At 66.4% G+C, this 56,046-nt stretch carries 54 protein-coding genes, 1 tRNA gene, 1 other RNA gene and 1 pseudogene (2 of these 57 only partly in view); 26 read left to right on the top strand and 31 right to left on the bottom strand.

What is annotated here, in order from left to right; all coding sequences use genetic code 11:
• Positions 1-672, top strand: partial view of a bifunctional 3'-5' exonuclease/DNA polymerase gene (locus E3O39_RS01575; protein ID WP_134446617.1) — the end only. 1,131 nt of this gene lie to the left of the window's left edge; the window shows 672 of its 1,803 coding nt (coding positions 1,132-1,803); the start codon falls outside the window, past its left edge; it ends in the stop codon at positions 670-672.
• Positions 673-745: 73 nt separating this feature from the next.
• A complete protein-coding gene (locus tag E3O39_RS01580; protein ID WP_134446469.1) occupies positions 746-1,615 on the top strand; it encodes a DUF1684 domain-containing protein in 870 nt (289 codons plus the stop codon).
• Positions 1,616-1,709: 94 nt separating this feature from the next.
• On the opposite strand, the gene E3O39_RS01585 is transcribed toward E3O39_RS01580, so the two are convergent.
• The gene (locus E3O39_RS01585; RefSeq protein ID WP_166787262.1) at positions 1,710-2,321 is read right to left on the bottom strand and encodes a PadR family transcriptional regulator; all 612 of its coding nucleotides are present in this window, start codon (positions 2,319-2,321) and stop codon (positions 1,710-1,712) included.
• A 251-nt stretch (positions 2,322-2,572) separates the two neighbouring features.
• Here E3O39_RS01585 and E3O39_RS01590 point away from each other — a divergent pair, with 251 nt between their 5' ends.
• Complete coding sequence (locus E3O39_RS01590; protein WP_134446471.1) at positions 2,573-3,094, top strand: DUF3145 domain-containing protein; 522 nt, start codon at positions 2,573-2,575, stop codon at positions 3,092-3,094.
• A 132-nt stretch (positions 3,095-3,226) separates the two neighbouring features.
• On the opposite strand, the gene E3O39_RS01595 is transcribed toward E3O39_RS01590, so the two are convergent.
• The 6 genes from E3O39_RS01595 to aceE form a co-directional block, all read right to left on the bottom strand.
• Entirely contained in the window at positions 3,227-4,462 is a 1,236-nt protein-coding gene (locus tag E3O39_RS01595) for a beta-ketoacyl synthase (protein WP_134446472.1), read from the bottom strand.
• 88 nt (positions 4,463-4,550) lie between these two features.
• Positions 4,551-4,799, bottom strand: coding sequence for an acyl carrier protein (locus tag E3O39_RS01600; RefSeq protein WP_134446473.1), 249 nt, complete (start codon positions 4,797-4,799; stop codon positions 4,551-4,553).
• A gap of 60 nt (positions 4,800-4,859) precedes the next feature.
• Complete coding sequence (locus E3O39_RS01605; protein ID WP_134446474.1) at positions 4,860-5,864, bottom strand: beta-ketoacyl-ACP synthase III; 1,005 nt, start codon at positions 5,862-5,864, stop codon at positions 4,860-4,862.
• A gap of 18 nt (positions 5,865-5,882) precedes the next feature.
• Positions 5,883-6,800, bottom strand: a complete 918-nt coding sequence (locus E3O39_RS01610; protein WP_134446475.1) for an ACP S-malonyltransferase — start codon at positions 6,798-6,800, stop codon at positions 5,883-5,885.
• Positions 6,801-6,903: 103 nt separating this feature from the next.
• Positions 6,904-8,109: a CdaR family transcriptional regulator gene (locus E3O39_RS01615; RefSeq protein WP_134446476.1), complete on the bottom strand. Its 1,206-nt coding sequence runs from the start codon at positions 8,107-8,109 to the stop codon at positions 6,904-6,906.
• 7 nt (positions 8,110-8,116) lie between these two features.
• Entirely contained in the window at positions 8,117-10,843 is a 2,727-nt protein-coding gene (aceE, locus tag E3O39_RS01620) for a pyruvate dehydrogenase (acetyl-transferring), homodimeric type (protein WP_134446477.1), read from the bottom strand.
• Between the two features lie 244 nt (positions 10,844-11,087).
• Here aceE and E3O39_RS01625 point away from each other — a divergent pair, with 244 nt between their 5' ends.
• The 5 genes from E3O39_RS01625 to E3O39_RS01645 all read left to right on the top strand — a co-directional run bounded on the left by E3O39_RS01625 (position 11,088) and on the right by E3O39_RS01645 (position 13,823).
• On the top strand, positions 11,088-11,555 hold the full coding sequence (locus E3O39_RS01625; RefSeq protein WP_134446478.1) for a peroxiredoxin: 468 nt from the start codon (positions 11,088-11,090) through the stop codon (positions 11,553-11,555).
• Between the two features lie 63 nt (positions 11,556-11,618).
• Positions 11,619-11,694, top strand: a tRNA-Val gene (locus E3O39_RS01630).
• Between the two features lie 232 nt (positions 11,695-11,926).
• On the top strand, positions 11,927-12,682 hold the full coding sequence (locus E3O39_RS01635) for a GAF and ANTAR domain-containing protein (RefSeq protein WP_241984945.1): 756 nt from the start codon (positions 11,927-11,929) through the stop codon (positions 12,680-12,682).
• A gap of 9 nt (positions 12,683-12,691) precedes the next feature.
• The gene (locus E3O39_RS01640; protein WP_134446480.1) at positions 12,692-13,405 is read left to right on the top strand and encodes a GAF and ANTAR domain-containing protein; all 714 of its coding nucleotides are present in this window, start codon (positions 12,692-12,694) and stop codon (positions 13,403-13,405) included.
• Positions 13,406-13,484: 79 nt separating this feature from the next.
• Positions 13,485-13,823 carry a hypothetical protein gene (locus E3O39_RS01645; protein ID WP_134446481.1) on the top strand — a complete coding sequence of 113 codons (339 nt, stop codon included), beginning with the start codon at positions 13,485-13,487 and terminating at the stop codon, positions 13,821-13,823.
• Here E3O39_RS01645 and E3O39_RS01650 read toward each other — a convergent pair.
• Positions 13,817-14,722 carry a universal stress protein gene (locus E3O39_RS01650; RefSeq protein ID WP_166787263.1) on the bottom strand — a complete coding sequence of 302 codons (906 nt, stop codon included), beginning with the start codon at positions 14,720-14,722 and terminating at the stop codon, positions 13,817-13,819. The genes E3O39_RS01645 and E3O39_RS01650 overlap by 7 nt on opposite strands.
• Positions 14,723-14,787: 65 nt before the next feature.
• Here E3O39_RS01650 and E3O39_RS01655 point away from each other — a divergent pair, with 65 nt between their 5' ends.
• The 5 genes from E3O39_RS01655 (at position 14,788) to rnpB (ending at position 19,178) form a co-directional block, all read left to right on the top strand.
• Complete coding sequence (locus tag E3O39_RS01655; protein WP_134446483.1) at positions 14,788-15,291, top strand: DUF427 domain-containing protein; 504 nt, start codon at positions 14,788-14,790, stop codon at positions 15,289-15,291.
• Positions 15,292-15,329: 38 nt separating this feature from the next.
• Positions 15,330-17,060, top strand: coding sequence for a cytosine permease (locus tag E3O39_RS01660; protein WP_134446484.1), 1,731 nt, complete (start codon positions 15,330-15,332; stop codon positions 17,058-17,060).
• A gap of 92 nt (positions 17,061-17,152) precedes the next feature.
• Entirely contained in the window at positions 17,153-17,974 is an 822-nt protein-coding gene (locus tag E3O39_RS01665; RefSeq protein ID WP_134446485.1) for a Nif3-like dinuclear metal center hexameric protein, read from the top strand.
• A 73-nt stretch (positions 17,975-18,047) separates the two neighbouring features.
• Positions 18,048-18,785, top strand: coding sequence for a zinc ribbon domain-containing protein (locus tag E3O39_RS01670; protein WP_134446486.1), 738 nt, complete (start codon positions 18,048-18,050; stop codon positions 18,783-18,785).
• A 22-nt stretch (positions 18,786-18,807) separates the two neighbouring features.
• Positions 18,808-19,178, top strand: an RNA gene (rnpB, locus tag E3O39_RS01675) — RNase P RNA component class A.
• Between the two features lie 71 nt (positions 19,179-19,249).
• Here rnpB and ppgK read toward each other — a convergent pair.
• Positions 19,250-20,014, bottom strand: a complete 765-nt coding sequence (gene ppgK / locus E3O39_RS01680; protein ID WP_134446487.1) for a polyphosphate--glucose phosphotransferase — start codon at positions 20,012-20,014, stop codon at positions 19,250-19,252.
• A 17-nt stretch (positions 20,015-20,031) separates the two neighbouring features.
• On the bottom strand, positions 20,032-20,898 hold the full coding sequence (gene map / locus E3O39_RS01685) for a type I methionyl aminopeptidase (RefSeq protein ID WP_134446488.1): 867 nt from the start codon (positions 20,896-20,898) through the stop codon (positions 20,032-20,034).
• A 12-nt stretch (positions 20,899-20,910) separates the two neighbouring features.
• Here map and E3O39_RS01690 point away from each other — a divergent pair, with 12 nt between their 5' ends.
• On the top strand, positions 20,911-21,099 hold the full coding sequence (locus E3O39_RS01690; RefSeq protein ID WP_134446489.1) for an SPOR domain-containing protein: 189 nt from the start codon (positions 20,911-20,913) through the stop codon (positions 21,097-21,099).
• 3 nt (positions 21,100-21,102) lie between these two features.
• Here E3O39_RS01690 and panB read toward each other — a convergent pair whose 3' ends face one another.
• Entirely contained in the window at positions 21,103-21,975 is an 873-nt protein-coding gene (gene panB, locus E3O39_RS01695; protein ID WP_134446490.1) for a 3-methyl-2-oxobutanoate hydroxymethyltransferase, read from the bottom strand.
• A 100-nt stretch (positions 21,976-22,075) separates the two neighbouring features.
• On the opposite strand from panB, the gene glnA (E3O39_RS01700) reads away from it, so the two are divergent.
• Positions 22,076-23,413 carry a type I glutamate--ammonia ligase gene (glnA, locus tag E3O39_RS01700; protein ID WP_134446491.1) on the top strand — a complete coding sequence of 446 codons (1,338 nt, stop codon included), beginning with the start codon at positions 22,076-22,078 and terminating at the stop codon, positions 23,411-23,413.
• Positions 23,414-23,419: 6 nt separating this feature from the next.
• The gene (locus tag E3O39_RS01705; protein WP_134446492.1) at positions 23,420-26,452 is read left to right on the top strand and encodes a bifunctional [glutamine synthetase] adenylyltransferase/[glutamine synthetase]-adenylyl-L-tyrosine phosphorylase; all 3,033 of its coding nucleotides are present in this window, start codon (positions 23,420-23,422) and stop codon (positions 26,450-26,452) included.
• A gap of 444 nt (positions 26,453-26,896) precedes the next feature.
• Here the strand turns inward: E3O39_RS01705 and E3O39_RS01710 are convergent, their stop codons facing one another.
• Complete coding sequence (locus E3O39_RS01710) at positions 26,897-27,148, bottom strand: helix-turn-helix domain-containing protein (RefSeq protein ID WP_134446493.1); 252 nt, start codon at positions 27,146-27,148, stop codon at positions 26,897-26,899.
• Positions 27,149-27,381: 233 nt separating this feature from the next.
• Here E3O39_RS01710 and E3O39_RS18850 point away from each other — a divergent pair, with 233 nt between their 5' ends.
• Entirely contained in the window at positions 27,382-27,528 is a 147-nt protein-coding gene (locus tag E3O39_RS18850; RefSeq protein ID WP_166787264.1) for a hypothetical protein, read from the top strand.
• 59 nt (positions 27,529-27,587) lie between these two features.
• Here E3O39_RS18850 and E3O39_RS01715 read toward each other — a convergent pair whose 3' ends face one another.
• The 8 genes from E3O39_RS01715 to E3O39_RS01750 all read right to left on the bottom strand — a co-directional run bounded on the left by E3O39_RS01715 (position 27,588) and on the right by E3O39_RS01750 (position 33,526).
• The gene (locus E3O39_RS01715; protein WP_134446494.1) at positions 27,588-28,391 is read right to left on the bottom strand and encodes a tail fiber domain-containing protein; all 804 of its coding nucleotides are present in this window, start codon (positions 28,389-28,391) and stop codon (positions 27,588-27,590) included.
• A 190-nt stretch (positions 28,392-28,581) separates the two neighbouring features.
• Positions 28,582-30,087 carry a phage major capsid protein gene (locus tag E3O39_RS01720; RefSeq protein WP_166787265.1) on the bottom strand — a complete coding sequence of 502 codons (1,506 nt, stop codon included), beginning with the start codon at positions 30,085-30,087 and terminating at the stop codon, positions 28,582-28,584.
• 294 nt (positions 30,088-30,381) lie between these two features.
• Entirely contained in the window at positions 30,382-30,603 is a 222-nt protein-coding gene (locus E3O39_RS01725) for a hypothetical protein (protein WP_134446496.1), read from the bottom strand.
• Positions 30,604-30,865: 262 nt separating this feature from the next.
• Positions 30,866-31,297 (bottom strand): phage terminase small subunit P27 family, encoded by a 432-nt coding sequence (locus tag E3O39_RS01730; RefSeq protein ID WP_166787266.1) that lies wholly within the window; start codon positions 31,295-31,297, stop codon positions 30,866-30,868.
• 527 nt (positions 31,298-31,824) lie between these two features.
• Entirely contained in the window at positions 31,825-32,052 is a 228-nt protein-coding gene (locus E3O39_RS01735) for a hypothetical protein (protein ID WP_134446498.1), read from the bottom strand.
• Positions 32,053-32,275: 223 nt separating this feature from the next.
• On the bottom strand, positions 32,276-32,611 hold the full coding sequence (locus E3O39_RS01740) for a helix-turn-helix domain-containing protein (RefSeq protein ID WP_134446499.1): 336 nt from the start codon (positions 32,609-32,611) through the stop codon (positions 32,276-32,278).
• A 154-nt stretch (positions 32,612-32,765) separates the two neighbouring features.
• Positions 32,766-33,347, bottom strand: coding sequence for a hypothetical protein (locus E3O39_RS01745; protein WP_134446500.1), 582 nt, complete (start codon positions 33,345-33,347; stop codon positions 32,766-32,768).
• The gene (locus E3O39_RS01750; RefSeq protein ID WP_134446501.1) at positions 33,344-33,526 is read right to left on the bottom strand and encodes an AlpA family transcriptional regulator; all 183 of its coding nucleotides are present in this window, start codon (positions 33,524-33,526) and stop codon (positions 33,344-33,346) included. The genes E3O39_RS01745 and E3O39_RS01750 overlap by 4 nt, the downstream gene beginning before the upstream one ends.
• A gap of 139 nt (positions 33,527-33,665) precedes the next feature.
• Between E3O39_RS01750 and E3O39_RS01755 the strand changes: the two genes are divergently transcribed.
• The gene (locus E3O39_RS01755) at positions 33,666-34,412 is read left to right on the top strand and encodes a hypothetical protein (protein WP_134446502.1); all 747 of its coding nucleotides are present in this window, start codon (positions 33,666-33,668) and stop codon (positions 34,410-34,412) included.
• Positions 34,387-35,484 carry a site-specific integrase gene (locus tag E3O39_RS01760; protein WP_134446503.1) on the top strand — a complete coding sequence of 366 codons (1,098 nt, stop codon included), beginning with the start codon at positions 34,387-34,389 and terminating at the stop codon, positions 35,482-35,484. The genes E3O39_RS01755 and E3O39_RS01760 overlap by 26 nt, the downstream gene beginning before the upstream one ends.
• On the opposite strand, the gene glnA (E3O39_RS01765) is transcribed toward E3O39_RS01760, so the two are convergent.
• The gene (glnA, locus tag E3O39_RS01765) at positions 35,472-36,896 is read right to left on the bottom strand and encodes a type I glutamate--ammonia ligase (RefSeq protein WP_134446504.1); all 1,425 of its coding nucleotides are present in this window, start codon (positions 36,894-36,896) and stop codon (positions 35,472-35,474) included. The genes E3O39_RS01760 and glnA (E3O39_RS01765) overlap by 13 nt on opposite strands.
• Before the next feature lie 144 nt (positions 36,897-37,040).
• Here glnA (E3O39_RS01765) and E3O39_RS01770 point away from each other — a divergent pair, with 144 nt between their 5' ends.
• Complete coding sequence (locus tag E3O39_RS01770) at positions 37,041-37,484, top strand: RDD family protein (protein ID WP_134446505.1); 444 nt, start codon at positions 37,041-37,043, stop codon at positions 37,482-37,484.
• A gap of 84 nt (positions 37,485-37,568) precedes the next feature.
• On the opposite strand, the gene E3O39_RS01775 is transcribed toward E3O39_RS01770, so the two are convergent.
• From E3O39_RS01775 to lipB, 3 genes and pseudogenes are all read right to left on the bottom strand, one after another.
• Entirely contained in the window at positions 37,569-38,279 is a 711-nt protein-coding gene (locus E3O39_RS01775; RefSeq protein ID WP_134446506.1) for a DUF4191 domain-containing protein, read from the bottom strand.
• A 79-nt stretch (positions 38,280-38,358) separates the two neighbouring features.
• Positions 38,359-39,342, bottom strand: a pseudogene (gene lipA, locus E3O39_RS01780) (lipoyl synthase); the annotation flags it as partial.
• The gene (lipB, locus tag E3O39_RS01785) at positions 39,339-39,974 is read right to left on the bottom strand and encodes a lipoyl(octanoyl) transferase LipB (RefSeq protein WP_134446507.1); all 636 of its coding nucleotides are present in this window, start codon (positions 39,972-39,974) and stop codon (positions 39,339-39,341) included. The gene lipB and the pseudogene lipA, both read right to left, overlap by 4 nt.
• Positions 39,975-40,143: 169 nt before the next feature.
• Here lipB and E3O39_RS01790 point away from each other — a divergent pair, with 169 nt between their 5' ends.
• Complete coding sequence (locus E3O39_RS01790) at positions 40,144-41,754, top strand: hypothetical protein (protein WP_134446508.1); 1,611 nt, start codon at positions 40,144-40,146, stop codon at positions 41,752-41,754.
• Between the two features lie 56 nt (positions 41,755-41,810).
• Here E3O39_RS01790 and E3O39_RS01795 read toward each other — a convergent pair whose 3' ends face one another.
• The 3 genes from E3O39_RS01795 to E3O39_RS01805 form a co-directional block, all read right to left on the bottom strand.
• The gene (locus E3O39_RS01795; RefSeq protein ID WP_134446509.1) at positions 41,811-43,223 is read right to left on the bottom strand and encodes a 2-oxo acid dehydrogenase subunit E2; all 1,413 of its coding nucleotides are present in this window, start codon (positions 43,221-43,223) and stop codon (positions 41,811-41,813) included.
• A gap of 70 nt (positions 43,224-43,293) precedes the next feature.
• Complete coding sequence (gene lpdA / locus E3O39_RS01800; protein WP_134446510.1) at positions 43,294-44,667, bottom strand: dihydrolipoyl dehydrogenase; 1,374 nt, start codon at positions 44,665-44,667, stop codon at positions 43,294-43,296.
• 140 nt (positions 44,668-44,807) lie between these two features.
• Entirely contained in the window at positions 44,808-46,295 is a 1,488-nt protein-coding gene (locus E3O39_RS01805) for a leucyl aminopeptidase (RefSeq protein ID WP_134446511.1), read from the bottom strand.
• A gap of 133 nt (positions 46,296-46,428) precedes the next feature.
• On the opposite strand from E3O39_RS01805, the gene E3O39_RS01810 reads away from it, so the two are divergent.
• From E3O39_RS01810 to E3O39_RS01830, 5 genes are all read left to right on the top strand, one after another.
• Positions 46,429-47,352 carry a proteasome assembly chaperone family protein gene (locus tag E3O39_RS01810; RefSeq protein WP_134446512.1) on the top strand — a complete coding sequence of 308 codons (924 nt, stop codon included), beginning with the start codon at positions 46,429-46,431 and terminating at the stop codon, positions 47,350-47,352.
• A gap of 36 nt (positions 47,353-47,388) precedes the next feature.
• Complete coding sequence (locus tag E3O39_RS01815) at positions 47,389-48,720, top strand: nitrate/nitrite transporter (RefSeq protein ID WP_134446513.1); 1,332 nt, start codon at positions 47,389-47,391, stop codon at positions 48,718-48,720.
• 246 nt (positions 48,721-48,966) lie between these two features.
• Positions 48,967-50,334, top strand: a complete 1,368-nt coding sequence (locus E3O39_RS01820) for an RNA polymerase sigma factor (protein WP_134446514.1) — start codon at positions 48,967-48,969, stop codon at positions 50,332-50,334.
• 6 nt (positions 50,335-50,340) lie between these two features.
• Positions 50,341-51,603 (top strand): MurT ligase domain-containing protein, encoded by a 1,263-nt coding sequence (locus E3O39_RS01825; protein WP_134446515.1) that lies wholly within the window; start codon positions 50,341-50,343, stop codon positions 51,601-51,603.
• 3 nt (positions 51,604-51,606) lie between these two features.
• Entirely contained in the window at positions 51,607-52,335 is a 729-nt protein-coding gene (locus E3O39_RS01830) for a type 1 glutamine amidotransferase (RefSeq protein WP_134446516.1), read from the top strand.
• Between the two features lie 78 nt (positions 52,336-52,413).
• Here the strand turns inward: E3O39_RS01830 and E3O39_RS01835 are convergent, their stop codons facing one another.
• The 4 genes from E3O39_RS01835 to E3O39_RS01850 form a co-directional block, all read right to left on the bottom strand.
• Positions 52,414-52,647 (bottom strand): hypothetical protein, encoded by a 234-nt coding sequence (locus E3O39_RS01835; protein WP_134446517.1) that lies wholly within the window; start codon positions 52,645-52,647, stop codon positions 52,414-52,416.
• A 120-nt stretch (positions 52,648-52,767) separates the two neighbouring features.
• Entirely contained in the window at positions 52,768-54,222 is a 1,455-nt protein-coding gene (gene cls / locus E3O39_RS01840; protein ID WP_134446518.1) for a cardiolipin synthase, read from the bottom strand.
• 9 nt (positions 54,223-54,231) lie between these two features.
• Entirely contained in the window at positions 54,232-55,821 is a 1,590-nt protein-coding gene (locus tag E3O39_RS01845; protein ID WP_134446519.1) for a leucyl aminopeptidase, read from the bottom strand.
• Positions 55,822-55,828: 7 nt separating this feature from the next.
• Positions 55,829-56,046 carry the 3' portion of an SHOCT domain-containing protein gene (locus E3O39_RS01850; RefSeq protein ID WP_134446520.1) on the bottom strand. It continues 85 nt past the right edge of the window, so the window shows 218 of its 303 coding nt (coding positions 86-303); its start codon lies beyond the right edge, outside the window; it ends in the stop codon at positions 55,829-55,831.

The raw sequence follows: 56,046 nt of genomic DNA on the forward strand, positions 1-56,046 counted from the left end.
GCCCACGCCAAGGTGGCCATGCTCGGCGCGATGTACGGTGCGACGACGGGGGAGAGCGGGCGGTTGCTGCCCCGGCTCGCGCGGGCGTATCCGCGGGCACTCGCGTTGACCGAGACAGCCGCGCGCGCAGGCGAGCGCGGCGACCAGGTCACGACCAGGCTGGGCCGGTCCTCGCCGCCTCCCGGAGAAGAATGGTATGCCGCGCAGTCTCTGGCTTCGTCGGAGGGAGCCGGCGATGCCGATGAGCGGAGGGCGCGCACCCAGGCCAGGGACTGGGGTCGTTTCACGCGCAACTTCGTGGTGCAGGGGAGTGCGGCCGAGTGGGCGTTGTGCTGGATGGCGGAAATCCGGCGGGAACTCCGGAGACTGGCGTCGGACGTCGGCGCAGATGCCGGATCCGGGTTGGAGCCCCGGTCTCCTTCCCGGGCTCCTTCCGGGTCTTCTTCCGGGTCCCGTTCCGGTCGGGGCGGTGTCGTGTTCGCCGATATCCCGCACCTGGTGTTCTTCCTCCACGACGAGGTCATCGTGCATACCCCGGAGCATCTGGCGGCCAGGGTCGCGACCATTATCGAAGATGCCGCGGCCACGGCGGGGAGGCACCTGTTCGGCACCTTCCCTGTCGATTTCCTGCTGACCGTCGCCACCGTCGACAACTACGGCGACGCGAAATAGCGCCCGCCGCGGCAATAAACCCGGGCCCGTGACCGTTGCACTGAAGACACTCACACGACGGGATGGCGCAGGCATGACACAGCAGGTAGAGCAGGGCAGCACAGACCAGGACCGGACGGACGCCGCACTCGCACAGCTCGCCGAATTCCGGGACGCACGCTCCCGCGCGGTCGTCGGCCCGCGCGGCAACCTCGCCCTCGTGAACACCCAGTGGATCACCGGTGACCCCGCGGTCGGCCAGCCGGTCTGGGGCGTCCCCGGGCTCTGGGCGCCGCTCCCCGCTGGGGTGTCCGGGCTCGCGCTGACAGCGGCAGCGAGCGAGGGGATCACCGTCGACGGTGACGTGGTCGACGGATCGGTGCTCGTGGCCGGACTCGACGCGATGCAGCCCTCGAGCATCCGCTTCAGCGACACGCTCACGGGAACGGTGATCGCCGGCGAAGACGGCGGGTATGCCCTCCGGGTCTGGGACGCCGCCTCCGAGGGAATCCGCGATTTCGGCCGGATCGATGCATTCCGCTACGATCCGGACTGGGTGGTCGAGGCGACGTTCACGCCGATCCCCGGGCGGGGTGAGGTCAGCATCGCACACCTGCAGGATGAGGGACGGACCCGCCAGCGCGCCCTGCCCGGCGAGATCACCTTCACCAGGGATGGCATCGACTACAACCTCGTTGCCTTCGAGGACGGGCCGAGCCTGCTCCTCGTGTTCGCCGACGCGACCAACGGGGTCAGCACCTACAGCGTCGGCCGATTCCTGCGCGTCTCACCGGAGGGCGACGGAACGATTCGCCTCGACTTCAACCGGGCCTACCTGCCGCCGTGCGCCTTCAGCTACAACTTTAACTGCCCGATCGCACCTGCCCAGAACCGACTCACCATCCCGATCGAGGCCGGCGAGCGCATGGTCCTGGCCACGGACGGCACGCCGCTGCACGACTGAACCGATCGTCTCGACTTTCGGCGAAGTCGTCCACGGGCTGCATCGTCCACGGGCTGCGTCTCATACTTCTTCCGGACTGGACGCCGTGATCGAGCTATGCTGCCACCGCCGGCCGCCGGCCGCGCCGTGGCTTCTGAAGATTGAGACCGTGCCCGAACTCGCCTGGGGCGGCGGCCAGCGTGCGCTCCGTGCTCTCGAGCCAGGCCAGTGCCGCGGTCGCGAGGGCATGCCGCGCCCCCGCGCCGAGCAGGTCCTGCCCGGCGCCCGGCCGGAGCTCCCCGCCGTGCGCCCCGGCGACGGTGGAGTCGCTTCCTGCGCCGGGACCGGAGTCCGCAAGGTCGGACTCCCAGTGCGTGCGATAGCGGGCGATGATGCCGAGAACGTCCGTATCAGGGAGTGACGACGCGAGCAGCACCCGGTCGACGAGGTCGTTCCACTCCTCGCCGACGGCGCTCTCCGTCGCGGTCAGCCAGGCAGATGCTTCGCTCAATCCGGACGAGGTCGCCCGGTATAGGGGGAGTCCGTCGTCAGTGGTCCCTGCCGATTCCACGACTCCCTGTTTCACGAGTCGCTCGAGAGTGCCGTAGACCTGGCCGGCGTTCACGTTCCGGCGACCGGCCGTACGGGAACTGAGTTCAGCGTGAAGCTGGAATCCGTATGCCGGACCGATCGACAGGATCACAAGCAGACAACTGCGTACCGACACCGGGCCTCCGAAGCGAGAGATAGCTATACCGAGTATAGCGAACCGGTCCACGGGAAAACGCGCGGGAACCGGTTGAACTGGTGGGATCAAATAACCCGATCTTCCTTGAATACCCACAGGCGGCTGAGGCATAATCCAAGGAGACGGCAGCAATTCCGTCGTAGCGACAAGTTCACACTCGCTTGCATCGTATTGAATCCGCAGTTCTGAGGTCGTTGGGGAAGACGCACCTCACAGAACGGAGAAAATCGATGACAGCAATACCTGCGCGCCGGCCACCAACTGCGCGAGGGGTGCTTTTGGTGCATTCGTCGCCACGGGCACTCAGCCCGCATGTGGAGTGGGCGGTCGGTCGCGCCCTCGGCGAGGCCGTCAACTTCGACTGGTCCGATCAGCCGGTGCTCACGGGTTCCCAGCGCGCCGAATACCACTGGGAGGGCGCACCAGGGACCGGCGCGTGCCTCGCATCCGCGCTGCTCGGATGGGACCACTTGCGCTTCGAAGTGACCGAGGACGCCGGGTTCGGCGTCGATGGCGGGCGGTGGCTGCACACGCCGGAGCTCGGCATTTTCTTCGCCCAGACCGACACCGTCGGGAACATCGTGATCCCGGAAGACCGGATTCGCTACGCCATGGAATCCGCCGGCGCGAACGCCGTCGAACTGCATCGCGAACTGCGCCTCGCCCTCGGGCAGGCCTGGGACGACGAACTCGAACCCTTCAGGCACGCGAGCGACTTCAATTCCGTGGTCTGGCTGCACAAGGTCGGCTGACAGTCCTGATTCGCACAAGGCCGGGGAAAGAGACACCTGGCGGAAACGAGAAAAGGCGGAAACGAGAACAGGCCCGACCCCGGGGGGTCGAGCCTGTTACTGATAGACGTCCGAAGGGACCGAGCTTGTCGACTAGACCGAGCGGAAGGCCACGACGGCGTTGTGGCCGCCGAATCCGAACGAGTTGCTGATCGCGAGCAGGTTGCCGCCGGGCAGGGTGCGCGGTGAGGTCACGACGTCGAGCGGAATGGCCGGGTCCTGCTCGACGAGGTTGATCGTCGGCGGGGCGGTCCGCGTCGAGAGCGCCATCACGGTGAAGAACGCCTCGATCGCACCTGCACCACCGAGCAGGTGCCCGGTGGATGCCTTCGTCGCGGAAACGGGGATGCCCTCGAGCAGGTCGCCGAACACGCGACGGAGTGCGTTGTACTCAGCGATGTCCCCGACTGGCGTGCTTGTCGCATGCGCATTGATGTGGGCGACATCACTGAGATCGGCACCCGCGTTGCGGATGGCGGTGACCATGGCCCGGGCGGCCGCCGATCCCTCGGGGTCGGGAGCCGTGATGTGGTACGCGTCACTCGTGACGGCACCGCCGAGCAGTTCGGCGTAGATGTGCGCACCGCGGGCCTTGGCGTGTTCTTCGGTTTCGACGACGAGTGCTGCTGCACCCTCGCCGAGCACGAAGCCGTCGCGTGACACGTCGTACGGGCGTGAGGCATGGGCCGGGTCGTCGTTCCGCTTGGACAACGCCTGCATCGCCGCGAACGACGCGATCGGCAGTGGGTGGATCGCGGCTTCCGAGCCACCGGCGATGACGACGTCCGCGCGGCCGGCCTGCAGCCGGTCATAGGCGTTGACGAGGGACTCGGTGCTCGACGCGCAGGCGGAGACGACGGTCGTGATACCGGCGCGGGCGTGCAGGTCCATGCCGATTGCCGCGGCGGGACCGTTCGGCATCAGCATCGGGACGGTCATCGGCAGCACGCGGCGTGGGCCGCGTTCGCGCAGGGTGTCCCAGGCGTCGAGGAGGGTCCACACGCCGCCGATGCCGGTGGCCCAGTCGACGGCGAGCCGGTCGGCTTCGACCTCGGGAGATCCGGCATCCGCCCAGGCCTCGCGGCCGGCGATCAGCGCGAACTGGCTCGAGGGGTCGAGACGCTTGATCTCGTGCCTGGCGAGGACCTCGCTGGCGGGGACCCGCGCCTGCGCGGCGAAGGTGATCGGCAGCTGGGTGCGTGCGACCCATTCCTGCTCGAGGGTGGTGGCGCCGGACTCGCCGCTCAACAGCGCAGCCCAGGTCTCGGCGGCAGTGCCTCCGAGAGGGGAGGTCGCACCGATTCCGGTGATAACGATCTTCTTGGTCATATGCAACTCTCCGTGGTACATCAAAACGGCGGGCGGAGCCCACAGCCCAGGCCGGTCGGCGATGCCGGCCGGCCTGGGCTCGTTAGTTTTAGTCCTGGGCCTTGACGATGAAGTCGACGGCGTCGCCGACGGTCTTAAGGTTCTTGACCTCTTCGTCGGGGATCTTCACGTCGAACTTCTCTTCTGCGTTGACGACAATGGTCATCATCGAGATGGAATCGATGTCGAGGTCGTCGGTGAACGACTTACCCATCTCAACCGTGTCAGCCGCAATGCCGGTCTCATCATTGATGAGCTCAGCGAGGCCGGACAGTACTTCTTCGGTGGACAATGCCATTTTTTTCTCCTTGGGGTGTCTCGTATGACCGAGATTCAGTTTAGAGGCGGTACGGGAAAACTACGGGAGCACGACGACCTGCGCGCCGAACACCAGTCCGGCTCCGAAGCCGATCTGCAGGGCGAGACCGCCACTGAGCTCAGGGTGTTCGGCAAGCAGGGTGTGCGTGGCGATCGGGATCGACGCCGACGAGGTGTTCCCCGTTGTGGCGATATCGCGCGCGATGACGACGGACTCGGGGAGCTTGAGCAGCTTCGCGAACTCGTCGATGATGCGCATGTTGGCCTGGTGCGGGATGAAGGCCGCGAGGTCGGCACTGGTCACGCCGGCGGCCTCGAGGGCCTGCTTGGCGACCTTGGCCATGTCCCAGACCGCCCAGCGGAAGACTGTCTGGCCCTCCTGGCGGAGCGTGGGCCACTCGGATTCACCGCGGTGGTATTCCTGCAGGGTGTGATTCATCTGGATCGCGCCGGCCTTGGAACCGTCGGACCCCCAGACGGTGCTCGAGATACCGGGGTAGTCGCTCGGACCGATCACGACGGCGCCTGCGCCGTCGCCGAGGAGGAACGAGATGCTGCGGTCGGTCGGGTCAACGAGGTCGGAGAGCTTTTCGGCCCCGACGACGAGCGCGTAGTGAGCGACACCGGTGCGGATGAGGGCGTCGGCCTGGGCCACGGCATATGCGTAACCGGCACAGGCGGCGTTGATGTCGTAGGCAGCGGCCGGGTTGGCGCCGACCTTGTCGGCGAGGACGGCGGCCATCGACGGGGTCTGGCGGCCGTTGCTGATGGTGGCGACGATGACGGCGTCGATCAGGGTCGGGTCGATGCCGGACTTCTCGATGGCCTCGGTGGCGGCAACGACGGCGAGGTCGACGGCCTGGACGTCCTTGCTGGCCCTGACGCGGCTGATGATGCCGGTACGCTGCTGGATCCACTCGTCGGACGAGTCGATCGGACCGACCAGGTCGTCGTTGGGAACGGTCAGGTCACCGCGGGCGGCACCGACCGACAGGATGCGCGTGAACGCGGGGCCGTGCGACTGCTGGAGTGTGGGCTTGGTCATGGTCTCTTTCCGTCGGGCTTACTGCTGGTCGATCAGTGCAAACGCGGCGGGCAAATCGTCCGGGGTCTTGATCGCGACGCTGGGTACGCCTTTGAGTGCACGCTTCGCAAGGCCGACGAGGGCGCCGGCTGGCGCGATCTCGATGATTCCGGTGACGCCGGCGGCCTCGAAAGACTGCATGCACATGTCCCACCGTACCGGCGAGGAGACCTGGTCGACGAGATATCCGACGAACCGCGCGCCGTCGGCGACCTGGCTGCCGTCCCGGTTCGTCCAGATCGGCAGGGTCGGGTTCGAGGGGGTGAGACGCGCGGCGACCGCGGCGAGCGAGGCGACGGCAGGCTGCATATACCGGGTGTGGAATGCACCGGCGACCTGAAGGGGGATGACACGCGAACGGGCAGGCGGAGCGGCGGAGAGACGGGCGAGTGCGTCGATCGCACCGGCTACGACGACCTGGCCGCCGCCGTTGAAGTTGGCCGGTTCGAGGCCGAGTTCGGTGAGGAGCGTGAGAAGTTCGGCTTCGTCGCCGCCGAGCACGGCGCTCATCCCGGACGGTTCGAGGGCTGCGGCCTCTGCCATCGCCGCGCCGCGTTCGCGCACGAACCCGAGGGCATCGGCGTCGTTCAGGATGCCGGCCCCGGCTGCGGCGGTGATCTCGCCGACTGAGTGCCCCGCGATCCCCGCGATGCGGTCGCGGCGACCGCCGGCGAAGAGCGCCCGCATGGTGAGGATTCCGGACGCAACGATCAGTGGCTGGGCGACGGCCGTGTCACGGATGGTGTCGGCGTCACTGACCGTGCCATGGGTGACAAGGTCGAGTCCGCTCGCGGCGGACATCGCGTCGAGTCCGGCGGCGAAGGCGGGGTCTTCAAGCCAGGGAACGAGGAAACCAGGGGTTTGCGAGCCCTGTCCGGGACAGACGACAACAATCATTCCCCTAGTCTCCCAAGCTCAATTCGCCGCGGAGTGTCGATGATCGACCAAGTATCCGGAAAACGTTTGTGTCTTCCCGCAGAAACAGGTCAAACGAGGGGTGTCAGCGTCGGCGGGTGGAGCCGTCGTGGTCGCTGATCGAGCCGAGGATGAGCGCGGACTGCAGGATGAGCGCCTCACGGGCGCCCGTCGCGTCGTAGCCGATGACCTCGGAGACGCGCTTCAGGCGGTAGCGCACGGTGTTGGGGTGAACAAAGAGTTCCCTGGCCGTCGCTTCGAGCGAGCGGCCGTTGTCGAGGTAGCACCACAGCGTCGTGAGCAGTTCGGTCGAGTGCGCCTGGAGCGGCCGGTAGATGCGGTGGATGAGGGTGGCGCGGGCGAGCGGGTCGCCTGCGAGCGCACGCTCCGGGAGCAGGTCGTCCGCCTGGACAGGGCGCGGCGCGTTCCGCCACGACCTGGCTACGGCGAAACCGGCCAGGGCCGCCTTCGCGCTCTTGGAGGCGTCGACGAGGTTGGGCACTTCGTGTCCGAGCACGAGGTGCCCGGCACCGAAGCTCGGTTCCAGTTGCACCGCGATCTCCATGAACGTCAGGGCGGATGCCGTCCCGACGGTGTCCTCGGAGTCCGCTGAGGCGGGGTGCGCGCGACCGATCACGAGAACAAGCCGGTTTCCCTGCACCCCGATCAGCACGTCGGCGGCCATGTGCCGCGCGGAGCGGCGCAGCTGGTCGACATCGAGCATCTTCGGGGTGGTGCCGACGAGCACGCAGACCTCGCCGTGGCCGTGCCAGCCGAGTGCGGCGATCCGGCTCGGCAGTTCGTCGTCGTACTCGCCGCTGAGGATCGAGTCGACCACGAGGGCCTCGAGCCGCACGTCCCAGAGCCCGCGTGCCTCGGCGGCGCGCGCGTAGACATCCGCAGCTCCGAAGGCGATCTCGCGGGAGTAGAGCAGGATCGCCTCGCGGAGGATCTCGCCGCCGTCCTTGACGCGTTCCTCGACGACCTCGACGGAGACCCGGATGAGCTGGAGGGTCTGCTGCAGGCTCACCGAGCGCAACAGCTCCCGCGGGGCGGCACCGAAGACGTCGGCCGCGATCCACGGAGTGGATTTCGGGTCGTCGAACCACGCGATGAAGGACGTGATGCCCGCCTGGGCCACCAGCCCGACCGAGGACCGCCGTCCTGGCGGCATATCGCCGTACCAGGGCAGCGTGTCCTCGAGTCGTTTCAGGGTCGCCGTGGACAGCTCCCCTGAGATGGTGCGCAACCAGGCGAGCGTCTGCTCCTTCGTCTTCGGTGCCGGGGCCACGGTCGGGTTAGCTCTCGCCCCCGGCGGAGCCCGTTGTGCCCGCGGTCACGTCGTGCAGCTGGTACTTCTCGATGGCCTGGCCGACGACCGCCCTGTCGATCTCGCCGCGACGGGCGAGCATCTCGAGGGTGCGAACGACCATGGACGGTCCGTCGATCTTGAAGAACCGACGGGCGGCAGGGCGGGTGTCCGAGAAGCCGAAGCCGTCCGCGCCGAGGGTGGCGAAATCACCGGGGATGAACTGGCGGATCTGGTCGGGCACGGCGTGCATGAAGTCGCTGACCGCGATGAACGGGCCGGCGGCTCCGGCGAGCTTCTTCGTGACGTACGGCACCTGCGGGCCCTGGTCGGGGTTGAGGAAGTTGTGCTCCTCCGCCCGCATGCCGTCGCGGCGCAGTTCGGCCCAGGACGTGACGGACCAGACATCGGCCGAGACTCCCCAGTCGGAGGCGAGCAGGGCCTGCGCCTCGAGCGCCCACGGCACGGCGACACCGGAGGCCAGGAGCTGCGCCTTCGGTCCGGTGACCTGCGAGTGGTTGATCCGGTGGATGCCGTGCACGATGCCGTCGACGTCGACCTCGTCGGGCTCGGCCGGCTGCACGGCCGGCTCGTTGTACACGGTGATGTAGTACATGACGTTCGGGTCGTCGTGCAGGCCGCCGTACATCCGCTCGAGACCGGAACGCACGATGTGCGCGATCTCGTACCCGTACGCCGGGTCGTAGGACACGACGGCAGGGTTGGTGGATGCGAGGAGCGGCGAGTGGCCGTCGGCGTGCTGCAGTCCCTCACCGGTCAGGGTCGTGCGACCCGCGGTGGCTCCGATCATGAAGCCGCGGGCCATCTGGTCGCCGGCGGCCCACATGGCGTCGCCGGTGCGCTGGAATCCGAACATCGAGTAGAACACGTAGATCGGGATGAGCGGCTCACCCTGGGTGGCGTAGGTGGTCCCGACGTTCGTGAACGCGGCCATCGCGCCGGCCTCGTTGATGCCGACGTGCAGGATCTGGCCCTGCGGGCTCTCCTTGTACGCGAGCAGCTGGGCGTGGTCGACGGACGTGTACTGCTGGCCGTTCGGGTTGTAGATCTTGGCGTTCGGGAAGAACGCGTCGATTCCGAAGGTGCGGGCCTCGTCGGGGATGATCGGGACGATGCGGTTTCCGAAGTCCTTGGCGCGCAGGAGCTCCTTGAGCAGACGGACGAACGCCATCGTCGTGGCGATCTCCTGCGTGCCGGAGCCTTTCAGGGTCGGCGCGTACGTCGAGTCCTGCGGGAGGTTGACCTGGGTGTACTTGCTCCGGCGTTCCGGCACGTAGCCGCCGAGGGCGCGGCGGCGTTCGTGCAGGTACTGGATCGCCTCGTCGTTCTCGTCCGGACGGTAGTACGGCGGGAGGTAGGGGTTCTCCTCGAGCTGGGCATCCGTGATCGGCATGTGGGTGCTGTCACGGAAGGTCTTCAGGTTCTCGAGGGTGAACTTCTTCATCTGGTGGGTCGCGTTGCGGCCCTCGAAGCTCGGGCCGAGGGCGTAGCCCTTGACGGTCTTCGCGAGGATGACGGTCGGCTGGCCCTTGTGCTCCGACGCGGCCTTGAACGCTGCGTAGACCTTGCGGTAGTCGTGGCCGCCACGCTTGAGGTTCCAGATCTCGTCGTCGGTGTAGCCCTCGACGAGCTTCAGGGCGCGCGGGTCGCGGCCGAAGAAGTTCTCGCGCACGTATGCGCCGCTCTCGGCCTTGTACGTCTGGTAGTCGCCGTCGGGGGTGACGTTCATCAGGTTGAGCAGGGCGCCGTCGACGTCGCGGGACAGGAGGTCGTCCCACTCGCGGCCCCAGACGACCTTGATGACGTTCCAGCCGGCACCGCGGAAGAAGCTCTCGAGCTCCTGGATGATCTTTCCGTTTCCGCGGACGGGTCCATCGAGGCGCTGCAGGTTGCAGTTGATGATGAAGTTGAGGTTGTCGAGACCCTCGTTCGCGGCGACCTGGAGCTGGCCGCGGCTTTCGACCTCGTCCATCTCACCGTCGCCGAGGAACGCCCAGACCTGCTGGTCGCTGGCGTCCTTGATTCCGCGGTTGGTGAGGTACCGGTTGGTCTGCGCCTGGTAGATGGCGTTGATCGGACCGAGGCCCATCGACACCGTCGGGAACTGCCAGAACTCCGGCATCAGGCGCGGGTGCGGGTAGGACGACAGTCCCTGCGGCGCGTGCGACTTCTCCTGGCGGAAGCCGTCGAGCTGGTTCGCGGTCAGGCGGCCCTCGAGGAATGCCCGGGCGTAGGTGCCGGGGGAGGCGTGGCCCTGGATGAAGATCTGGTCTCCGCCACCCGGGTGGTCCTGGCCGCGGAAGAAGTGGTTGAAGCCGACCTCATAGAGGGCGGCGGATGAGGCGTATGTCGAGATGTGTCCGCCGACGGAGATCCCGGGTCGCTGTGCGCGGTGCACGAGCACGGCTGCGTTCCAGCGGATCCAGGCGCGGTAGCGGCGCTCGATGTCTTCATCGCCGGGGAAGTCCGGCTCGTTGCCGGCCGCGATCGTGTTGATGTAGTCGGTGGTGGGCACCATGGGGACGCCCAGGTGCAGTTCCTTGGATCGTTTGAGCAGGCTCAGCATGATCTCGCGGCCGCGTTCGTGTCCCTGGGCGGCCACGAGTGCGTCCAGAGATTCGGACCACTCTTTCGTCTCTTCCGGATCCGCATCCGTGCTGTTCACCGAGTATGGGTCCTGGTCGTTGACAGTCACAGTCGACCTCTCTCTATCGGGCAGGTCGTGTGATACGCGACCGTGCCTGGTTAGGCGTGCCGCAAAGCGGTCCCTGTGGACCGCTGGCACCACGCCAGCCTACAGATTCCAGCTGTGTGCCGCGCACGCGCGGCCGGTACGCGACGAACGCTGTCAGCGAAAGAATTGTCTAGGTTTCCCCCATCCCCGGGGCTAGGCTGTTCCGGCGCTTGCCACTGGTGGCTGACGCAGGAAAGGACGCACTATGGCTCTGGAGAATGACACCCAGGCACCCGACTTCGAATTGGTCAACCAGTACGGCGAGCACATCCAGCTCAGCCAGTATCGCGGTGACAAGTCGGTGGCATTGGTCTTCTTCCCTCTCGCGTTCTCGGGAATCTGCAGTGGCGAGTTGTGCACCCTGCGCGACAACCTGAGCCTGTTCGAGAACAGTGGTGTTGAACTCCTGGGTATTTCGGTGGATTCCCGGCACGCGCTGCGCGCCTGGGGAGAGCAGGAGAACTACGGATTCAACCTCCTCGCCGACTTCTGGCCGCATGGAGCCGTCGCCAAGGAATACGGCGTCTTCCTCGAGGAGAAGGGTTTCTCGAACCGCGCAACCTTCCTGATCGACCCGGACGGCATCATCCGTGCGAGCTTCATCACGGCTCCCGGCGAGGCGCGTTCGCTCGACGCATACCGTGCCGCGATCGGCGAACTCCAGCCCGCGTGACCCGATCGCCGCTCCCACCGGTATAGTGGTGTCGGTTCAACCCCGGCGGAAGTCGATACGCAGGGGCCTTTAGCTCAGTTGGTAGAGCGCCACGTTTACACCGTGGATGTCATCGGTTCGAGCCCGGTAGGGCCCACCAGTAGGTCAGCACCTCGGGGTGTCCGAGAGTGATTCCCCGGTTGACCGGGATCTGGTCTCGCGGGTTAGGCTTGGGGTAATTCGGTGAGTCCTGCCGGGACTCCCGTGTGAACCGGTCGCTCCTCCGGGAGCCGAAAGGTCGTGTGTGCCAGTGGCTCTCCTGTGGAGTGATCTGCGAGTGGATGTCCCGGTCGGCCGCAACAGGCATGCCCCCGGGGCACAGGACCCGGCCCGTGTCCCCCGTTAGCCGTGCGGCATTCGATACTGCCGCCCGGGAACTCGAAGCCTGGGACGACTCCGGCACGGAGCTCTGCGCCCCGTTCCTGAGAGTGCTCCCCATCGATGGAGCAGCGATCTCCACCCTCGGCGCGCCCTTCGGGACCGAGACGATCAGCGCGAGCGACGCGTTCGCCGCCCGGATCGACGAACTGCAATTCGATCTCGGCGAGGGACCGTGCTGGCGGGCGCTCGCGACCCGGCGCCCGGTCCTCTCGCCGGACATCCGCCTCGAGCAGAATCCGGCCTGGCCGATGTTCCGCGCGGCACTCGACGACGCGGAGGTCGGGGGACTGTTCGCCTTCCCTCTCGTCATCGGAACGCTCGAGATCGGCGCCGTCGACCTCTACTCGTCCGTTGCCGGCCCGTTGCCGCCGGAGGCTGTCGCCGACGCAACGGAACTCGCGGATATCGTCGCCCGGGTCGTGCTGCGCCGGGCGCTTCGAGACCACGTCTCCGTGGAACAGGATCCGGAGCGACTGGATGCCGACGGACCGAACCCTGCCGCCCCGACGCAACCGGAAGCCGAGGGATTCTCGCGCCGCGTGATCCACCAGGCCACGGGGATGATCCTTGCCCAGCTGAATCTCTCCGCCACGGATGCATTGCTGCTCCTCCGTGGTTACGCTTTCTCAAACGGACGATCGGTGCGGTCCGTCGCACACGATGTGGTCGCCCGGAAAATTGATTTCTCCACGGTTATCGCACCTTAGGATTACAACATGGTCACACAATCCCGGGAGGGTCAGCTCGTCGAGACGTTCGTCACGCTGGCCGACACGCTCGTCGTCGGCTACGACGTCGTCGACCTCCTGCAGACTCTCGTCGAGCGGTGCGCGCTCCTCTTCGGAGCGTCCGCGGTGGGTATCATCCTCTCGGCCGGTCACGGAGACTTCGAGGTCGTGGCCTCCACCAACGAGCGCACCCGGCTGGTCGAAATCCTCCAGCTGCGAGCGGGCGCCGGTCCCTGCGTCGAGTGCGTGACGACCGGTGCCGCTGTCGCCATTCCCGACCTCGACGTCGTCGCCCCGAAATGGCCCCTCTTCCGTGCGGGTGCACTCGAACAGGGATTCCTCTCGATGCACGCCGTTCCCCTGCACCTGCGGGCGACGACCATCGGCTCACTCAATCTCTTCTGGGACCGTCTCGGCGGCCTTGGCGCCGAGGACCTGCGCACCGTTCAGGCCCTCGCGGACACGGCGACGATCGGAATCCTGCAGGAACGCGCGATCCGCGAGAGCGACATCGCTCGCGCACAGCTCCAGCACGCGCTCAACAGCCGCGTCGTGATCGAACAGGCCAAGGGCGTCATCGCGTTCATGCACGACGTCGACATGAGCGAGGCGTTCACGATGCTCCGTGACTACGCCAGGAGCCACAACAGGCCGCTCGCCGAAGTATCCGCGGCCGTCGTCGATCGCACCCTTCGCCTCTGAACCGGTTCTGCATATACTGGGGTTGCGCCCCGGACCCTGGCTGCACATGGACAGTTCACTGAGCCAGTGAGGGAAGACGATGAAGCGCATATTCCACGCAGGGGGATCCGTCGTAACCGGGAGTGACCTTGCCGATGCTGTCATGCAGTATGCCGAGAGACTGAGTACCCGAGGCCAGGTCGAAGTTGTCGACATTCCCGTCATCGGCGACAGCGGCCAGGTCGGGAGGGCCCAGTTCCTGATCGGCGCGGCGAGCCAGTTGACGAGCGTCACGTCCCCGACCGGTTTCCGCGAACTCGTCGATACCGACATCACCGCGGGCCTGCGCAGGAAGGCGCTCGCTCCGATGGCGGTGCCCCAGGGTGCTTGGACCGGCGACGGTCTCGATGCTCCCCAGTTCGACGAATTCGACTACTGAGGACGTCCCGTCTGACCGCCTGACGACGTCCCGTCGATTCGGCGCGGAATGACCACGATCGGGCAGGGCAGGTTGAGCAGCACGTCGTGGCTCACCGAGCCCAGGATGAGGCTCCCGACCGAGCCGCGTCCGTGCGTGCCGACCACGAGCAGTTCAGCCTCGGCGGACGCATCGACGAGTACAGGGGCGGCCGGCCCGGTGTCGAGGATCTCGACGACGTCGAGTCCTGGACGGGCGTCCCGCACCCGTTGGGCCGTGATCGCGAGCGCTTCGGCATTGGCTTCGCGGAGCGCTTCGAACGGCACCGTCGCGCCGAGGTCGATCGCAACCGTCATCGGAATCGACCAGGAGTGCACGATCCGGAGTCCGCGCCCGAGCCTGACCGCTTCGTCGGCAGCCCAGTCGAGGGCTTCCGTGCCGGCGGGGTCGTCGTCGAACCCGACGACGACAGGGCCGATCCGCGGTCGCCACGTCGCCGGAACGACGACGACCGGGCAGTGCGCGTGCGCCGCGAGGCGGAGGGGGAGCGTCCCGTAGACGGCGCCGGTCAGGAGCCCGGTCTTGTTCGAGCCGATCACCATCAGGTCCGCAGAAGCGGATGCCCTGACGAGCTCGTCGACGGGGACACCGTGTCGGATGTAGCTCGTCCTGCGGCACCCCGGAGCCCGGCGTTCCACTTCATGGGTCGCCGCGGCCAGCGCGCGTTCGTAGGCAGGCTGGAAGCTGAGGGCGACGTCGTGCGGCGACCAACCCAGCTCGACGACGGTCGTGAGTTCGAGCTCGATCGGTTGTGCGTCCGATTCGGCGGACGAGCGGCCGACCGCTCGGGTGATCGCCCAATCCAGGGCTGCAGCACTGGCCGGCCCGCCGTCAATCGCAACGATCACGTTCTCCGTCATGCCCGCAGTGTACGCCCGGGGTGCACTGCCAGCCCGCCGCCGGACCGCCGGGCTACTATGGCCCGATGACATCCGCACACAGGGACAGGGTCGTCCCCGGTCCCGGCCAGGAATCGGTGTGGGACTACCCGCGCCCGCCCAGGGTCGAGCCCGTCTCCGAGGAAGTGGTGATCCGCTTCGGTGGGCTCGAGATCGCGCGCACCGAAAACGCGGTCCGCGTGCTCGAGACGAGCCACCCGCCGGCGTATTACCTTCCCCGCGATGCCTTCCGCCCCGGTTCTCTCGTGCCGGCGGACGGCCGATCGGTGTGCGAATACAAGGGAACCGCGTCATACCTGACCGTCGTGTCCGGCACTGCTCGTGCCGTCGGCGCTGCCTGGACCTACCCTGAGCCCGAGCCTGGGTTCGAATCGCTCGCGGGCCGGATCGCACTGTATCCGGGGCGGATGGATCTTTGCACTGTCGACGGTGAAGTCGTCCACGCGCAGGCCGGATCCTTCTATGGCGGTTGGATCACCTCGCGGGTCGTCGGGCCGTTCAAGGGGGAGCCGGGCACCCTCGGCTGGTAGACCTGCCGCGATTTCGGGCATCTGGCTACACTCGGGGCATGTCCGACAGGTACCCGAGGGGGCAGGACGGCCCCGTTCCGCCCGAACCCGCCTCCCCGGCTGACGACGACGCGCTCACGGTGGAGTCACCGGCCGTGATCGAACTGGGCATCACGCCACTGGACGGGAGCGCGCCGAGGACGGCCGCGACCGAGATCGTCGGCTTCGGAGTCGACGACGACCTGCCCGACGACGCCGACGACGTACCGACGGGGGTGGCCGCGCCCGTGGCGAGTCCACGGGTCAGCGACGACGAAATCGTCCTCGTCGATGCCGCTCTCGCCGAGGAGCCGCGGCTCGCGATCGAGCGTTACGCACAGGCTCCGACCCCGGTGGTGAACCGGGTCGGACGCGGAAGCCGGGTCTTCCGTCTCTGGTTCGCGGTCATGGCATCCGTCGTCAGCGTCGCGGTCGGTGCGCGCCTCGCCTACCTCGGACTCAGCATCCGCCAGGTCGTACTCGTCACCGTGCTCGGCATCGTGCTCTCCCTGATCCCGCTCGGCCTGGGAACCCTGGCCGGTCGGCGCAACGGGCAGTCGATGGTCATGCTGTCGCGGGCAACGTTCGGCGTGATCGGAAACGTCGTTCCCACCGTGTTCGCCCTGCTTGTCCGGATGGCCTGGGGCGCACTGCTCCTCGCCATCCTGGGCCGGGCCGTGACCGCAGCAACGAGGCCGCCGACGCTGGCAGGTGGAACCAGGGACGGGTCCGTTCCGGTCCCCGCGCTGGCGGTCCTGATCGTGGCGACCGTGGTCGCGCTCTTCGGCTATGCGCTCATCCGCTCCGTTCAGGCCGTGCTCGCCGTCGCAGGTGCCGCCCTGGTGATCGCGGTGATGGTGCTCTCGGCCGGACTCGTCGACGTGGGCTCGGCGCTCACTGTTCCGGATGGAAGCGGTTTCACGGTGTTCGGCGGGGTCACCCTCGTGTTCGCCTACCTGGGACTCGCCTGGGCGTCGAGCGGCGCAGACCTTGCACGCTATCAGGGCAGGTCCGGTTCCGGATCGAATGCGGTTCTCTGGCTCCTCGCGGGGGTCGGGGTACCTGCCCTCGTCCTCGCCTCCTGGGGGGCACTGCTCGTCTCGTCCCAGGGCCAGCGGGGAGCAGACCTCGCCGTCGACCCGGTCGGAACGCTCGCCGCGCTCCTGCCCGCCGGTCTCGAATGGCCGTTGCTTCTGCTCGGAACGGTCACCGTGCTCTCCGCACTGATCCTGACGTTGTACTCGGGCGGCCTGGCGGCCGCGGCGCTGTCCTCCGGGCTCCCTCGGGCCGCGGGAGTCGCTCTCACGGCGATGGGCGCGGCACTGCTCCTCCTGCCGTCCGGTGGGTTGGGTGTCCGGGCGGCGTTCCTCACCGTGCCACTGACCCTCGCGATCCCGGTCGCGGCCTGGTCGGGGCTGTTCTCCGCCGAGACGTTCGTGCGCGCCAATCGGTACGACACCCGCAGCCTCCTGAAGCGCGGTGGAGCGTATGCGGACGTGCGCTGGGTCAATCTGGCCGCCTTCGTCGTCTTCAGCGTGGTCGGCTGGGGGCTTCTCGTCCCGGGGGAGGGCTGGTCGGCCTGGCAGGGATACCTCTTTGAACCACTCGGCATCGACCCCGGCGGGGAATTCGCGGCGACGAACCCCGGCGTCCTGATCGTCTTCGCCCTGGGCCTCGCGACACCCCTCCTCGCGGGCATTCCGGCGATCCGCAGGCAGGAGAACGCCAGGACCCCGGCGTCCGCGGGGTGAGTCCACGGGTCGCCGGGTGGGTGTCGTGAGACCGGCGCCTGCGAGTCGGCGCCCTGAGAATGGCCGGCGTAGCGCACGGGTAGGCTGACGGGGTGTCCTATTCGCTCGCAGAGATCACCCGGACCGTCCACGAGCTCTGGCCGTTGTCGGGTGCGGAGACGTGGGATGCACCCGGACTCGTGAGCGGCGACCCGTCGAACCGGGTCGATTCCGTCCTCCTCGCGGTCGACGCCGTCTCCGCCACCGTCCATGAGGCGATCGAGGTCGGTGCCGACCTCCTTCTCGTCCACCATCCGCTCCTTCTTCGCGGAGTCACGTCCATCGCAGAGGACCGGTACAAGGGTGCCCTCCTGGCCAGGTTGATCCGGTCGGACTGCGCACTCCTCGCCGCGCACACGAACGCGGATGTCGTCGTCGACGGTGTCTCCGACGTCCTCGCGTCGCGACTCGGACTCGTGGACGCCCAGCCGATCACCGCGGGAACCGTGCCAGGGACCGGTATCGGGCGGGTCGGGCTGCTCGGGACTCCGACCACACTCGGCCAGCTCGCCCGGCGCCTCGCGACGATCCTGCCCGCGACAGCCTCCGGGATCCGCGTCTCGGGGGAGTACACCGCACCGGTTCGCTCTGTCGCGCTCTGCGGTGGAGCGGGGGACTCCCTGCTCAGGGTTCCGGCAGTGCTGGCCGCGGATGTCTACATCACCGCCGACCTCCGTCATCACCCGGCCTCCGAGGCGAGGGAACAGGCGCTGCTCGACGGAAACACACCGGCGCTGATCGACGTGTCACACTGGGCGAGCGAGTGGTTGTGGCTCGACACCGCCGCCGACGCGTTGCGGAACGCTTTTCCGGGACTACGGGTGGACGTGAGCGATCTGCGCACGGACCCGTGGGACTTCGTCATCGTGCAGTAACCTGCACAACCCCACCGACAGTATCCGGCCACCGGGCCGGTCGAACTCAATACCCGTGAAGGTCAGGACTCAAGTGAAGGCATCCCCCATCGAGCAGAAGGAACTGCTCCGGCTCCAGGCTCTCGACATCAGGCTCCAGCAGGTCGACCACCAGACCAGGGCGCTCGCCCAGCACGCCGAACTCACCGCACTCGCCGGAACCGCGGACAAGACCCGGATGAACCTCACGACTCTCCACGGAGAAGTCGAGGACGTTCGTCTCGAACTGAACCGGATCGAGTCCGACGTCGAGGTCGTCGAGAAGCGCATCAAGCGCGACGACGAACGCCTGCAGACGACGAGTTCGGTCAAGGACGTCCAGGCGCTCGACACCGAACTCGCCGCACTCCGCAAACGGCTGCTCGCCCTCGAAGAGATCGAGATCGCCGTGATGGAGCGCCTCGAGGAACGTGAATCCGCTGTTGCGGTCGTCGAAGCGGAACGGGACGCGCTGGCCGCCCGAGTCGAGGAGACCGAGACCTCACGCGACGCCGACCTCGCCACCCTGCACCGCCAGCTCGAGGAACTCCGCCGCGACCGGGCCGTGATCGCAGGGACGATCGCGCCGGATCTCGCGAGCCTCTACGAGAAGCTCTTCGTGAGCGGCCACGGGAACGCTGCCGCGCTGTTGCGCCAGCGCACCTGCAGCGGATGCACCATCACCCTCACCGGAAGCGACCTCGAGTCCGTGCGGTCGTCTGCGGCCGACGAGGTGCTGTTCTGCCCGGATTGTGGTGCGATCCTTGTGCGCACGGAGGAGTCCGGAATCTGATCCTGTAGTCTGGGAGGAAGAATGGGTCGGCAAGACGGCCGCGTCAGCCGGTTCCCTTCGGGGGAGCGGCTGCCGAGGAACGTCCGGGCTCCACAGAGCAGGGCGGTGGGTAACACCCACCCGGGGTAACCCGCGAGACAGTGCCACAGAAAGTAGACCGCCACCGTTTTTCGGTGGTAAGGGTGAAACGGTGGTGTAAGAGACCACCAGAGGCCAGGGTGACCTGGTCGGCTCGGTAAACCTCGTCCGGAGCAAGGTCACACAGGAAACGTTAAGGCGGCTCGCCGAGTTTCCGGGTAGACCGCTAGAGGGCTGCGGCAACGTAGTCCCGAGATAGATGGCCGTCCCCGGTGAAAACCGGGACAGAACCCGGCGTACCAGCCGGCCCATTCCCCTTTTCCCCGTTGGGGCCGCTTCCCCCACGGGGTGCCGTCACCCGACCACGGGACGAGACCGGTCCTGGTCTAGTCCAGGTCTTTCACGGCGAGGGCCGCAGCCCCGAGAATGCCGGCGTTGTTCTTGTGCACGGCCGGGACGATCGGCGTGTGCAGCGCGAGCAGGGGCAGGAAATCGTCGTGGTGCTTGGAGACGCCGCCGCCGACGACGAACAGGTCGGGGGAGAAGAGCGCCTCGAGCGTGGAGTAGTACTTCTGCAGGCGTGCCGCCCAGGCCGACCAGGAGAGATTCTCCCGTTCCCGCGCGGAGTACGAGGCGCGGGTCTCGTAGTCGACTCCGTCGATCTGCAGGTGACCGAGTTCGGTGTTGGGAACGAGCACCCCGTCGTTCAGGAGCGCCGTGCCGATGCCGGTGCCGAGGGTGGTCAGGATCACCACGCCCTCCACCCCCTGCGCGGCACCGAACTGGGATTCGGCGTACCCCGCGGCATCCGCGTCGTTCACGAACGTGATGGGTGCGCCGAGGCTCCTTGCGAACAGGGCCGCGGCCTCGAGGCCGATCCATTTCTTGGACACGTTGGCGGCCGACATCGTCCGTCCGTGCCTGACGATCGCGGGGAAGCAGATGCCGACGGGGACATCCGTCACGCCAGCAATGGCACTGACCCTTTCGAGGATGACGCGGGTCGTCTCGACGATGTCGGCAGGGCGCCCGCCCTTGGGCGTGGGGAGCTTGACGCGGTCGGTCAGCAGCGCGCCCGTCGCAAGATCGACGAGTGCCCCCTTGATGCCGGTCCCGCCGATGTCGATGCCGATGGCCGTCTGAGAACTCATAGTAGAAAACCTACCGTCTAGGGGAGGGTCAAGACCTCTGCGCCGCGTTCGGTCACGACAAGGGTGTGCTCGAACTGGGCGGTGATGCTCTTGTCCCTGGTCGTCACGGTCCAGTCATCCGCCCACATGTCCCAGTCCGTGCCGCCGAGTGTGAGCATCGGCTCGATCGTGAAGACCATGCCGACCTCCATCACGGTGTCGTACTGCGGGGCAGAGTCGTAGTGGGGGACGATCAGGCCGGAGTGGAAGGCCTCGCCGACCCCGTGGCCGGTGAAGTCCCGAACGACGCCGTAGCCGAACCGCTTGGCGTATGACTCGATGGTCCGGCCGATCACGTTGACCTGACGCCCGGGGGCGACGGCCTTGATACCGCGGGCGAGGGCCTCCTTCGTGCGTTCGACGAGGAGCGTCACCGCTTCGCTCGCCTCCCCGACGATGAACGTGACGTTGGTGTCCCCGTGGACGCCGTTCTTGAAGGCGGTGATGTCGATGTTGACGATGTCTCCGTCTTCGAGGACCGTCGTGTCGGGGATGCCGTGGCAGATGACCTCGTTGACCGAGCTGCACAGCGACTTGGGATAGCCCCGGTAGCCGAGCGTGGAGGGGTACGCGTCATGCTCGATCAGGAATTGGTGTCCGATCCGGTCGAGTTCTTCCGTGGTCACGCCCGGGCGGATGCCCCGGCCGACGGCTTCGATCGCCTCCGCGGCGATCCGGCCGGCCTCACGGATCAGTTCAATCTTCGCGGCGGGGTAGACGTCGGAACCGGTGAATCGCGCCGGTGCGGCGTGGCCGACGTATTCCGGACGGGGGATCCTGGCGGGGACGGGACGGATGGGGGATACCGGGCCTGGCAAGAGGTGACCGGCGGAATCCTTAGGCATAGGATCTAGCTTATGGCCGAAGATACTGAGCACCAGTTCTGGTACAACCTGCGCACGGGCGCCGTCGAGGAGGGAATGGTCTCTCTCGCCGTCGATCGGGTCGGGCCGTTCGCCACCCGCGACGAGGCAGCCCACGCACTGGAGAAGCTCCGCGCGAACAGCGCGAAATGGTCGGCGGAGGACGCTGCGGAGGACCGCTGACAGCTATTCGTAGCTGTGTTCCGGCCCGGGGTACACGCCGCTCTCGACGTCTGACTTGAACTGGTGCACGGCATCCGTGAGGACGCTGCGCACGTTGGCGTACTGCCGCACGAAACGCGGCACGCGGCCCTCGGTCATGCCGGCGAAGTCTGTCCAGACCAGTAGCTGGCCGTCGACGTCTGGTCCTGCCCCGACACCGATCGTCGGGATCTCGAGCTTGCTGGTGACCTCCGCGGCCACGGTCGCCGGAACCATCTCGAGGACGACGGCGAACGCGCCGGCGTCCTGCACGGCGAGGGCGTCTTCGAGGAGTTTCTCCGCGGCGTCGCCGCGGCCCTGAATGATGTGGCCGCCGAGACCGTGTTCGCTCTGCGGTGTGAAACCGATGTGGGCCATCACGGGGATACCGCTCGTCACGATTCTCTTGATCTGCTTGTGGCTGCGCACCCCGCCCTCGAGCTTGACCGCGTGGGCCTGTGCTTCCTTCATGAACCGCACCGCGGTGTGGAGGGCCTCCGTCTGGCCGGTCTCGTAGGAGCCGAAGGGCATGTCAGCGACGACAAGGGCGCGGGTGACGGCGCGGGCGACTGCACGGGTGAGCGGGATCAGCTCGTCGACGGTGACGGGAAGAGTGGTCTCGTAGCCGAAGACATTGTTCCCCGCCGAGTCTCCGACCAGGAGGAAATCGATCCCGGCCTGGTCGAAAATCTGCGCCGTGAGCATGTCGTAGCTGGTCAGGCCGGTAATCGGGATTCCATGCTGTTTCGCGTTCGAGAAATGGCGGGTCCGCACCCGCTTGGGTCCTGCGGGGGCGGGAACGAAGGGATTCAGGTCATTGACGGAACGGGGAGCATCTGACGCGGTCGACTCTGGCATGCCTCCAGTGTAGCCAGCGGCCGATTCCGCCCGCCGGGGCCGTTTTCGCACGCGAGGTCACGACAGCCAGTAACCTAGTGATCAACAAGAAAGGGCGTGGATGGACAAGCAGCGCGACTTCGTTCTTCGTACCATCGAGGAACGGGGCATCAAGTTCATTCGTCTCTGGTTCACGGACGTCGTCGGCACCCTGAAATCGGTGGCGATCGCACCGGCCGAGGTCGAGGGCGCATTCGCAGAGGGTCTCGGTTTTGACGGCTCGGCCATCGAGGGCCTGACCCGGTCCTTTGAAGCGGATGTCCTCGCACATCCGGATCCCACAACGTTCCAGATTCTGCCGTGGCGGGGCGAAGTCGACCCGACCGCACGCATGTTCTGCGATATCACGACCCCCGACGGGCAGCCCGCGGTTGCCGACCCGCGCAACGTGCTCAAGCGCACGCTTGCGAAAGCGGCGGATCGCGGCTTCACGTTCTACACGCATCCTGAAATCGAGTTCTACCTCCTGAAGTCGTCGAAGTTCGGCAAGGACGGGCCGGTGCCCGTCGACTCCGCCGGATACTTCGACAACGTCCCCGGCGGAACGGCCCACGACTTCCGGCGGCGTTCCGTGCGGATGCTCGAGGAGCTCGGCATTTCGGTGGAGTTCAGCCACCACGAGGCCGGCCCCGGCCAGAACGAGATCGACCTCCGGTATGCGGACGCCCTCTCGACGGCCGACAACATCATGACTTTCCGCACGGTCATCAAGGAGGTCGCTATCGAGCAGGGCGTCTACGCGACGTTCATGCCGAAGCCGATGTCCGACCAGCCTGGCTCGGGCATGCACACCCACCTGTCCCTCTTCGAGGGCGAGACGAACGCGTTCTACGAGGCGGGCGCGCAGTACCAGCTGTCCCGCACCGGGCGTCAGTTCATCGCGGGCCTGCTCAAGCACGCACCGGAGATCACCGCAGTCACGAACCAGTTCGTGAACTCGTACAAGCGGCTCTGGGGCGGGGATGAGGCGCCGAGCTTCGTCTGCTGGGGCCACAACAACCGGTCCGCGCTGATCCGCGTGCCGCTGTACAAGCCGAACAAGGGCAACAGCTCCCGCATCGAATACCGGGCGATCGACTCCGCAGCGAACCCGTACCTCGCATACTCGCTCATGCTCGCTGCCGGCCTCAAGGGCATCGAAGAGGGCTACGAGCTGCCTCCGGAAGCCGAGGACAACGTCTGGGGGCTCAGCGACACCGAGCGCCGCGCACTCGGTTACCGCCAGCTGCCTGCGAGCCTCGACCACGCCATCCAGTTCATGGAGGAATCCGAACTCGTCGCCGAGACCCTGGGCGAGCACGTGTTCAACTACGTGCTGCTCAACAAACGGCAGGAGTGGAAGGAGTACCGCTCCCAGGTCACTCCATTCGAGCTGCAAAAGAACCTCGAGATGTTGTAGCGCACGATGGCGCGAGAGGCGCTGACCCTCACCGAACTTGCGAGGGTCGGCTTCGCTGAACTCGGTGAGGTCCGGGCGTGCCTCGACGAGGTCGTCACCAGGGGCGGGCCCGATTCGGCAGAACTCTTGCCGTTGCTCGCCCGCACGGCGAGCCCGGACGCAGCACTCTCCGGCCTGATCGCCCTGCTGCGGCAGGCACCGGCGGAGCTCCTGGCCCTCCTGGCCTGCCCGGGCGCTCCGCTGCGCCTCCTGCTCGTGCTCGGCGCGTCCCGCGGCCTGACCGATTTCTTCCTGCGGCACCCGGAGGAGCTCGGCGTCCTGGCCACCCGCTCACGGTCCCTTCCCGGCCCCGAGGAACTCACCCGGGATCTGCTCGCCTCGGTCGGGGCCGTCGACGGCTTCGCTGCCCTCGTCGACGACGCCGGCTGGGTTGCGCTCCGGGTGCGGTACCGGCGGAGGCTCGCGGAGGTCGCCGCTTTCGATCTCGAACAGGCTGACCCCGTCGCCGGCCTTGACGGTGTCGCCAGGGCGCTGTCCGATCTCGCCGCCGCCGCGCTGGAGGGGTCCCTCGCCGTCGCGCGAACGATGGTGGCTGCCCCCGTTGCCGCCCCTGGCGTCTTCCCCGTCGACCAGGTGCGCTCCACCCGGCTCGCCGTGATCGGCATGGGCAAGGCCGGGGCGAGGGAGCTCAACTACGTCAGCGACGTCGACGTCATCTTCGTCGCGGAAGCAGACCCCGAAACCGGGCTCGAGTCCGGTCGTGCGGTCGACATCGCAACCAGGCTTGCGATCCTGCTGATGCGCGGCCTCAACCAGCCGACGCTCGAACCCGAACTCTGGGAGGTCGACCCGAACCTGCGTCCAGAGGGAAAGTCGGGGGCGCTCGTGCGTTCCCTCGACTCACACATCGCGTATTACGAGCGGTGGGCGAAGAGCTGGGAATTCCAGGCCCTGCTCAAGGCGAGGCCGCTCGCCGGCCATGCCGGGCTCGGTGAACGGTACCTCGCCGCGGTCGGTCCGAAGGTGTGGACGAGCGCCAGCCGGGAGAACTTCGTCGAGTCGGTGCAGCGGATGCGGGAACGGGTGACCGACAACATCCCCGACGACGAGGTCGATGTCCAGCTCAAGCTCGGCCCCGGCGGGCTGCGTGACATCGAGTTCACCGTGCAGCTCCTCCAGCTCGTTCACGGCCAGGCCGACGAAGACGTGCGACAGGCCGGTACCCTCCCCGCACTCGCGGCCCTCGCCGAGTCCGGCTACGTCGGTCGCGCGGAAGCGGCGGAATTCTCGCAGGACTACCGGATCCTCCGGTTGATGGAACACCGCCTGCAGCTCTACCGCCTGCGACGTACCCACCTCGTGCCGCGCGACGAGGCGAGCCTGCGCATCCTCGCCCGGGCGACCGGACTCGCCTCGGGAGCCGCCCAGCTCAGCACGCGCTGGGCGGACACCAAACACCGGGTGCGTGGACTGCACGAGCGCCTCTTCTACCGGCCTTTGCTCTCCGCCGTTGCCGCGCTGCCCGATGGTGAGCTCGTTCTCACGAGCGCGCAGGCCGAGGCCAGGCTCGCGGCGATCGGTTTCCGCGACACCAAGGGCGCCTTCGCCCACATCGCCGCGCTCACCGGGGGCGTTTCCCGTCGGGCGACGATCCAGCGCCACCTCCTTCCCGTCCTCCTGCAGTGGTTCTCCGAGGGTGCCGACCCCGACTACGGCCTGTTGGCCTTTCGGCGCCTCAGCGACAGCCTCGGGTCGACCTACTGGTTCCTGCGGATGCTTCGTGACTCCTCCGGCGCCGCCGAACGGCTGACCCGGGTGCTGTCCTCGTCCCGGTTCGTCGGCGAACTCCTCGAAACCATTCCGGAGTCGGTCGCATGGCTCGAGAACGAGAACGACCTGCGTCCGCGGCCCCTCGCCGTGCTGCGCGCAGAGTCCCGCGCGGTCCTGGCACGCCACCAGACGCCGGAAGCAGCGGCATCCGTCCTCCGTACGGCGCGGCGCCGCGAGATCCTGCGCCTGGCCTTCTCGTCCATCCTCGGCAGGATCAGCATCGACCAGCTCGCGACGGGCCTGACCGACGTCACCGCGACCGTGATCGAGGGCGTCACCGCGGCGATCCGCGGCACCGGCCTCCGGGGCGAGCCCGACGGCGACGCGGACGGCATCGAGTTCGCCGTGATCGGCATGGGCCGGTTCGGGGGAGCCGAGCTGGGCTTCGGGTCCGACGCCGACGTGATGTACGTGTTCCGGGCCGGAAAACTTACCGGCGAGGCCGCGCATGCCCGGGCGATGTTCATCGCGAGGGAACTCAAACGCCTCACCGAGGACAGCCGCCTGCCGCTCGACCTCGACCTCGGGCTGCGCCCGGAGGGCAAGAACGGGCCCGTCGCCCGATCCCTCGACTCGTACGAGGCGTACTACCGGCGCTGGTCGCTGACCTGGGAGGCGCAGGCGCTGCTGCGGGGCAGGGGCGTCGCCGGCGATGCCCGGCTGCTTGCCGACTTCGAGACCCTCGCGGACTCGGTTCGTTTCCCGCTCGCGATCGACGACCAGGCTGTCCGGGAGATCAAACGGATGAAGGCCCGCGTCGAGAAGGAACGGTTACCGCAGGGCGCAGACCCGAACCGGCACCTCAAGCTCGGCCGCGGATCGCTCAGCGACGTCGAGTGGTTCGTCCAGCTGTTGCAGTTGCAGCACGCCGCGGCGATCCCCGAGCTGCGCACGCACTCGACCCTCGGTGCACTGCAGGCCGCCGCCAGGGCCGGGCTCGTGAGCGACTCGGATGCCGAGACCCTCCGGGCGGCGTGGATCTTCGCCTCCCGCTGCCGGTCCGCGATGACCCTGTGGATGAACCGGACTGCGGACACCCTCCCGACCGACCGCATCCAGCTCGAGGGCATCGCCCGCATCCTCGAATACCCGCCGGGCTCCGCCAACCGGCTCGAAGACGACTACCTCGCCGTCACCCGGCGCGCCCGCGCCGTGTTCGAGCGTCGCTTCTACGGCCCCGTCGAACACGCGGGCCCGTTCGCCGGCTGACCGGGGAACGACGAACGGGCCGTACCCCGAGAGGTACGACCCGTTAGGGTCAGGCTCGGTGCGGTTTAGACCCCGTAGTACAGTTCGTAGTCGTCTAAGGGTATTGGGCACCGTTGGGAGTAGTGGAGTTCCGCGTGATTATGCGGAACTGTCGGTTGCCCACGATAGGCGAGAATCGGCCATTTGCGCACTTCTTGCGGACTAACTGCGGACTCAGGCCAAGTCGCGCTCGCTACGGCCGCGCGTACGGGAGTGAATCAAGCCACGCTTGCAGCTCAGAAGCGAGGATGATGCGCTTGGAACCGACATACCGGACGATCAAGGCTTGATCCTCGATGAGCTTGCCGATGGTGCGCTCTGACACCCCAACGGCCGCGGCAGCGCCAATCACCGAGTAGGCCAGGGGGGCGGGAGCTGACTCAAGGTCTCCGGGGTTTCGCGGCGTCACTGCCGACCCCGCTGTACTCTCCGCAGTGAACTCTCTGTAAGTCCCCAGGGGTTGGGTGGGGCTTCTGGCAACTGAGTCGTATTCGCAGTCACGTAAGCCTCGATCGCCGCACGAGGGAATGTAATTTTGTTGCCCTGTTTCAGGTATGCGATCTTTCGCTGACTCACAAGACGGCGCAATTTTGTTGGCTCGATCTTCAGGTATTCAGCGGCCTGCTCAAGGGAATTGATGTCGTCGAGTTCGCCCATTGCGCAACTCTAGTTTGCGTATCCGTCGAGCGAGGTGCACTCTGGCGGCATGGATGAGCTCGACTACCTGGATACCCCGAACTGTCCCCAGTGTCTCGAGCCTATGCTGGCGGTCGTCGGTGCATGGTGGTGCGTAGAGTGCCTCGAGGTCGTGCGTGCGGGCACATAAGGCTTATTCAGGGTCTTAGGCTGAGCATTGCAGCCGTTCAGCTGCACAAACTGAGGGGGAGATCATGGCAACTGCTGTTGCTGCAATCAACGCAATCCGAGAATCGGGCACCGAGACGGCCGCGTGGGATGCCATGCTCGAGCTTGCGGCGAGGATCGATAAGTTACCCAAGGATATTGCTCGACAAAACAACGCGCGCGCTGCGGTCTAATCACGAAAGAACGACGCCCCGGACTGTTGTGGAGTCGGGGGCGTCGTTCTTGTGGAGAGCTATCCCTCGAGGGCTGCGAGTCGTGCCTCGATGGACTGCGCCCAGGGGATGACGAGCAGGGCGAGGCGTTCGTACTTGAGGCCCGTCGGCTTGTGGTCGCTGTCGTAGTCGACGAGCCAGTGGAGGCCGAGAGCGTCCACGTCTTCCGCAATGAGGCCCAGCTCTGTCTCTGCCTGATCGCCCAGGTTGTCCACGGCGTCGATGTAGCGGAAGGTGACGAGTTGCAGTGCGGTGAGTAGTGCCGGGTCGAGGGTTGTCGGGGTGATGTCCTGTTTGAACTGGCGCGACGAGGGAACGTAACCCATCGTGCCGTCGACGTGGACGTACTGGGCCTTGTAGCCGCCGCCGTAGGTCAGGAGCGTCGTGTAGACGCCCGTGGACGCGACACCCGACCCGAACGTGCCCGTGGCTCCGCTGACTGCCCCTGTAGCGGTCACAGTGCCGGTAGCGCTGACGTTGCCCGTGACGTGTGAGCCTGCGGGCGGGTTTGCTACGAGCGACTGAATCGCCGCCGTTGTCATCGAGTTGGCGCGGATGGAGGCCTGCACGGTCGAATCGATGTTGACGAGGGTGTCGTCGACGTGGGCCGAGAGTGCGGTCACCGTGGCGATTGTGTTGTTCACGGTGACGACGGTTGCGTTGACCGTGTCGAGGGTGTCGTTGGCCCTCTTGACGACGGGGCCGATCGAGAGCGCGATGCTGGCGTTGAGTTCGAGGATATAGCGCTCAATGTCTCTGAACTTGCGCGGGATCCAATCCTCGCCTGCTGGGGATGCGTTGCCGATATTGCCTGGACCGAACATGGTGTGTCCTTCGTTTCAAAGTTGTGGGGAGAGTGAGGAAGGCCCGCGCCGCGTGTGCAGTGCGGGCCTTCACTAGTTCGGGCAGGCGGGGCTTGTCGGTGATCTAGTCCGAGTAGCCCCGCCTTCGATTCCGTGATCCGGGGAGGAAACCTACGAAAGAACCCGGCGGTGACGTTGACCCTTGCGCCGGCTAGAAGCCGGTCAGAACTACGAGTGCCGTCGGCCGGGAGACTCCGAGGGTCAGGCGCTCGGTGGCCTTGATCTTGACCTTGCCGCTGATGAAGTCGGTTCCGTCCGAGTTGGTCATGTTCAGCGTGACTCCTTCGCGGACGAAGAGCTGAGTGGCGAGCTCGAGGTTGCCCATGACAATGACCCCGGGCAGAATTTGCGTGGTCTGAAGCACGGGGGTGCCCCACACATCGGAGACGGTCGACTGGCCGGGATCGCCGAGGACGTAGTTGCCCAAGGTGTTCTTGGTGCGGCGGATCGCGCTCCAGGTGCTCGGATTGATGATGATCAAGTCCGGCTCGCAGAAGCTCGGCCCGTTACGCAGATCGGTGATGCCCTGTTCGATGATGTCGAGCGCCGTGTCAGCGGCACCCTTCGCGCGGGACAGGGTGCCGGGGGTGTTGAGCAGGCCGAGGAGGTTGTCTCCGAGTCCATCCCCGTTGAGTACCTGGTAGTTCTCGCAGTCAGTGATGAGGCGTTGCAACTCGACCTCGGTGTAGGAAGAGAACGTCGCGAAGTCGGCCAGCAGTTCATCGACAACTGTCGTGAAAATGCCGATCTTTCGCGCTGCGAGAATCGTCGGCACAGTCGTCAGCGACACCTCGGGCATCTGTGCGCCAGCGTGCACGGTGGTTGCACCGGCTGTGCGGTCCACGGTCGGGATGCTGGCGTTCGTGCCCGCTGCGCCCAGGTCGGTGTAGGTGACGGTCGCGCCGCCTGCGATGACGGCCACGAGGATGTTCTCAGCGCCCGCAGCGGTGCCACGGTAGAGGCGGTATCCGTTGGCTCCGGTGATCGCGGTCCAGTTGATCGGCTGCTTCTGTGCGGCGGTGAGGGTCGCGGTCAGTTCGTTGGACGCGAGAGTCTCGCCGCTCGTGTTCACAGCAGAGAGCTTCCAGAAGTAGGTGTTGGCCGCGAACGTACCGCCCGCTGCTGCCACACCGAGGCTGATGACAGGGGTACCAATCCCGGCCGCGTTGCTGACGTGGGTCAGAAAGTCGACTGACGGCCCGGTCATCGGGGTCGAGGGGATGTGTTCCAGGAGCCGCGTAGGTTCATGCAGACGCGTCACTGTACCGACGTAGGCCGCGGGGAGCTGCGTCCGAGTTGCGTCCGACGACGCTGCATCCTTGAGTTCAATGCGGAGATTCTGGCCGCTCTTCGCGGCCATATAGAGGCCCTGCTGCATCTCGGGGGAGAGCTTGATGTTCGGCGTTGCGAAGCCCTTGACGGCGCGTCCACTGGCCACGGCGGACTGGAACGAGCTGCTCATAGACTCGCCGCCGCCCATGAGCAGGTTGGACTGTTCGTGGATGGCGATGGTGTTCTTGTGACGCTTGGACTCGAGGGTGAGCGCGTCGAGGCGGTTCATCTTCTCGGCGTTGGTGAGGCTGGCGTTCTTGCTGACAGCAAGGGCTTTGGTGCCGATTTCGTCGAGTGCGCGCTTGGCTTCGATCAGGCTGGACATGGGAGTTCTCCAAAGGTGGGATGAGGTTGGAGGCACTAGCGGCGGGATCGCGGCAGTGCCGGCGAACATGCGCGGCCCAACAGATAGGGCGGCACTGTTTGAGTAACACAAGCGGTGATTCACCGGCTTGTATCTCACCAGCGGCGGCGGCATCTTTCGAAGCGGCGGCGGCTGACTCAATGTCCACGGGAGAACGGGCACTAACTCGAACAGCATAAGTATAGCAGTAGGAAATGAAAAAAGGGGCCAAACACGCAATTTCTTTCGAATTGGTGTCTGGCCCCTTTTGGGTGACTAGTCGGCTACGTAGTCCGGGCAGTCCGGTTCGTGGCGTTCTTCGGTGGCCTGCAGAAGTCCGTCGGAATCGGCACCGATCGCGGTGACGGTCGCGTTGCAGTGAGGGCACTTCCAACTTGCCAGGGCGGCGGCACGCTCGATGCGGGCTAGGAAGTGTTCAGGCGGGGGAACTGGCATCGGCGGGAACTTGTAGTTCGGATCGAACGGGTTTTCAGTCATCAGATCTCTTCTTTCATTTTTGTCAGCCAGGTGAGGCCGTCTGCGGGGTCGTACATTGTCGAATCGGCACCAAGCGCGTAACCGATCACACGCTCACCGTTCGGGCCGAACGGGTGAGCGAATGTTGGGATGACGCCTCGCCCGAGTGCGTCGAGTGTTCTCACGATGGAGGCGCGAGCGTCCGTGTCCGAGCACGGAATGAATCGAGCCCTCTTGCGGTCGAACCTCATGTGAATGCGCGTGAACGGCGGCTGAGGGGCGCTCATGACCATGCCCCGCCCTGTGTGTCGGCGGGCTCATCTTGCAGGCCCATCTTTCCGCGCGCGTCGGGAGTCAGGCCCAGTTCGCGGGCGAGGTAGCGCAACTGTGACGATATTTGAGTTAACGCTACGAGAGCGGGGTTCTTCACGGTGCGCGCCCGATCGGATTCGCTGCGGCCCTGCACGAGGATTCCACCCCCTGCCAGCTCTGCGGCGGTCATCAGATACAGCGACCAGGTGAGGCAATAGGCAGTCAGAATGGCCCTGTCACCCTCACGGAACCGCGTCTGTTGGTCCGCGAACACTTCGCCCAAGCGCACCCATTCCGCAGCGCCGGCCCCGTCCAGCATGGTGGGCACGGTGTCAAAGTTGAGGCCGGTCCCGCCGACCTTCGCATCAGAGTCCAGATAGTAGACATTCGCGTCACGGCCCACGGGGGTAGCCCTCCGATTAGACATTAAGGGCACCCCCGAAAGCTACCCAAACTGACTTTGAACCGCGGCGGCGTGAACAGTGCTCCCCCACGGTGCCGGTGGATGAATCTGTTTGCGATTGCGGCCGGCCTGGGTGCGTCATGACTCGCCGCGCTTCGGGTTGCCGAATCCACCGTCACGACTCGCAGTCTTACGGCTGTGGTGTGACGCGGACATGGCGCACAAATTCGCGTAGTCGAATCCTCGCGGGCCTTTGGGTCCATTGCCGTCCCGATGGTCAACCTGCGTGGCATCGGGACGCTTCCAGGAGGGCAGTGCTGCACACTCGTCGCACTCGCACTGTGGGTGGTAGTGCAGGTACTTCTTGGCATGCTCTGCCCAGCGCGTGTCGTATCCTCGGCTGGTCCGCGAGCCTCGACGCGCCTCGGTCTCTTTGTGCGCTTCTGCTGCGCACTCCGGGCATTTGCCGCCGCCGTAGACGAGAGTTCCGCACCTGTTTGTGCAGAGGCTCGGGGGAGAGATAGGGCTCATGGCTGCACCATCTCGAGCGGGTGCGGTGTGGTGACTCTGTCATCGAGGAGCGCCTGGACTGCAGCGATGTGTTTGCACTCGTGCGTGTCCGGGTCGGCGAGGCAGGCACACGACCAGAACCGCCGGCTTCCCCACTTCACAAGCAAGCCGTCCACGACAGCCAGGACGGCCGGGGACTTGGACCGAATACCAGCGACCCGGATGATCTTGACGTTCATGTTCATGGCTTCACTTCCAATCGAAGGAACATCGATGAAAGAACGCGCGGTCGCTTCGGAGAAGTGACCCTGATCTCAAGTGACTTATCTTGTATCTGGTCACTAACTGATAGTGCGCAGTTCTTTCCGGTCCGATGCACGAGAATTTCCGGTACGTTGCACTGGAACTGCCGACGGTACTCACGGGTATTGCCGTCGGTGAGTCGAGAATCCGGCAATTCTTTCCGGTTCATCCGTTCCACCTGATCCACTCGGGGTCCTTTTGCCGATACGTGTCCGGGACCTCGAGCAGGTAGACATTCCGGAGCCACTTTCCGCTCTCGCCCCGCCGCTTCTCGATGGTCACCACTCCACATGCGACCAGCATCTTTATGTGCGTCTGAACCGTCCGCACGCTCTGACCAGTTCGCTCGGCGATCCTCTCGTGGCTGGGGAACGCGTACCCGTATTCGGGATTCTCGTGTTCCGCGAGGCACAGCAACGTGATTTTTTCCTTCATCGGAGCGCTGACATCCCCCCTTTTCCACCTGAGGTCCCACGCCCAGTTGCGTGCTGAGATACTCACTCATCACTCGCCCCTTCTGAGATCTCCGTGATGATGAAACGCTCACGAGGGACCTCGGGCTGGTTATCGCCATTCGCGAGAAAGGCCATGGTCATCGAACCGGGATCCACGACCCATCCGCTTCGGTTGGTCACCTTCCAGGTGCGAGCGGAGCTCACAGCGCATCCTGAGCAACGAACGACCCCTGAGGGAAGCGAGCGAACACTGCCGAGAGTTCGGCATCCGTGAATCTCGCTCTCACGATGTCCGCAGCGGGGAAGTCCACGCCAGCCGGGTGGGCGTCAAACCAGGACCGGAGCTTGGGGGTGATGACCGGCGGGCAGTGCTCGAGCCTGTCGAGCGCTGAGTTGAGTTCGCGGACGTTCCGCGCCTGCGTGGCGATCGCTAGAGCGAGCTCGATGCCCTCGGTGGCGGTGAGCTCACCACGGACGGGGCTCACTTCGACGTAAAGCCTCCAACGCCCGCCCGTGGTCGAATCCATCGTGCCGTGCGCATCGAGTGGCAGGTCGCCCTCGTAGCCGGCAGCGTAGTGCAGGTTGAGCACGGGGTTCTCGTCGGCGTGGCTGCTCTCGTCGTCATAGGGGCCTGTGCAGCCGATGACGGGGCAAGGGCTGTTGGTGACGATGGTTGCGCTGCTATTCTTGTTCAAGTTGATCGTTTCCTTTGTTGGGTTGTCGGTTACTTCGCCCTCGAATGAGTTCCAGCTCATCTCGGGGGTTTTTTCTTGGGTGCTCATGCTGCGGACGAGGCAAACGCCGCTTCGATGTAGGCCTCAATGTCAGTCACCCGGAACATTCGGCGTCCGCCGATCTTGGCTGAATTTGGCGCTGTCCCGCAGTGGATCATCCAGCGCAACTGCGCGGGTGACTTGCGAAGCTGTTCTGCTGTCTCGTCAAGGGTGAGGAGGCTATTCACTGTATCTCCAACTGTTCAGTTTTCGCTTACTCGTTGATCGAGGTAAGCGCTTATGGAATAACCATAGGGGGTGTTGTGGGGTTATGCAAGTATTGAACAGAAATAGCATGATATTGTTCGTTTTGTGAATACTTCAAAGGTGGTCAAGTACTCGATCGAGGACCTGCCGAGCGACGCATGGGACGTACGGCGAACCAAACAGGTCGCTCGCGCGATTCTTAGAGCCAAGACATCTCTCAATGTGACGACTGGGCAATTGGCTGAACGCTGCAATCACTTCCTTGGCGATCCAGAGGCAGTCAAAACATCCACCTTGAATGGACTCTTTGCCGGCAAGCGCCGAGCAATTTCGTCCACCGAGTTAGAGATGTTCTCTGCTGTTCTCATGGTCTCAGTACTCGAGTTGCTCTATCCAACGGGCGAAATGATTGAAATCCGACCGGGATCAGTCGTCTCAAGTTCCGATGCCCTTGTTGGTGCGCTGGGAGTAACGTTCGTCATCGGGCAGCATTCGGTGTACAACGGCGGAAGGGACGCGACGGTCCTCGAAGTCGTGCAACGCGCGCACATGGTGGACACCTACACGGGTAGGACGATTCATGCGCTGCGATCTTGGGGACCAGAACACTCACAGTCGAGGATCAATCTCGAGCAACTGAGATACGCGGCATCCAACCTCAACGCACGAATCAGAGCGCTGGCTTCGTTGGGCGAAACACCGCCGACAATTCCGGCATCAGCGTCGTGGGCGCTCGGTCTCAACGAGGAGGCGATAACCGGCGAATTTATTCTTTCCGCCGTGGAGCCTCTCTTCGCTGGCAAGGGCATTTCCATTGGTGACTACCGCTTAGGAGGAACCGTTGTCGAGCATCCAGAAGCGTCCTAACGGGTCCTGGCGCGCCCGATACCGCGACGAGGCAGGCAATGAGCACGCCCGACACTTCCCGCGCAAGATCGACGCACAGACTTGGCTAGACGAGGTCACGGCGTCCGTCGTCACCGGAACCTATCGCGACCCAAAGACTGCGAAGTTGACAATGGGGGAGTGGTGCCGAACGTGGCTAAAGGGCTATGAGATGCACCGGCCTTCAACGGTCCGTCAGGCACGGTCGCACATCAAGCACATTAACGCGGCGTTCGGTGATCGGCTTCTTTCGAGCGTGCGACCGTCCGAAGTGAAGGCTTGGACGGTGCAGCTGCGCTCGGATGGTCTGGCGGTCTCGACGGTCTACGCACTCCACGCACGCTTGTCGCACATCTTCTCCGACGCTGTACACGATGGCCTACTTACGCGCTCTCCGGTGAGCCGTCGCACGTCGCCAGGGGCAGCGAAACAACGTGCCTACGTGGCAACAACAGCGCAAATATGGGCACTACACGATGCCATGCCGGAAGGGATGCGCCCAGTCATTCTCCTGGGAGCCTTCGCCGGTCTGCGGGTCGGCGAGATTGCCGCCCTCCGCGTCACGGACGTTGACCTCATGCGCGGCATCATCAGCCCCACTATCCAATACCCGTCCGAGCCGTTGAAAACGGAAACCTCGAAGCTGCCGGTGCCGATCCCGATCGAACTGTGCCTGGAGATCAACCGCGTGCCGGCCGAGTGGGAGAGTTCCACCTTCGTCGTCGGCGCGTACGGTCGGCCCGTGGCCCCGTACACGATCGAGACGGCGTTCCGGGCGGCGCGTGCGACCGTCGAGGGCCTGCCCGATGGGTTCCGCATTCACGACCTGCGGCACTACTACGCATCACTGCTGATCGCGTCGGGCTTGGACGTGAAGGTTGTTCAGGCGCGCATGCGGCATGCGTCCGCGACGACGACGCTCAACACGTACAGCCACCTGTGGCCAGACAAAGACGAGTCCGCACGGGCTGCCGTCAAAGACGTTTTCGCAGCGCGTGCGGACTCGTTGCGGACTATGCCCGCTACTTCCGTGCGTTCTAGCTACACCCCGTAGTACAGTTCGTACTCGAACGGGTGCGGACGCTGCGCGAGCGGCTTGATTTCCTGCTCGCGCTTGAAGCTGACCCAGGTCTCGATCAGTTCGGGCGTGAACACGTTGCCGGCGAGGAGGAAGTCGTGGTCGGCTTCGAGGGCCAGCAGCGCCTCCACGAGGGAAGCGGGAACCTGCGGGATGTTCTTGGCTTCTTCGGGCGGGAGCTCGTAGAGGTCCTTGTCGACCGGCTCGTGCGGCTCGATCCGGTTCTTGATCCCGTCGAGGCCGGCCATCAGCTGGGCGGCGAAGGCGAGGTACGGGTTGCCGGAGGCGTCGGGCGCGCGGAACTCGATGCGCTTGGCCTTCGGGTTGGTGCCCGTGATCGGGATGCGGATCGAGGCCGAGCGGTTACCGGCAGAGTAGACCAGGTTGACCGGGGCTTCGAAGCCGGGGACGAGGCGGTGGTACGAGTTCACCGAGGGGTTGGTGAACGCGAGGACGGCCGGGGCGTGCTTGAGCAGGCCGCCGATGTACCAGCGGGCGATGTCGGAGAGTCCGCCGTAGCCGGCCTCGTCGTAGAACAACGGCTTGCCGCCGGACCAGAGGGACTGGTGGGTGTGCATACCGGAACCGTTGTCGCCGAAGAGCGGCTTGGGCATGAACGTCGCCGTCTTGCCCCACTCGTGCGCCGTGTTCTTCACGATGTACTTGAACTTGAGCAGGTCGTCCGCCGCGTGGACCATGGTGTCGAAGCGGTAGTTGATCTCGCCCTGTCCGCCGGTGCCGACCTCGTGGTGGCTGCGCTCGAGGATCAGGCCTGCGTCGATGAGCTTGAGGCAGATGTCGTCACGCATGTCGACGTGCTGGTCGACGGGGCTGACGGGGAAGTATCCGCCCTTGTACGGGGTCTTGTTGGCGAGGTTGCCGCCCTCTTCCTTCTTGCCGGAGTTCCAGGCGCCTTCGCTGGAGTCCACGGCGTAGAAGCTCGAGTACTGGTTCACTTCATAACGCACGTCGTCGAAGATGTAGAACTCGGCTTCGGGGGCGAAGAACGCGGTGTCGGCGATGCCGGTCGACTCGAGGTACTTCTCGGCCTTCTTCGCGACCTGGCGGGGATCCTTGGAGTAGATCTCACCGTTACGCGGGTTGTAGATGTCGAAAAGCATAATGAGCGTGCGTTCGGCGCGGAAGGCATCGACGTATGCCGTCGTCACGTCCGGGATGAGCTGCATGTCCGACTCGTGGATGGACGCGAAGCCGCGGATCGACGAACCGTCGAACATCTGCCCGACCGTGAAGAATTCCTCATCGACGGTCGACGCGGGGATGTTGAAGTGCTGCTGCACACCAGGAAGATCGGTGAAGCGAATGTCAAGAAACTTGACGTCAGTGTCCTTGATGAACTTGAGTACTTCTGACGAATCGCGGAACATGCGGTTTTACTCCAAACGACGAGGGCGTTAATGACAGAAAGTCGCGCACGGCGGCTACCCAGAGAGTATTACGGCAGCATTACTCAACTGTGACGACTTTGTTTCTCACATGTTACAGGCGGGGCCCTTGGCTAGGATCATCCCGTGCCTCCCTCTGCCTCGCAACCGACCACCTTCGGACAGCTCCCGCCGAGCAGATGGCCGGGGGAGCGACTCGGGCTTCCCGACGCCGGCCCACTGTCCATCGGCCGCGCCGGGCGACGGATGCTGGGACTCCTGATCGACTATGCCCTCGCGATGGCGCTGGCATTCACGGTGTTCCGCTATACCTTCCTCGACTACAACGGTTTTGTCGTGACCGGGACCTATGTTCTGCTCCAGGTCGTGTTCATCCCGACGATCGGCGGCAGCATCGGCCACCGCCTCGTCGGACTCCGGGTGATCCCCCTCGCGGGCGGCTGGGTCGGTCCGTGGCGGCCGATTGTGCGTTCCGTGCTTCTCGGCCTGGCATTCCCCGCACTGGTCTGGGACTCCGACCAGCGCGGTTTCCACGACAAGGTCGCAGGAACCGTCCTCGTCCGCGGCTGAGCCGCGCGCCTGCGGGCAGACGCAAGAACCCCTCGTCGTGACGACGAGGGGTTCTTGACGTGCGGAATGGATGGGTGGACGCGTCTAGTTGCCGCGCTGGGGGCGGGCCTTGGTGGGATCGACACCCTTCGGGATCGGAAGCTTCTTCGTGATCGAGCTCAGCCGGTTGTTGACGGCGAGCACCTCTGCCTTGGTCAGGCTCGGCTTGATCTTGCGCAGACGGCTCGCGAGCTTGTGCAGCGGCACGGCGTCGGAGTCTGGGCCGACGGAGAGGACCGTGACGGGCACGTGTCCGCCGAGACGGGTGACCGTGCGGCGTTCCTCCTCGAGCATGCGCGCGGTACGGGTGCGCGGGCCCTCGCTGATCAGGACGACGCCGCCGCGACCGACCGCACGGTAGACAGCGTCCTGGGTCTTGCCGTTGACGGCGATGGGCATCTCGCTGCCGACCCAGCCGCCCTTGAGGGAGCTGCGCAGCACGGCGCCGACGGCGCCGGGCTGGCCTTCGATCTGGGAATAGGCGGCTTTCTCGGCACGACGGCCGAGGATGATCAGCACCGCGAGCACCCCGGCGAGGAGTCCGGCGATGATCCAGAGGACCAGCGTGAGAACGTTTCCGTCCGTCGCAACGATCGCGACGATGATCGACGCCACGAGCGGCACGAAGAAGCCCACGAGGAGGAGCGGAACGATTTTGGAATCGTACCGCCGGGTCATCTGGAACACCTGCCACATCTGCTTGATGCGGCCGGGTTCCTTGTGGGGTTTGGGAGTCTTGTCCTTGCTGCGTGCCATGATGTCGAGTTTACCGAGTCGCCAGAATCTCCGATGACCGATTTTCGGTCGAGTCAGCGACGATGCCGCCTGGGCGGGCGACGGCCTGGGCGAAGCCGAGGGAGGCATCCGCCAGGTGGCGGAGCTCGGCGGGCACCTCGCGGTTCGTCGCGAGCATCGACTGCGCCCAGAGGCGTCCTGCCCGGTAGGAGGAGCGCACGAGCGGACCGGAGAGCACCCCGAGGAATCCGATGGCCTCCGCTTCGGCATTCAGCTCGACGAACTCCTCCGGCCGCACCCACCGGGCGACGGGGAGGTGCCGGGCGCTCGGCCGCAGGTACTGGGTGATGGTGATGATGTCGGTTCCGGCGTCGTGGAGGTCCTGGAGCGCCTGGCTGACCTCGGCTCGCTCCTCGCCCATGCCGAGGATCAGGTTCGACTTGGTGATGAGGCCGGCGTCGCGGCCCTGGGTGATCACGTCGAGGGAACGGTCGTAACGGAAGGCCGGGCGGATGCGTTTGAAGATGCGCGGGACCGTCTCGACGTTGTGCGCGAAGACCTCCGGCTTTGCCGAGAACACCTCGCCGAGCAGGTCGGGGTTGCCGGAGAAGTCCGGGACGAGGATCTCCACTCCCGTACCGGGGCTCTGCGCGTGGATCTGCCGGATCGTCTCGGCGTACAGCCAGGCACCCTCGTCGGGAAGGTCGTCACGGGCGACGCCGGTCACCGTGGCGTACCGAAGGTTCATCGCGACGACGGATTCCGCGACCCGTCTCGGTTCGTCGGTGTCGTACTCCGCAGGCTTGCCCGTGTCGATCTGGCAGAAGTCGCAGCGCCGGGTGCACTGCGAGCCACCGATGAGGAAGGTCGCCTCGCGGTCCTCCCAGCATTCGAAGATGTTCGGGCAACCGGCTTCCTGGCACACGGTGTGCAGGTTCTCGCCCTTGACGAGGTCCTGGAGCTTCCGGTATTCCGGTCCCATCTTGGCGACCGTCTTGATCCAGGCGGGTTTGCGTTCGATGGGCGATTCCATGTTGCGGATCTCGAGCCGCAGCATCTTGCGGCCCTCTGGCACGGCGCTCACGCGGCAGCCACCAGTTCCGCGGCGAAACGGGCCCGGATCGGTTCCACCAGTTGCTCCGGTGTCACCTCCCGGCCGAGGACGCGGGAGATCGTGGTGACGCCGGCGTCGCGGATGCCACAGGCGATGATGTGGTCGTAGGGTTCGAGGGAGTTGTTGCAATTGAGCGCGAAGCCGTGCATGGTCACGCCTTCGGCGACCCGGATTCCAATGGCGGCGATCTTGTCCTCGAAGCCGGGACGGCCGACCCAGACCCCGGACCGTCCGGTGACGCGACAAGCGTCGACTCCGAACCCGGCGAGGACATCGATGAGGATGCCTTCGAGGCGTCGGACGTACCCGACGACGTCGATGGGTTCGGCGAGGCGGAGGATGGGGTAGCCGACGAGCTGGCCGGGACCGTGCCAGGTGATCTTGCCGCCCCGGTCGGTGTCGATGACGGGAGTTCCGTCCGTCGGCCGCTCGTCGTCGGACGTGCGTCTACCCGCGGTGTACACGGCGGGGTGTTCGAGGAAGATGACGGTGTCCGGGCGTTCCCCGGAAACAACGGCACGATGGACGGTGCGCTGGAGCTCAAGGCCCACGAGATACGGCACGGAGTTGGCGCTTAGCCCCGCGACGAGAAAGTCGAGCATTGGGCCAGTCTAGGTCAGCCCGTCCTCACCAGCTACCGGATCGGCCGGAGTGTGCACAGCCTGTCCTGAGTGGGCTTGCCGCCGGCTCTCAGCGGGCGAAGATCGCCGCGTGACGAGACGTGCGGGAAGTCGGCGGAGTAGGACGCCTGCTGCGGAGTCCCCTGCCGTGGTGGGGGACTCCGCAGCGAAGCCAGCGGATGCCGTCGGAAACGTCGCCGGATACCGGGTGCTGAGGCGCATCGGCTCTGGTGACCTGTCCGACGTCTACCTCGGTGCCTCTGCCGAAGGCGGGATCGACGGCCAGAGGGAGGTCGTCGTTCTCAAGGTGTTCCGTGAGGTGCACGCGGTGGGCGCAGGCACCGGCGGCGCGGCGATCGACAGGGAGGTGCGCGCCCTCGAGAGCATCCCGGACGGCGGGGTGGGCCGGTTGCTGGACGTTGCGACGTTGCCGGACGGCCGGGTCTGCCTCGTCCTGGCCGAGGACCGCGGCGGGGCGCTCGGGGCGGTCCTGGCCGGCGAGCGATTGCTGGACCCGGGGGAGGCGGTCACGATCCTGGCGCCGGTGCTCGCGGCCGTTGCGCGGCTCTATGACGGGGGCTGGCTGCATCCGGGGATCAGCCCGGGTGTGATCCGGTTCGACGGTGCGGGCCGACCGGTCGTCGGGGGCCTGGGCGGTTTGCGGGACCTGCCGCCGCCGGGGCAGGACCGCGACGAACTGCAGGGCGAGGCCAGGTGCGCCTGCGGTGATGTTGTGCAGACCGTTCTCGACCGGGTCGCGAAGCGCGGGCAGCCGCCGGCCGACGCCCTGTTCGCGGCCTGGCGCTCTGGCACGTACCGGGAGGCGCTTGCCGGACTCGAGCGGGCGCTGTTCGAATGGTCTCCCGCGGCACCGGTACGGTTCGGCGGGCACGACGTCGCCCCGGGACACGGGACGTCGACGGACATCCGGGGGCGTTCCCCCGGCCAGGGTCCGCTGACGAGCCTCGAGGCCGCGCTGGACGCGCACGTCTGGCCGCTTCTGCGGGCCTGGGCGGTTCAGGTCGCCGGGACCATCGGAGGACGGCTGACGGGAATCCGGCGCGTGGTGCCTGCGCCGCGGGCGCACCGCGGCCGGGCGGCGCACTCCTTCGGACCTGGAACGAGACCGGGTCCTGAGCGAAGTCCCCGGCCGTCGACGCGCCGGGGCACGTGGACGGCCGCGGACGACCCCGCCCGCTGGCGGCGCCGAGGCCTGATCCTGGCCGGAGCGTCCGTCGCCGTCATCCTCGTCGTCGGCGCCTGGACAGCGCTCGCCCCACCGTCACTCAGCTCGGGTGCGCACCCGTCTTCGGTCGGCGCTGTTCCTCCGCGGTCTGCACTCGGGAGCGGGGAAGGGCCCGCCACGGGTCCGACCACTGCTGACCAGGTCGTCCTGCGGGGCGAGGACCCCGCCGCTGCCACCGCGGCGCTGCTCCGCATACGGGCCCTGTGCCTTGTCACGGCGGATCGGGACTGCCTTGCGGAAGTGTCCCAACCGGACTCTCCGGCACTGGCAGGGGCCAGCGCCCTGATCGGGCACGCGCCGGACGGTGCGACGGGCAGCGCGACGGGATATCCACACGACAGCAGCGCCCCGACCGTCGACGGTTCCGTACCGACGGTCGTCAACCGGATCGGGAATCTCGCGCTCGTGGCCCTGTCCGTCGGCGGAGCGGCACCCGGAAACGACAAACCGGCCTCCGTCCTTGTGGTCAAGGGCGAGGCCGGTTGGCGATTACGCGAGTTCTTCGGTGCCGGCTAGCAGAACGTGCCGGCTAGCAGAACGTGCCGGCTAGCCGGACATGCCGACTGGCCGACTCAGATGCCGAGGTTGGCTTCGAAGTCGCCCGCCTCGAGACGCTGCTTCATCGTGACGAGGAAGCGTGAGGCATCCGCGCCATCGATGATGCGGTGGTCGTAGGACAACGCCAGGTAGACCGAGGAGCGGATCGCGATGGCGTCGAGGCCACCGCTCGTCACGACGAGCGGCTTCTTGTAGACGACGCCCGTTCCGAGGATCGCGCTCTGCGGCAGGAACACGACGGGGGTGTCGAACAGTGCCCCGCGCGAACCTGTGTTGGTCAGCGTGAAGGTTCCACCGGACAGCTCGTCGGGCTTGAGCTTGTTGTCCCTCGTGCGCTGGGCGAGGTCGGCGATCTGGGCCGCGAATCCGGCCAGGTCGAGTTCGCCGGCGTTGCGCACGACCGGGGTGAGCAGACCGCGCTCGGTGTCGACGGCGATGCTGATGTTCTCCTGAGCCGGGTACACGATCGTGTCGCCGTCGATCGTGGCGTTGATGATCGGGTTCGCCTGGAGTGCTTCTGCGGCGGCGAGGGCGAAGAACGGCAGGAAGGACAGCTTGTTGCCGGTCTTCTCGAAGAAGGATGCCTTGACCTTGTCGCGGAAGATCGCGACGCGCGTGACGTCGACCTCGACGACGGTCGTCAGCTGGGCCGACGACTGCATCGAGATGACGGCGCGCTCGGCGACGACCTTGCGGAGCCGGGACATCGGCTTGGAGGTGCCGCGCAGCGGCGAGACCTCGAATGCCGGGGCGGATGCCGCGGCGGCGGCGGCCGGGATGGCTGCCGTGATGTCCTGCTTGCGGATACGTCCGCCGACACCGGTTCCGGTGACGCTGGACAGGTCGACGCCGGCCTCGTTCGCGAGCTTGCGGACGATCGGGGTCACGTAGCCGGAGGTGCCTGCGTGGGAGCCACGGGAGACGGCGGGCTCTGCCACGACGGGTGCCGCGACGGGCGCAGGCGCTGCGACCGCTGCCGGAGCCGCAACGGGAACCGGCGCAAAGACCGGTGCCGGTGCTGCGACGGGGACCGGGGCGTAGACCGGCTGGGCGACGGGTGCTGCGACCGGGGCGGGTGCGTAGACCGGGGCTGCGACGGGAGCGGGGGCGGCAGGCGCCTCGACCACGGGAGCCGCGGCCGGGGCCTCGACCACGGGAGCTGCGACCGGTGCGGGAGCGGCGGCGGCCGAACCGTCACCGATCAGGACCAGGGCGGTACCCACCTCGACGGTTTCGTCCTCCTGAACCAGGATCGCTTCGATGATGCCGGCAACGGGGGACGGGATCTCCGTGTCCACCTTGTCGGTCGATACTTCCAACAGGGGCTCGTCGACCTCGACGCGGTCGCCCACGTTCTTCAGCCAGCGGGTAACCGTACCCTCTGTGACACTCTCACCGAGTGCCGGAAGGCTAACGGATTCGCTCATGCGTTTGTCTCCTTCAAAACCATTATGTGATCTGTACTTAGCTTATAGACGGTCGGTAGCCGGGAAACGGCTACATCGCGTGGAGGGGCTTCCCGGCCAGGGCCAGGAATGCCTCGCCGAGCGCTTCGTTCTGGGTCGGGTGCGCGTGCAGGAACGGGGCGATGTCCTCCGGGTACGCCTCCCAGTTCACGACGAGCTGGCCTTCGCCGATGAGCTCGCCGACGCGCGCGCCGATCATGTGGATGCCGACGATCGGGCCGTCGTTGACCCGGACGACCTTGATCGAACCGCTCGTGCCGAGGATCGAGCTCTTGCCGTTGCCGCCGAGGTTGTACTCGTAGGACGAAACCTGGTCTGCGCCGAACTTCTCGGAGGCCTTCGCCTCGGAGTAGCCGACGGACGCGATCTCGGGGTCGCAGTATGTGACCTTCGGGATGTTCAGGTCTTCGACGATGATCGGGTTGAGGCCGGCGATCTCCTCGGCGACGAAGATGCCCTGCTGGAAGCCGCGGTGCGCGAGCTGCAGGCCGGGAACGATGTCGCCGACGGCGTAGACGCCGGGGATGTTCGTCGCGAGGCGTTCGTCCGTGAGGACGAAGCCGCGATCCATCGCCACGCCGACCTCGTCGAAGCCGAGTCCGGCCGTGACCGGTCCGCGTCCGACGGCGACGAGCAGGATCTCGGCCTCGACGGTCGAGCCGTTCTCGAGGGTGACGACAACGCCGTTCTCGTGCTGGGTCACGCTCTGGAAACGGATGCCGAGCGAGTACTCGATCCCGCGCTTGCGGAAGGCGCGCTCAAGCTGCTTGGAGACCGATTCCTCTTCGTTCGGGACGAGGTGCGGCAGCGCCTCGATGATGGTGACGTCTGCACCGAAGGACTTCCAGACGCTCGCGAATTCGACTCCGATGACGCCGCCGCCGAGCACGGCGACCTTGTTCGGGACGAAGTTCAACTCGAGGGCCTGCTCACTCGTGATGACGCGGCCGCCGATCTCGAGGCCCGGGAGGGATCGCGAGTACGAGCCGGTGGCGAGGACGACGTTCTTGCCGACGATGCGGTCGTCGCCGACCTGGACGGTGTTCGGCGCCACGAGGCGGCCTTCGCCCTGGATGACGGTGATGCCGCGTGCCTTGATCAGGCCCTGGAGGCCCTTGTACTTGGATGCGACGATTCCCTCACGGAAGGCCGTGACGGTCGCCATGTCGATGCCCTCGAACTGGGTCTTCACGCCGTACTTCGCGGCTTCCCTGCTGACATCGGCCACCTCGGCCGAGTGCAGCAGGGCCTTCGTCGGGATACACCCGACGTGCAGGCAGGTGCCGCCGAGTTTTCCCTTCTCGATCAGGCCGACGGTCAGGCCGAGCTGGACGGCGCGTAACGCTGCTGCGTAGCCACCGCTTCCTCCACCGAGAACGACAAGGTCAAAATTCTGTTCCGACACTCAGGGACTCCCTTTTATTCACATACGGGCGCTGGACACAAGCGCGTACTCACAAGCGGAAAAGCACAAAAAGTCTGCGGGACGGGAATCGATGACACCCGTGAGCCGGGCGCTTTCTTCCCCATGCCACCTCGACTGTACTACGGGCGCGAAAAGTCCTCGGCCAGACGCAGCAAAGCGCGCACCGAAACGCCGGTGGGACCCGCGTTCGTGAAGCCCCAGCCGCCTCCGGTGTTGTGCGCAGGTCCGGCGATGTCGAGGTGCGCCCAGGGGATGGTCACGGCATCGTCCCCGGTCCCGCGGGTCCCGATGAACTCGCGCAGGAAGACGGCGGCGAGGAGCATTCCGCCGGCACTCGAGCCCATCTTGGCGTTCGCTATGTCGGCGACGTCGGAGTTCAGCGTGGCGCGGAGCTCGTCGGGGAGCGGCATCGCCCACAGCTGTTCACCGACACCGGCACCGGCGGCGAGCACGCGGGCGACGAGGGCGTCTTCACCCATGACGCCGTAGTAGCGGTTGCCGAGGGCGACGATGGCGGCTCCCGTCAGGGTAGCGACATCGATGATCGCGTCGGGTTCTTCCTCACCCGCTGCGACAAGCCCGTCGGCGAGGACGAGACGACCCTCGGCATCCGTGTTGAGCACCTCGACCGTGCGGCCTCCGCGGATGCGAAGAACGTCGTTCGGGCGGATCGCGTTGCCGGACGGCATGTTCTCCGCGATGCAGAGCCACGCAGTGATGCGCACGTCGAGGGAGAGGCGGGCCGCGGCGAGCACGACAGCGAGCACCGTTGCAGCGCCGGTCATGTCGTATTTCATGCCGACCATGGAGCCGGCCGGCTTGAGGGAGAGTCCGCCGGTGTCAAAGGTGATGCCCTTGCCGACGAGGGCGATGTGACGGCTCGCGGTTTCGGGCGCGTAGCTGACCTTGACCAGGCGCGGCGGACGGGTGGAACCCTGGCCGACGCCGGCGATGCCGCCGAAACCGTCGGCGGCGAGTTCGGCCTCGTCCCAGACCCTGACCGTGACGGGCAGGTCTGCGGCGGCGGCGACTGCGCGGTCGGCGAGCGCCTCGGGGTACAGATCGGACGCCGGCATGTTCACGAGGTCCTTGACGAGGGCGACGGCCTCCGACACGACGAGGGCGTGGGCGACGGCGTCCGTTCCGTCGAGCGCACTGTGCACGGTGACGCGGCCGGCGGGAAGCCGGGTGCCCGCGAGGGACGCCTGGCGGTACTCCGTGTACGAATAGGCTCCGAGCGCGGCGCCCTCGACGACGGCGGTGAGCTCGGCGGTGCTCGCGAGCGGGAACGCGAAGGCGACGCTCTCGACGCCGGTCAGCTGGCGGACGGCGGAACCGGCGGCCGCGCGCAGGGCGTCGACACCGGCGTCCTTGCCGAGTCCGACGATTGCGATCGTGCGCGCGCCGCCGACGGATGCCGGAATGCGGACCACCTGGTCCCGTGCGCCCGTGACGCCGAGGTCGGCGAGGACGGTGGACAGGGCCGTGAACGCCGGGTCGGCGAAGAGCACCGCGGAGTCTGCGGACTGGAGCGCGCCCACGATGAGGACGTCGGCGGTTGATTCGATGGCGGGTTGTGCGGACACGGAGAGAACGGGAGCGGTCATCCTTCGATGCTACTGGCCGCCCCTGTGCGGCCCGTTCGGCCGGTGATGCCTGCGTGGCCTGTTCGCTTACGGCACTATGCGGGGACCCGCGGATTCCCACCCGGCCGCGAGGACGCGGCCTAGTGTTAACGGCATGCGCGATCCTGGTGACATCTACGAGCTGACGGCTGAATCGGCATCCGTGCCCGAGGGCCTGAACCTCGTCGCGGGCCTGACAGGGTTCGCAGACGCCGGGGGAGCGGTGGCGCAGTTCACCGAATACCTTCTCGGAAACCTCACCCACACGCTGATCGCGTCCTTCGACGCGGATGTCCTCCTCGACTACCGGGCCAGGCGGCCGATCATCTACTTCGATCGCGACCACCTCACCGGCTACCAGCCGCCGGTGCTTCGGCTCTACCTCGCGCACGACGAGATCGGCCAGCCGTTCCTGCTGCTGTCCGGTTTCGAACCGGACTTCCGCTGGGAGCAGTTCACCGCCGCCGTCCTCGAGATCGGCAAGCGTTTCCGCGTCGCAGCGACGACGTGGGTGCACGCGATCCCGATGCCGGTTCCGCATACCCGCCCGATCGGCGTCACCGTGAGCGGCACCCGCTCAGACCTGATCGAGGGCATGTCCGTCTGGCGTCCGCACACCCAGGTTCCGTCCAATGTCCTGCACCTCGTGGAGTTGCGCCTGCACGAGAGCGGCGCCGCGGTCGTCGGGTTCGTGCTGCTCGTCCCGCACTACCTCGCAGACACCGAATTCCCGGCTGCAGCGCTGTCCGCCCTCGAGAGCACGAGCGCGGCAACCGGCCTGATCTTCCCGACGGACCAGCTCCGCGAGCAGAATCGCGATTTCATCAATCGGATCGACGAACAGGTGCGCGAGAACCCGGAGCTCGCGAAGCTCGTTGGCACCCTCGAGGAACGCTACGACACCTACATGGAGGGCAGCAGCGTGCGGTCGCCCCTGACCGATGAAGATGGCGAGCTTCCCAGCGCCGACGAGATCGCAGCAGAACTCGAGAACTTCCTCGCGACCCGCCGCAGCCGCGACGACGGCACGGGCGCCTGAGCCGAGGAACGGCCCGGACCGGATAGATTGGGAGCAATGAACTCCCGTCGCTCCTGGCTCATCTTCTCCATCGGGTCGTTCGCGTACCTATCGGCAGTCCTGCAGCGCACGTCGCTCGGCGTCGCCGGAGTCGCGGCGTCTGAGCGCTTCGGCGGCACCGCCGCGCTGCTCTCCAGCCTCGCCGTCGTGCAGCTCGTGGTCTACGCAGCGGCGCAGGTGCCTGTCGGGGTGCTCATCGACCGGTTCGGACCCCGGATCCTCGTGATCGTCGGGACAACGCTGATGATCGGCGGACAGGTCACCCTCGCGTTTTCCACCGACATCACCGCCGCCGTCGCCGGTCGGATGCTCGTCGGTGCGGGAGACGCCGCCATCTTCATCTCCATGATCCGCCTGATCGGATCCTGGTTCGACGGCCCCCTTGTGCCCCAGCTTTCGCAGTGGCTCGGCAACATCGGCCAGCTCGGCCAGGTCCTCTCCGCCGTTCCGCTCGCCTGGGTGCTGCACACCTTCGGCTGGACGCCCGCGTTCCTGTCCGCGGCATCCGTCGCCGTCGTCGCGCTCGTCGTCGTGATCGTCGTGATCGAGGACCGGCCGGTGGGATCGACGGACGAGGCTCGGCCGACGAGCCTGCGGGAGGCGCTCGTGCTGCTCAAGAAGAGCTTCCGCAGGCCGGGAACGCAGCTCGGATTCTGGTCGCACTACGTGACACAGTCGCCAGGAACCGTTTTCAGCATGCTCTGGGGTTTCCCCTTCATGGTCTACGGCCTCGGCTACGACCCCGCTCTTGCCGCCTCGATGCTGATGGTGCTCGTCGCGGCCGGCATGGTTTTCGGCCCCATCCTGGGCATCCTCACCGCACGCTACCCCCAGCGCCGCAGCAACATCGTGCTCGCCGTTGTCATCCTGATGGCGGCGGCCTGGACCGTCGTCCTCGCCTGGCCGGGAACGCCACCGTTCTGGCTCATCGTCCTACTCCTCGTCACCCTCGGAATCGGCGGCCCCGGCTCCCTGATCGGGTTCGACTTCGCTCGCAGCTTCAATCCGAAACGCAGCCACGGCTCGGCCAACGGCGTCGTGAACGTCGGCGGCTTCACGGCGAGTTTCGTGATGGTGTACCTGATCGGGGTCCTGCTCGACCTTCAGAATGGCTGGCGAGTCGCCGGGGGAGCGCCGAGCAACCTGTACTCCCTGGAATCCTTCCGGGTCGCCTTCCTCGTGCAGTTCCTGGTCGTCGGGATCGGCGTCGTGTTCCTGCTCCGCGCCCGGCGCCGCACCCGATTCCTGTTGTCCCGCGACGAGGGCGTCGAGGTGGCGCCCCTCTGGATCGCCGTGGCGCGGGCCTGGCGGCGTCCGCGTTCGCGCTGAGCGTGTTCGAGAGGCCCTGAACTGGCTCGTTATATACACAAAGCATGCAATAATTGTCAATAGGGCCCGTTCTGGTCCTGGGTGCACCGTTACCAGTTGATGGTGCGCAGCCCGGGACTTGACATGGGTCCTAGTACTGCCCAAAATCCATATCTGCCCGGCTTGGCGCACGGACCGTTTCCCCCGGTTCACCGCACCTGCGGGCAGCGCCGCCGGTGCACACCCGACGGCATGAGAGGTGTTCGAATGGCAACCCGCACAAAGACCGAGCCAACCGAAGAGACCACCGTTGCCGAGACGGATGCCGCGAAGAAGGCCCCCGCCAAGGCCCCGGCCCGCAAGGCAGCGGCGAAGGCCCCCGCCATCAAGCGCGCCCCCACCAAGGCCGCCGTCGCGAAGGCAGCCGCAGCGGCAGCTGCATCCGATGCCGCCGCCGTCGCTGCTGCCGGTTCAGGCAACGACGACGATGACGACGATGAAGACGAGCACCGCACGCCGCGCAAGCGGGCCGGCGCGAAGTCCAAGGCCGGCGCGGACGACCACGACGACCTGAACGGTCACGATGAGGTCGAAGACGACCACAACGACGACGACCACGGCAAGAAGACGCCGACGGAGCCCCTCCCGAGCGGCGCGCTCGTCCTGTCCCTCGTCGACGACGAGGACGAGGTCCCCGTCTACTCGAGCGCCATCACCGGCGCAACGGCAGACCCCGTCAAGGACTACCTGAAGCAGATCGGCAAGGTCGCCCTGTTGAACGCGGCCGAAGAGGTCGAGCTCGCCATGCGCATCGAGGCCGGGCTGTTCGCAGAGGACAAGATGTCCCAGATGACCGACGCGGAAAAGAAGAGTGCGCTCGGGCGCGAACTCCTCTGGGTCGCCAAGGACGGCGCGCGCGCCAAGAGCCACCTTCTGGGTGCGAACCTGCGCCTCGTCGTCTCGCTCGCCAAGCGCTACACGGGCCGTGGAATGCAGTTCCTCGACCTGATCCAGGAAGGCAACCTTGGACTGATACGCGCCGTCGAGAAGTTCGACTACACCAAGGGCTTCAAGTTCTCCACATACGCCACGTGGTGGATCCGCCAGGCGATCACACGCGCCATGGCCGACCAGGCCCGTACCATCCGCATTCCCGTGCACATGGTCGAGGTCATCAACAAGCTCGCCCGCGTGCAGCGCCAGATGCTCCAGGACCTCGGTCGCGAACCCACGCCGGAAGAACTGAGCCGCGAACTCGACATGACCCCGGAAAAGGTCGTCGAGGTGCAGAAGTACGGCCGCGAACCGATCTCCCTGCACACCCCGCTCGGCGAAGACGGCGACAGCGAATTCGGTGACCTCATCGAGGACACCGAGGCCGTCGTCCCCGCGGACGCCGTCGGATTCACCATGCTGCAGAAGCAGCTCGAGAGCCTGCTCGACTCGCTCTCCGAGCGCGAAGCCGGCGTGATCCGGATGCGCTTCGGCCTCGGCGACGGCATGCCCAAGACGCTCGACCAGATCGGTGACACCTTCGGAGTGACCCGCGAGCGCATCCGCCAGATCGAATCCAAGACGATGGCCAAGCTGCGTCACCCGTCGCGGTCGCAGTCACTACGCGACTACCTCGAATAGAATCCCGTGCGCTATGCACCGGCAATCCTGGTCGGCCGAACTGTGCGGGTCCTCGCGCGCTGGCGAAAGCCGGGCGGGGGATCCGCGGTTCCCGGCCTCGTCGTCAACAAGATCGCTCCGGGGTTCCTCGCGAGCGTTCTGAACGGCTTTCCAGACGGTCTCGTGATCGTGTCCGGCTCGAGCGGCAAGTCCACGACCACCAAGATGCTCGTCGCGGCCCTCCGTGCGCACGGCGTCACGGTGTTCACGAACCAGTCGACCGCCAACATCAGCCAGGGACTCACCTCCGCCCTGCTCGAGGAGGTCAGCCTCACCGGTCGGATCCACGGTGACATGGCCGTGCTCGAAATGGATGAGGGGCACGGCGCCCTCATCTCGGCGACGCTCAACCCCCGGGTCGTGGCACTGACGAACGTCATGGTCGACCAGATCGACCGTTTCCACGACTCCGACATGGTCGTGGCCATGCTGGCCAGGATCGCGAACCGTGCGAGCGGGACCGTCGTCATCAACGCAGACGACGCGTCCCTCCTCGGCCTCGTCGACCACCTCGACGGCCCGGCCGCCGTGGCCCGCTACGGTGTGACGGCGGAGATCCTCGCGGAGAACCCGCGCGGTCTCGGCTACAGCGTGACCGCGTCCGAGCGGATGCCGCCGGTCGGCGGCATCCTGCTCACGCGCGTCTCCGGTCGCTCGGCTTCGGTCCTGCTCGACGGCCGGTCCTTCGACCTCGGCTTGCCTGCGCGCGGCGTGCACTACGCCGTGGACGCACTCACCGCGATCGCGGCCGCCCGGGCCGCTCTCGGGGACCGCTTCGACGCGGCAACGGCCTGCGCCGCCGTATCCGCGATCCCGCCCGTCTTCGGCAGGGGCGAGATCGTCACCGTCCGCGGCCGCCGCGTCGAGTTCGTGCTCGTGCAGAACCCGGCGAGCTTCCAGCTCAACGTCGACAGCCTCGAACCCGGCCTCGACCAGGTCCTGGTCGCTATCGGGTCCGATGTCCGCGATCCGTCATACTTCTGGCCGGTCGACACCTCCGGCCTCGGCCGGGTGCTGATCGCGTCTGGATCGAAGGCCCACGACATTGCACTGCAGCTCGCATACGACGGGGTTGTCGTCGACCGGATCGAGCCAGACCTCGGCCGGGCACTCGACGACTTCCTGGCCCTGCCGGATCCGGAGCACGGCATCAAGACCATCATCTTCTCGGCGGATTCGATGCGGCGCACCCGCGCACACCTCGGCCTCGCCTCGAACCGGGAGGGTTGAGCCATGCGCGCACTCACGATACTTTCCGTGCTTCCCGAACTCCTCGACACCAACGGGGACGCCGCCAACGCACGCGTGCTCGCACAGCGCGCCCGCTGGGCCGGCTTCGACGCGACCATCGTGCCGGTCGGGTCGCTCGAGGAACTCCCGAGCAAGGTCGACGCGATCGTGATCGGTTCCGGAAACGACTCCGACCTCCTGGCGACGCGCGATCTCCTGGCCCCCCTGGTCAATGCTCTGCGCGCGTGGACAACGGCGGGCGTTCCCGTGCTCGCGGTCGGAACCGGCTGGGAACTCCTGAGCTGGGGAGTCGAACTCGCGGACGGCAGCGTCGTCGAAGGTCTCGGTCTCGTCGCGGGGCGTGCTGTCCCGCTCGCGGAGCGTGCGACGGGCGACCTTGTTGTCGAATCAGCGTTCGGCCGGCTCGTGGGCTTCGAGAACCACGCCCGCAGCTACGTCGGAGCGGAGGCATCCCTTCTCGGCCGGGTGCTCAGCGGCGTGGGCAACGGGGCGAAGACGGAGGGTCTCCGAATGGGGAGCTTCCTCGGCACGCACCTGCACGGTCCGGTCCTCGCCCGCAATCCGGGTCTGGCGGACCATATCCTCTCCGCAGCCGTCACGCGGGCAGGCGGCGTCTATGTGCGTTCGGAGCGCGCAGCTGCCGCCGATGCGATCGCGGAGGCCGCGACGGCCGTCGTGGTCTCCACCCTCAGCCTCGACGCGGACTCCTAGAGGCACAGCGGACAAGAAAACGGCGCCGCCGCGACCTCAGTCGCGTCGACGCCGTTTCCGGTCGTACTGCCTGTCGCGTTACGAACGCTGGTCTTCGAGGAGCCTGCTGGACTCGTCGTGCCAGCTGTCCGCGATGGCGGAGAGTTTTTCCTGGTGCTTGCGACCGTGGTGGGCGCAGAACATCAGTTCGCTGTTGTTGACGCTGACGCGAATGTACGCCTGCGCGCCACACGCGTCACACCTGTCGGCGGCCGTGAGCTGGTGCGTGGCGCTCTGGTTTTCGATGGCACCATGTGCTGCGATCTGGGACATTTTTTTCCTCCTCCAGACTGATACCAAGCGATACCAATTGAACTTGGTCCTATACAAACACGGCCGAGCCTCGATAAGGAGTCGATTCGGTTACATTTCGCTTACCGCGTAGCGGATTGCTCACTGCAGTGAGGAGGTGAGTCGCGCCAGGCTGTCACCGATTTTCTGGGTGACCGGCCGTGCGAGCCAGTCGGCTAGTTCGAGCCTGACGCTGTTGGCCCGGTAGCCGTCTTCGACGAGCCGCATGCCGGTTGTGAAGTCCCGTCCGTGGACGAGCACCGAAATCTCCATGTTGAGACGGAATGAGCGGATGTCCATGTTGCTCGATCCGATCACGGCGATGTCATCATCGATCGTGAAGTGCTTGGCATGCAGCACCGTCGGGGCTCGGTACAGGTAGATGGAGACGCCTGCGCGCAGCAATGCCTCGTAGTACGACCGCTGGGCGTGGTAGACGAGGGCCTGGTCTCCGACAGCGGAGACGAACAGCTCGACGTCGAGTCCGCGCGACGCCGCGGTGATGATCGCGAGGAGCGTGGACTCCTCCGGCACGAAATACGGGCTCGTGATACTCACCCGGCGTTCGGCCTTGTGGATCAGCAGGGCGTAGAGCTTCAGGTTGTTGTCGTTCTCGAAACTCGGCCCGCTCGGGACGACTTGCGCGTCCAGGTGCTCCACCCGGGGCTCGAGCAGCAGCGGGGTCGTGTCGAGCGGGAGCAGGGCATCTGTCTCGCTGTACCAGTCGGTGACGAAGACGGCGTCGAGCTCCCGGACGACCGGCCCGTCGAGCCGCACCATGAGCTCGTGCCAGCGCAGGCCTCTCGCGAGATTCTTCTTCTTCAGGTAGGTCGGGTCGATCAGGTTCTGCGAACCGGTGAACCCGATCCGACCGTCGACGACGACGAGTTTGCGGTGGTTGCGCAGGTCGGGTCGTTGCCAGTGCCCGCGCAACGGCCGGAGCGGGAGCATGGCGTGCCATTCGGCGCCCATGTCCGACAGGGCGGCGAGTGTCTCGGCCCGCCGGGGCAGGAGGAACCCGGAGAGATGGTCTGAGAGCACCCGGACGGTGACACCCCGCGCGATCGCCCGGCGCAGCGCGTCGAAGAACGGCTCCGTGACGCTGTCGAGCACGAGGATGTAGAACTGGACGTGCACGTACTCCGTCGCGGTGTCGACGGCCGCCGTCATGGCAGCAAGGGATCCTTCGTAGTCCGGAAGCAAGGCGGCTCGGTTGCCGCCGACCATGGGCAGCGCACCGAGGTTGACATTGAGCTGGACCGCGGACGGCAGCCACTGCGGCCACTGTTCGCGGTGGCTGACCTGGTGGAACCCTTCCGTCCGGGACAGGATGAGTTCGTTGACCTCGCGTTGCTTGTCCCGCCGAGGGGCGGGGAGCCGTCCGAACCCCACGAGCAGGAACGCGACGGCTCCGAGGTAGGGGATGAAGACGATCGTGAGTACCCAGGCGATCGCGCTCGCGGGCGACCGGTTCGCCGACACGAGCACGGTGGCCGTGAAGCCGACGATCACGTGCACCATGATCAGGACGAGAGCGACGGTTTCGAGATCCTGCATCCGGGTGCCTCAGCGGGTGTTCCGGGTCGGCGCGATGCTGTCCGCCGCGAAGTTCAGTGCGAGGTCGATCAGCAGCCGGGTGCCGAACCCCGTCGCCCCCTTGGTATTCCATAGCTCGTCTGTTTCCGACTGCATGGTACCCGCGATGTCGAGGTGAGCCCAGGGCACGTCCTTGACGAACTCGGCGAGGAACAGGGCGGCGGCCGTCGCCCCGGCGTACTTGCCGCCCATGTTCGACAGGTCGGCGACGTCGGACTTCAACTGGGGTCGGTAGCGGTGTTCGAGCGGCAGTTGCCAGATCGACTCCGCCGTAGCGCGAGACGCGGCGATGGCGCGGTCGACGAGGGCCTGGTTGTTTCCGAAGACGGCGGCCGTGTGCGTGCCCAGGGCCATCAGCGCGGCCCCGGTGAGCGTAGCGACGTCGATGATCGCGTCCGGATTCTCCTCGCCGGCCAGGACCAGGGCATCGGACATGACGAGGCGGCCTTCCGCGTCGGTGTTCTTGATCTCGACGGTGGTTCCGCCTCGGATGGTGAGGACGTCGCCGAGCTTCATGGCGGAGCCGCCCGGCATGTTGTCCGTGCACATCAGGAAGGCGGTCACCGCGGACGCGCAGTCCAGGGCGCGGAGTGCCGTCATCATGGCCAGGACGGCGGCGGCGCCGGCCATGTCCATCTTCATCAGCAGGTGCATCGGGTCGGAGGGCTTCAGCGAGATCCCGCCGGAGTCGTACATGATGCCCTTGCCGACCAGCGCGAGGTGGGCGGGAGGCGCCTCACCGTCCGTTGGCGCCGCACCGACCGTTGGCGGGGGAGAGTACGTCACCTTGATGATGCGTGGCTCTTCGACGCTTCCGGCATTCACGCCGAGGAGACCGCCACAGCCCAGCTCGATGATCTGCTGCTTGTCGAAGACATCGATGGCCAGCCCGTGTTCGAGGCCGAGGCCGATCGCGATGGTGCCGAGATCGGTGGCGGTGAGGTGACTCGGCGGAGTGTTGGCCAGGTCCCGGGCGAGATTTGTGGCGCGTGCGGTGATCTCGCCGACACGGACCCCCACGCGAGCCTGATCCGCGACCCCGGAGCCGGTACTCGGGGTGTCGAGGACGATGTCGAGGGTGACGAGCGCGCAATGGTCGGAGGAAGGCTGCAGCTCGACGTATCGGTAGCGGGCGAGCAGGACCCCTTCGACGACCGCCTGGCCGACGGTCGCAGCGTCGAGGGGGAAGGTGTCGCCGATCGCGAGTGCGATCCGGGGATAGCGCTGGGCCGCCCGCGCGAAGGTGGCCGCGACGTCGCGCAGGAGATCCGCATCCTGGGCATCCGCGGGTCCGGCACCGACGACGATGAAGATCGGACCGTTCGGTTGGGGGAGAAGCAGGGTCTGCCCGATGCTGCCGGTGAAGCCGGCAGAGACGAGGGTGGCCCGTTCGGCACCCAGCGTCAGGGGAAGGGGGCCATCCGGGCCGATGAGGAATCCGACGGCGTCAAGACCGACCGGCACCTCGGAGACGACGAGGATTCCGACAGCGGAGGCCGGAGTCTGGGATGGCGTCCGGGTGAACGATTCCGGGATGAGTTTGTATGTGCCGAGGGACATGCGCGGTCTACGCGATCGCCTGGGCCTTGAGCAGGGCGAATTCCGCATCGGTGAGGGCGCCGGCAGTGTGCAGCGCAGCGAGGCGCTCGATCTTGCTGATGATGTCCTCCTGGGGTGCCGCTAGCGGGACGGCGACAGGCGCCGTCGCAGCGATGGGCGCAGCGACGGCCGGGGCGGCTGCCGCAGCGGCCGCCTGCTTGCGTGCGGCGGAGCCGTGAACGGCAT

The organism is Cryobacterium sp. MDB2-A-1 (genome assembly GCF_004402675.1).
Lineage (GTDB): Bacteria > Actinomycetota > Actinomycetes > Actinomycetales > Microbacteriaceae > Cryobacterium > Cryobacterium glucosi.

What these genes read in the sequence shown, in the direction of transcription:
- E3O39_RS01775 (WP_134446506.1), bottom strand. Translation starts at nt 38,279, where the DNA reads ATGGCACGCAGCAAGGACAAGACTCCCAAACCCCACAAGGAACCCGGC.
- cls (WP_134446518.1), bottom strand. Translation starts at nt 54,222, where the DNA reads ATGCAGGATCTCGAAACCGTCGCTCTCGTCCTGATCATGGTGCACGTG.
- E3O39_RS01595 (WP_134446472.1), bottom strand. Translation starts at nt 4,462, where the DNA reads ATGACCAAGAAGATCGTTATCACCGGAATCGGTGCGACCTCCCCTCTC.
- E3O39_RS01805 (WP_134446511.1), bottom strand. Translation starts at nt 46,295, where the DNA reads ATGACCGCTCCCGTTCTCTCCGTGTCCGCACAACCCGCCATCGAATCA.
- map (WP_134446488.1), bottom strand. Translation starts at nt 20,898, where the DNA reads ATGCCTAAGGATTCCGCCGGTCACCTCTTGCCAGGCCCGGTATCCCCC.
- E3O39_RS01820 (WP_134446514.1), top strand. Translation starts at nt 48,967, where the DNA reads ATGGCAACCCGCACAAAGACCGAGCCAACCGAAGAGACCACCGTTGCC.
- lipB (WP_134446507.1), bottom strand. Translation starts at nt 39,974, where the DNA reads ATGCTCGACTTTCTCGTCGCGGGGCTAAGCGCCAACTCCGTGCCGTAT.
- E3O39_RS01810 (WP_134446512.1), top strand. Translation starts at nt 46,429, where the DNA reads ATGCGCGATCCTGGTGACATCTACGAGCTGACGGCTGAATCGGCATCC.
- E3O39_RS01720 (WP_166787265.1), bottom strand. Translation starts at nt 30,087, where the DNA reads ATGTCCAGCCTGATCGAAGCCAAGCGCGCACTCGACGAAATCGGCACC.
- glnA (WP_134446491.1), top strand. Translation starts at nt 22,076, where the DNA reads ATGGACAAGCAGCGCGACTTCGTTCTTCGTACCATCGAGGAACGGGGC.
- E3O39_RS01710 (WP_134446493.1), bottom strand. Translation starts at nt 27,148, where the DNA reads ATGGGCGAACTCGACGACATCAATTCCCTTGAGCAGGCCGCTGAATAC.
- E3O39_RS01605 (WP_134446474.1), bottom strand. Translation starts at nt 5,864, where the DNA reads ATGACCAAGCCCACACTCCAGCAGTCGCACGGCCCCGCGTTCACGCGC.
- E3O39_RS01645 (WP_134446481.1), top strand. Translation starts at nt 13,485, where the DNA reads ATGAAGCGCATATTCCACGCAGGGGGATCCGTCGTAACCGGGAGTGAC.
- E3O39_RS01735 (WP_134446498.1), bottom strand. Translation starts at nt 32,052, where the DNA reads ATGAACATGAACGTCAAGATCATCCGGGTCGCTGGTATTCGGTCCAAG.
- E3O39_RS01725 (WP_134446496.1), bottom strand. Translation starts at nt 30,603, where the DNA reads ATGACTGAAAACCCGTTCGATCCGAACTACAAGTTCCCGCCGATGCCA.
- E3O39_RS01690 (WP_134446489.1), top strand. Translation starts at nt 20,911, where the DNA reads ATGGCCGAAGATACTGAGCACCAGTTCTGGTACAACCTGCGCACGGGC.
- ppgK (WP_134446487.1), bottom strand. Translation starts at nt 20,014, where the DNA reads ATGAGTTCTCAGACGGCCATCGGCATCGACATCGGCGGGACCGGCATC.
- E3O39_RS01745 (WP_134446500.1), bottom strand. Translation starts at nt 33,347, where the DNA reads ATGAGCACCCAAGAAAAAACCCCCGAGATGAGCTGGAACTCATTCGAG.
- panB (WP_134446490.1), bottom strand. Translation starts at nt 21,975, where the DNA reads ATGCCAGAGTCGACCGCGTCAGATGCTCCCCGTTCCGTCAATGACCTG.
- E3O39_RS01625 (WP_134446478.1), top strand. Translation starts at nt 11,088, where the DNA reads ATGGCTCTGGAGAATGACACCCAGGCACCCGACTTCGAATTGGTCAAC.
- E3O39_RS01590 (WP_134446471.1), top strand. Translation starts at nt 2,573, where the DNA reads ATGACAGCAATACCTGCGCGCCGGCCACCAACTGCGCGAGGGGTGCTT.
- E3O39_RS01640 (WP_134446480.1), top strand. Translation starts at nt 12,692, where the DNA reads ATGGTCACACAATCCCGGGAGGGTCAGCTCGTCGAGACGTTCGTCACG.
- E3O39_RS01715 (WP_134446494.1), bottom strand. Translation starts at nt 28,391, where the DNA reads ATGTTCGGTCCAGGCAATATCGGCAACGCATCCCCAGCAGGCGAGGAT.
- E3O39_RS01830 (WP_134446516.1), top strand. Translation starts at nt 51,607, where the DNA reads ATGCGCGCACTCACGATACTTTCCGTGCTTCCCGAACTCCTCGACACC.
- E3O39_RS01835 (WP_134446517.1), bottom strand. Translation starts at nt 52,647, where the DNA reads ATGTCCCAGATCGCAGCACATGGTGCCATCGAAAACCAGAGCGCCACG.
- E3O39_RS01845 (WP_134446519.1), bottom strand. Translation starts at nt 55,821, where the DNA reads ATGTCCCTCGGCACATACAAACTCATCCCGGAATCGTTCACCCGGACG.
- E3O39_RS01705 (WP_134446492.1), top strand. Translation starts at nt 23,420, where the DNA reads ATGGCGCGAGAGGCGCTGACCCTCACCGAACTTGCGAGGGTCGGCTTC.
- E3O39_RS01660 (WP_134446484.1), top strand. Translation starts at nt 15,330, where the DNA reads ATGTCCGACAGGTACCCGAGGGGGCAGGACGGCCCCGTTCCGCCCGAA.
- E3O39_RS01655 (WP_134446483.1), top strand. Translation starts at nt 14,788, where the DNA reads ATGACATCCGCACACAGGGACAGGGTCGTCCCCGGTCCCGGCCAGGAA.
- E3O39_RS01815 (WP_134446513.1), top strand. Translation starts at nt 47,389, where the DNA reads ATGAACTCCCGTCGCTCCTGGCTCATCTTCTCCATCGGGTCGTTCGCG.
- E3O39_RS18850 (WP_166787264.1), top strand. Translation starts at nt 27,382, where the DNA reads ATGGCAACTGCTGTTGCTGCAATCAACGCAATCCGAGAATCGGGCACC.
- E3O39_RS01600 (WP_134446473.1), bottom strand. Translation starts at nt 4,799, where the DNA reads ATGGCATTGTCCACCGAAGAAGTACTGTCCGGCCTCGCTGAGCTCATC.
- E3O39_RS01795 (WP_134446509.1), bottom strand. Translation starts at nt 43,223, where the DNA reads ATGAGCGAATCCGTTAGCCTTCCGGCACTCGGTGAGAGTGTCACAGAG.
- E3O39_RS01610 (WP_134446475.1), bottom strand. Translation starts at nt 6,800, where the DNA reads ATGATTGTTGTCGTCTGTCCCGGACAGGGCTCGCAAACCCCTGGTTTC.
- glnA (WP_134446504.1), bottom strand. Translation starts at nt 36,896, where the DNA reads ATGTTCCGCGATTCGTCAGAAGTACTCAAGTTCATCAAGGACACTGAC.
- E3O39_RS01580 (WP_134446469.1), top strand. Translation starts at nt 746, where the DNA reads ATGACACAGCAGGTAGAGCAGGGCAGCACAGACCAGGACCGGACGGAC.
- E3O39_RS01650 (WP_166787263.1), bottom strand. Translation starts at nt 14,722, where the DNA reads ATGACGGAGAACGTGATCGTTGCGATTGACGGCGGGCCGGCCAGTGCT.